Consider the following 57,671-nt stretch of genomic DNA (forward strand, 5'->3'; position numbering starts at 1 on the left):
TGACGCAACCGGTCCATGTCCGCGATGCTGTCCGCGCCCGCCGCCATTCCCGCGACCAGCGCCATGACCTTCGCGGCGGGGTGCGCGCCCACACCGTTGACCGTGACGGGCAGACGCACCCGCTCAGCGATCAGACTCGGCAGTCCGCACCGCTCGGCCAGGCGTACCAGCGGCTCCAGGCCGCCGTAGGCCACCAGAGTCGGGTCATCGAACGCGGACAGGACTGCTGCGGGGGCATGGGAAGATTGCACGTAGGAGATGCCTTGCTGTACTTGCCGGATGGAACCCTAGAGAAGTCCCATCCTCGCAGGTCACAAGGCATCTCTTTGCTTCCGGGCCTCACGCCCAGCAGATATCAACCGGTGGATCCGGGCTGAGCTGTGGTGATGCCGTTGCGGCGTCGGGATTGTCAGAGCTGTTCGAGGAAGGCTAGTAGAGCGTCGGTGGGCTGGTAGCGGCTGGCGGTCGTGTCCGGCGGTGTAGTTCTCGCGATCGCCTGCTCCTTCAGCGCCATGTCCGCGTGGAGGTAGATCCGGGTGGTGGTCGGGCTCTCGTGACCGAGCCAGAGTGCGATGACGGTGATGTCGACACCGGCGTGCAGGAGAGTCATGGCGGCGCTGTGGCGGAGCGTGTGCGGCGTGATCGTCTTGCCGTGCAGGGCGGGATGGCCCTGTGCGGCGCGGGTGGCGTGCTTGCTGACCAGCCGTCCGACGGCGTCGCGGGAGAGCGGGGTGCCGACTCGGGTGCAGAACAGCGGCGCGGTGTCGGTGGCGGCGCGGCGTTCGGCGAGCCAGACGGCCATGGTCTGCTGGGTGTGGGCCGTCAGCGGCGTGCAGCGGTCTTTGCGTCCTTTGCCGTGGCAGCTGACGTGCGAGCCAGTGCCCAGGCGCAGATCGCCGACGGTCAGGGCGGTCAGTTCGGAGACCCGCAGCCCGGTCTGGGCGGCGAGCACGAGCAGGGCGTGGTCGCGCCGCCCGTGCCAGGTGGTGCGGTCCGGAGCCGCCAGGAGCGCGTCGAGTTCGGCGCGGGACAGGAAGTCGACGGCGGTCTTGGCGGTGCGCTTGGTCTGGATCGCCAGGACTCTGCTGATCAGTTGCGCGTGCTCGGGGGCTTGCAGGCTGGCGTAGCCGAACAGGGAGTGGATGGCGGCCAGGCGGGTATTGCGGCTGGCCGCGCTGTTGCCGCGGACGTTCTCCAGGTGCTGGAGGAACTCACCGATCGCGGTTGCGTCCAGATCGGTGAGATCCAGCCGGTTCGGCAGCTTGCCGGTGCGCCGGTGCAGGTAGGCCAGCAGGAGTTTGAACGTGTCGCGGTAGGAGGCGATCGTGTGCGGGCTGGCGTCCTGCTGGTTCATCAGCCGGTCGGTGAAGAACCCTTCCATGATCGGGGCCAGGGCCGTCATGACCGCTCCTGCTGCGCGGGTTCGAGGCGGTCGGCGGCCAGGGCGAGTACTTCCCCGGTGGCCTGCAGATACCAGTAGGTGGCCTCCGGGCCGCAGTGTCCGAGATAGGTCGAGAGCACCGGCAGATGCGCGGCGATGTCGACGCCTTCGCGCTGCCAGTCGGTCAGGGTTCTGACGGCGAACGAGTGGCGGAGGTCGTGGATCCGTGGTCGGCGACGGCTTGCAGGGGAGGCGATCCCGGCGTGGGTGACCAGCCGGGCGAAGGTGTCCTGAACTCCGCGTTGCAGTGGGCGTCGGCCGCCGGTGGTGAGGAAGAAGCTGTCGGCACGGACCTGCCGGCACAGCCGGTCACGGTGCCGGGCGTACTGGGCGAGCATCGCCGCGGTCGTCGGGTGGATCGGCACCAGCCGGGTCTTGCCGCCTTTGCCGGTCACCGTCAGCATCGCGGCGTCGGTCTCGACATCGGTGCGGTCCAGCCCCAGCGCCTCGCCGATCCGCAGCCCCGTTGAGGCGATCAGGCTGATCAATGCCTTCACCGTCGCAGACGGCAACGGCGCGGTGATGGTGCCGGCGGCGTGGACCAGGGCGGCGATGTCGGCCTGGGAGTAGATGAACGGCGTCGGCCGGTGCGCGCGGGCCGGCAGCAGGCCGGGGGCCGGGATCTGGCAGGCCGGGTCCAGGGCGTGCAGATGCCGGGCGAAGACGCGGACGATGCCGAGCCGGCGTGCCTGCTGGTTCGCCGAGGCCTGCGATGCCGCCGCCCAGGCCAGTGCCGCTGTGACCGTGACCGTGTCCTGGCCGTCCTGGTCGAGCCGGTCGGCGAAGTCCAGCAGCAGCCGCCCGTCGGTGACCAGGGTGAATCCCAGGGTGCGGCGCATCGCCAGGTAGTCCTCGACGCGCTGGCGGATCGTGGTCCCGGTCATCGCGCCACCGCCTGCGGGCAGGGCCTGGCCAGTGGCGACAGTCGTTGCTGGTCGACTTTCGCGTAGATCGCGGTGGTGCGCTGCTGGGCATGTCGCAGCAGTTGTCCGATCTCCTCCATCGAGGCGCCGGCCTGTAGTAGCCCGCAGGCTGCGGCGTGGCGGACGCGGTGCGGGCCGAACCGGGCGACGCCCGCGCGGGTGCAGGCCCGGGCCAGCACCAACGTGACCGAGGACACCGCCAGAGCGGTGAACGGGGCCTTTGCCGTGACGAACAGCGTCGCCGCGGCGGTTCTCGGTCGGGCGGTCAGCAGGTATTCGGCCCAGGCCTGGCCGACGTCGGCCGGCAGCGGCAGCATGTCGCGGCGGTTGCCCTTGCCGTGGATGGCGACCTGGCCGGCGTGCCAGTCGATGTCCTCCAGCCGCATCTTCGCGACTTCCCCGCCCCGCAGCGCCAGTCGGGTCAGCGACAGCACGATCGCGTAGTCCCGGCACCCGATCGCAGTCTGGCGATCGCAGGAGTCCAGCACGGCTTGGATGTCGTGGGCCGCCGCGGCCCGCGGAACTGCGTGCCGACCCGGATGGCCGCGGCCGACCGGAACCGCGCCGACCAGCAGATCCCGAACATGTCCAGCGACGTGCAGGAACCGCAGGAACGAACGCAGCGCCGGCAACGTCACCATGTCCGGACGGCCACCCTCACGCCGCCGGGCCCAGTCCATCACATAGGCCGTGACCTGGCCGGCCTCCAGCCGACTTACGCAGTCTTCGGAATCACTCGCCCAGTCCAGGAACACTCGAGCGCAGCGACGGTAGTGCTTCAACGTCCCCGCAGACACAGCCCGCTCGCCTTCCAAGAACGAGCTGTACTGCGCGAGCAACACCTCCTGCCACGTCGAGGGATCCGTTGCCGCCGACGGAGAAAGCACCTGTTGCGCCACCAGATGGCTCAGGATCGGCGCCAACGCCCTGACTGATCGCCCGGTCCGAAGTCCCGCCCCACGACGATCCGCAACGAACTGCCTGACCGTGACGTCGGACAGATCGGCCGTGCCCAGCCCGTGCCCGTCCAGCCACCCACTCAGCTCCGACAGCAGGCGCACATGCCCACGCACGGTATCCAGCGCATAGCCAGCCTCGGTCAACCTGAGCCGCAGCCCAGCCTCGTGACCCGCCAACGGCCCCACCACGAAAATCCTGGTCATCGCCAGCCCTCCCTCGATCGCTCCCCGACAACGAGATGCCCGGGACCGGACCGAGACAGGCCGAAATTATGACGAGACCACTCGAAAGAAACGCCAGCACGCTGGCCTCGCCGCAGCATTACTGACCAGACGTCATAAGGCACCTAATGCCGACATCGGCATTAGGTGCCCTTCTTCAGGTCGCCGGTCTCGTCCGCGATCAGTACCGCGTCCTGGTCGGCCAGTGCGGCCACGGCGAAGGTGCGGACCCGGTCGCGCAGCTCGTCAGCGTCCCACGCGGCCTTGGCCAGGAAGCCCTGCAGCCGGTCGGGGCTGGGGTGACCGGCGAACTCCGCGAGCTGCCACATGTTCTTGCGCGGTACCTCGCTCAGCAGCCCGCGCACCATCGCCCGCAGGTTCTCCCGCGACGCCGGGCGTGGGAAGACGTCATCGACCGAGACGCATAGCGCCTCCAACTCCCCCTCCAGCGCCCGGATCCCGCCCTCGCCCAGCTCGCTCGTTCCAACCGTCCCCGGCGGCAGCGTCAGTCCCACGAACAGCCCAACGAGCCGACCGTCGTCACGTCACGTGAACCACCGGCCGTAGTACTAGTACTGGCACGTCCAGCCCGTCCCCGCCATGGTCGCCGCACAATCCCTATGGCGCAGAATCCACCAAACCGTCGCAAAACGCATCCACTACCGGCAATGACGACAACGAGCTCTCGAAACGCCCCTGTAGTACAAGATTGCGCGAGTCTGGTCCCGGCGCGCGCAGCTATAGACCCCAGTTACCGGGCGACGTAGGAGACAATCTCCACAGCCTCTTGGAGCGCCGACCCCTCATCCGAATAGGGAACTCTGGACACTGTAAGGCGAGAGCATGAAATTGCCCCGCCCCCAGACTCGCTCGAGATATAAATATTCAACAAAGGGATTGAAGGCAAGTTCAATCGCGCAAACTCCGACTCGCCAAATTCCGAACTATCAACAAAATCGATAGCCAGACCCCTATAGAACATCTTCAACCTGACATACTGCACTCCTTCGCAGATGATAGATATCGCATCTTCGTCACCAGCGCCACGACTGTGCAAGGTAAGGCGGGAGTGCCCTACGCCATAGGCCCAGATGCTGAAATCTCTCGCGCTTTGCCATCGAAGATAATCGCTACTCACCCTTGCCTCCATAGGGGTTCGGTACCGGTTCTCCATCCCTGTACCAAGTCACTCTATCCCACGCCCCTGGCGTCTTGCTCAACTGGTACATCTCCCATCGCGTGAACCCTTGGTCATCCACAGCCGGGTTAACCTTGGCGCCAGAGGCAGCATAGGCAATCGGATGGTCAATTCCGTCAAGGTTTACGTGTATGAGGGTGACGTCATCATTAAGGAATCCGATAACTTGACTATGCCAAGACCCCTTCCCGTCAAATTGCTTATACGTTTTTGCCCCCACCGCCAGGCCGAACTCATCAAGAGCATCGGGATTCCCCGGCGTCTTCTGCTTGCCAAGCGCAATACCATTATCCGTTTCACCGGAATACATTTCCGCAAAGAACGCATCATCTTCTTCGCCAAAATCACCCCCAGCAAAGACAGCCATGGCACTCAGTGCACCGTCAACCCACGACCCGTGATAATTTTCGAACCCATAGAACTTATCCAGGGCCGAGCAGGATGCTGAGACAAATCCGGCCGAGCAGGAAATTGCCCAGAATTTCTCTACATTCTGAGAATATGAAAGCCTTCTATCCCACGTCATCCCCTGGACCATTTGGCCGTAAGTTGGAATATAGGGAGCCACGTGAATCGGCAAGAGCAATCCGTGCTTGGCGAGACTCTCGTGCTGCTGCTTCCTCCACGCATCGTCTACTTGAGCCTGACTGCGACATTTGCCACTGGCGTCCGCGGAGCACCCTACGTCGTCGGTTGCAGCCGCCATGGCGCCCCCGTCTTGTTGGCAGCCGTCGCAGTATTGCCCGGTGGGATCACTTCCGTTGACGGGGTCGTTGTCGCTGTAGGCGTAGCCGTTCCATTGCTGCGGGGTAGTGGTGTCAAGGACGGCGTCGTGGCTGAGGAAGCGGCCGAGGGCGGGGGCGTATTCGCGGGCGCCTTCGTTGGTGAGGTTGGTCTGTTGGTCTTGGGTGCCGCCGATGTAGCCCTTGGTGCCGGGCCAGGTGGCGGGGTTGCCGTTGGGGGTGCGGTCGGTGCCGAAGGGGGTGTAGGTGCGGCGCAGGATGGCTTTGTTGTCGGAGCGGACGTCGATGGTGGCGGAGCCGATGGGGTCGGCTGCCTGGAAGTGGAGGACGGTTCCGGCGGTGCCGGCGACGGCAGTGCGAATGGTGGTGGGTGCGCCGGGGAAGGCGTAGCTGCGGGTGTCGCCGGTGTAGGTGCCGGTGCTGTTGTAGGTGATCTGGTCGTCGCCCACGAAGACGGTGGTGGTGCCGTTGTCGGTGCGGGCGATGAGGTTGCCGGTGGCGTCGTAGGCGTAGCTGGACTTGACGGAGCCCTGGGTGGTGGTGGCCAGGCGGCCGTTGTAGTCGTAGGTGAGTTGGATGTCGCGGGCGCCTTGGGGTGCGCTGTAGGTGCCGGTGCTCCAGACGGCGGTGCCGGTGGTGCTGTAGATGACCAGGTTGTTGTCGTCCTGGAGCTGGAGGAGAGCGCCGGCGCTAGCAGTGCCGCTGGCCCACAGGGTGGTGGTGCCGGATTTGACGGTGAGGTTGCCGTCGGTGCCCATGGTGGCGGTGGCGCCGGGGTGGTTGTAGGTGTGGGTGGACCACAGGGCGCGGTTGGTGTGCAGGGAGTAGATGACCAGGTTGCCGTCGGTCTGCATGGCCAGACGGACGTTGCTGGAGCGCAGTTCACTGCCCGAGGCCAGGGTGGCGCCGGAGGCGAGTTTCTTGTCGCCGATGCCTTGCTTGATCTCGGTGGTGTTGCCGGCGGCGTCGTAGGTCAGGGTCTGGTCGCTGGATCCGTTGCCGGTGGTGACGTGGGTCGTGGCCAGGCCGTGGGGCATGGCGTGGGTGGTGCTGTCGGCTGCGGCGGCTGTGGTGGCGTTGTAGGTGGAGTTGGTGGTGGTGTCGCCGACCGAGCTGAGGCCGGGGACGGCGTGGTCGGTTTCGCTGGTGCGGTTGCCGGTGGCGTCGTAGCTGTAGGTCTGCCAGTACGGGGCTGGGCCACCGAGGGTGGCGCTGCTGGGGGTGGTGGTGGCGCAGGCGCCGTCGTCCATGACCTGGGTGGGGGCGGTCGGGTCACCGGTGGGCTTGGTGGTGATGCCCTGGGTGTCGGTCCAGGCCTGGGCAAGGCGGCCGAGGTAGTCGTACTGGTAGCACTGGGCATCGATGCCCGAGCTGGTGGTGGCCTGGTTCTGGATGTCGGTGGCCGAGGTCTTCTGGCCGGCGTCGTTGTAGCTGTAGGTGACCTTGTCCAGGGTGTGGCCAGTGGTGCCGTCAGCGGCTTGGGCAGCCACCGAGTAGTCCATCAGGCGGCTGGTGCCAGGGATGTACTCGTACTGCTGGACGACCTGGGTGCCGTAGGTGCCCATGGCGGCGTTCATGGGCTGACCGAGGGCGGTGTAGTTCATCCAGTTGACGTAGGTGGTGCTGTCATTGCCCATGGCCACGGGGATGTCGTTGTCGCCGTAGGAGATACCGACGTTCTCGGTGGGCATGGCGCCGGTGCCGGTGCCGACCGCGGGCAGGGTGGTGGTGTTGACGGTGCCGGAGATGGGGTAGTAAGTGCTGCTGTTGGTGTAGGTCAGGCCGGTGCCGCCGCCCAGGGCGGCGCCGGGCACGGTGGTGGTGCTGCCGGTGGCCTGGTAGCTGTCGGTGTAGCCGGTCACGGTGCTGGTGTAGGCGTTGCCGGCGGTGTCGTAGCTGGTGCTGGCCTTGACCTGGCCCAGGTCGCCGGTGGGGTCGAAGTCGGTGTGGGCCAGGTGGACCTGGGCGGTGGCGGGGCCGCCGTAGGTGTCGGTGGCCCGGCCCAGGTTGTCGTAGACCGTGGTGAGGTCACCGGCGTGGCCCGGGCGTGGGCTGATGGTCTGGGTCTGTTCCTTGTCGTCGTCGAAGACCGCGGTCATGGTGCCGGTGTCCGGGTCAGTGGACTTGACGGTGTCGCCCAGGTTGTCGTAGCCGGTGGTCCAGGTGTGTCCGGTGGAGTCCTTCTGCTGGACCTGGCGGCCCAGCGCGTCATAGCTGTAGGTGGTGGAGTCGTAGGCACCACTGTCGCTGGTGCCGTGGAACTGGCGCAGTTCGGTCTTCTGCCCGCGCCCGTCGGTCAGCACGGCGGTGGGGGTGCCGCCGCTGGGCGGGACGGTGTCGACCTGGTTGCCGGCCGGGTAGCTGGTGCTGGTGGTCCACTGCGGGTGGCCGTTGTACCAGTCGATGACCGAGGTGGTGCGGCCCATGCCGTCGTAGACGGTGTGCGTCTCCTGCGGGATGCCCGCGGTGTCGGGCTGGGTGAAGGTGCCAGCTGGGTTGGAGGCGGTGTTGAGGTAGGGGGTGTCGACCGTGACCGGCTTGCCGTGCGAGTCGTAGACGGTGTTGGCCACCAGGCGGGCGTTGGTGGTGCCGTCCGGGACGGTGGTCTGCTCCTCAATCAGGTCCTGCTGAGCGCTGTAGACCTTGTAGTCCTGGTGGTAGGTCAGGTTCTGCCGCAGCTGTTCGGTGTCCACCCAGCTGGGGCCGGAGTTGGAGACCGTATAGGTGTAGCGCAGGCTCGGGGTGGAGGTGTTGGCCGCGACGCTGTGCGGGTGGGAGGGCAACCAGACTGCGGTCAGCCGGCCCAGGCCGTCGTAGGTCTCGGTGGTGACCTTGCCGTTGACATCCGAGGTCGAGGTGGGCAGGCCCCGGGCCACGTCCAGGGTGGCGGTGGAGGTCCAGCCCTTGGGGTTGGTCGTGGTGATCGAGGTGGGCAGGAAGGTACCGCCCCCAGAGGTGTAACTGGTGCCGGCATGGCGGCCCAGGGCGTCGGTGGAGCTGGTGACCCGGCCGTAGGCGTCGTAGGCCACGCTGGTGTTCGCGGTCCACCGGGCGGTGCCGCCGGTGCCGTTCCAGTCCTTGAGGGAGGTGGTGGCCGTAGATTCACCGCTGCCTGGGCTGGCGGCGTCCAGGGAGCCGGGGATTGTGCCAAGGATGCTGGAGCCGTCGTAGAAGGTCTTGCTGTCCGACAGTGTGTGTGCGGCGTCGTTGGGCAGCGGGCTGCTGCAGCCTCCGGTGACCGCGAGGGTCTCGTCGGGCAGGCCGGTGATCGTCCCGTCGGCGTTGGACGCGTAGGTCGTGCTGGTGCACTTCTCCGGGGTGCTGGCGCCGTTGACCGGCAGGTGGGTGTCCCGGGCCACCTCGCCTCGGTCATCGACCGTAGCGACGAGGCCGGTGGTCTTGTCGTAGCTGGTGACGGTGTCGGTCAGACGCCAGGTCGAGCCGCTGATCAGGGTGTCGTTGTAGGCAGAGGTAGTGCCGGTGTAGTGGGCGTTCAGGTCGGGCAGGGTGTCGCCGCTGGTGCTGCGGCTGTGGGTGGCGGTGGCCGCCGAGAGCCAGGGCACGGTCATCGTGCGGCTCTGCGGGGTGCCGCCGTCCTGGTCGTAGGTCAGCGTCTCGTAGGCGGTGCCGGACAGCGGATCGGCGTCGGTGATGGTGTCGCCGGCGTCGTTGGTCACACTGGCGCTCTTCGGCGTACCGGACAGGGTGCTGTCGCCGTCCATGCCCTGCAGGTACTTCGATACCGACTCGGTGATCGGGTCCGGTGTCACCCCGGTGCGGGTGATGACCTGGCTGTAGCCGCGGAACTCGCCCCAGGCGCGGTACTTGGGGGCGGTGATGTTGTCATCCGCGTGGTGCCAGGCCGCACCGTTCTGCAGGTACTGGTAGGAGGTGTGCTGGGTGGGCGCGCTGGCCTGCAGGCCGGCCAGGTCCATCACGTCGACGGTGTTGACCAGGTACTTGTTGAACCAGTCCAGGATCGGCGCGGTGTAGCCGGGCGGGGTCCAGCGCACCGGGTAGCAGGACAGGGTGTCGTGGTCCTCGGCCGGGGGGCTGGTGCGCGAGCAGGTGTCACTGGCGTAGGAGACGGTGATCTGCTCACCTGTCTCGGTCGTGACAGTGGTCATCCGGTCGCGAGTCAGGGGCGTGACGGCAGGCTGGATCAGGCCGGCGACCCGGTTGCGGTACGGGCTTCCCTTGAAGGTGACCGAATTCTCGGGGACCGCGCTGCCGCCACCGCCGGTGTCGTTGCCGGTGTGGGTGATGGAGTCCAGCCACATCGCCCGCGGCGAGGTGGAGTTGGCCGTGTTCACATCCCCGTCGGCGGGGTCAGGGAAGTTGTCACTGGCCAGGTCGTAGGTGTCCACGGTGCGCCACGCGGCGGTCTGCCCGGGAGTGGTGTCCCACACCTGGGTGTAGATCTGCTTGAGGCGGTCGTTGGTCCAGAACGTGGGCGCGTAATGGGTACAGGTCCCCGACGAGGGGCAGTTCTGGTCGAACGGTACGTCAGGCCAGTTCGCGGCATCGGTCGAGTTCAGCGTGTTGTGGGCGCAGTCGTAGGTCTGCGTGTTGGTCCAGCAGCGTCCGGACGGGTCGCCCTTGAACTCGACCCGGGCGGCGGGGTTGTGTCCGGCCAGGTAGTCGGTGGTCTTGAAGCCGTAGGCCACCTGGTCCAACGTTCCGCCACGCACGTACCCCGGGGTGCTCAGGAGGGTGTGCTGGGTGCCTGCGGCGTAGTAGTTGTGCTCCGCGGTGTAGCTGTACACCGTCACGTCCGAGCGCGGGGTGATCACGAAGTCCAGGTTCCACTGCCAGCCCTGCATACAGGATCTGGAGTCAAAGCTCCCGGAGGTGTAGCAGGGCTCGCCGCTGTTGTTGCCGTAGACCGGCACGCCCCAGGCCGAGTTCGTCGAGGCATCGCTTCCGATCGTCCCGCTTCCGGCGCCCAGCCGCCCCAGCCGCTTGGCCAGGGGGTCAGCGCCGGGAAGGTGGTCGGCGCCGAACACGTACACCGTCCCCGAGCGGTCCCGCAGCGCCCAGAAGGTGTTGTTGTACAGCCCGTTGCTGATCCCGAAGTCGCTGCCGGACAGTTCGAAGACCTGCGAGCCGTCGTCGTCCGCCAGCTTCCACACGCCAGTGCTGTCATCGTGCACCAGGGTGTGGCTGGCCCCGTTCAAGGTGAGGGTGGCGTTGTCGCCGGCCCAGCACTCGTCGCTCTCCGTGGACGCCTCACCGTCATCGGAGCACGAGCGGTACGAGCGGCTGATCGACCCGGGCCACATCGTCCACCCGTCCCCCACCCACGAGCCCTGCCCGTTGGTGTAGGAGGTGCGCCCGTCCGCGTCCTGGGAACTGTAGGACAGCGACAGCTTCGGCGCCGCCCCGCCCACCGACGGCGGTGTCGCGATCGGGTAGGAGTAGGTGAACGCACCGGTATTGCCAGACGTGCCCCACTTCGCCGAGTCGTTGACCGGCGATGCCGCGTACGAGCCCGAGGTCCCAGAGGCGTCCGGCTGCCCGGTCAGCACCACTACCCCGGACTGCTCCACCACTGGCTTCGAGGCCAGCGGCCCAGCGCCGGTCGCGGCAGCGGCGTCCAGGCTTCGCGCGGCCGGGGCGGTGGCGGGCAGCGTCACATCGGTCACCAGCCGATGGTGGGCGGTGTCGTTGGCCGACGCCGCGACCGGCGTCCCCACCGAGCACCCCTTCGCCTGTGGGGTCGTCAGTACACAGGCGGGATAGGACACCAGGCGCAGGCGGTCGCTGTATCCGCCGCCGAAGGCGTCACGGATGCTGGAGTAGTCCAGCCCCACCGAAACCCGCTCGCTGGTGCTACTGGTGTCGGTGCGCGACAGCGAGATCATCAGCCCGGACACTCCGGCGCGCTGGGCTGCGGCCTGGGAGGCCACCGCCACATGCACCGCGGCCGGGGTGGCCGCCGTCTTGTCGGCCGCAGCGGCGTCGCGCGTCGCCTTTGTCGGCGGCAGCAGCTTGCCGTCCAACGCACCCGCCGCACCCACGACGACCGGAACACCGGGCGCGGCGTGCGGGGACGCGGGCTTCTGGACTACCGGCAACGGTCCATCGGTGACCAATCGCGCTGTGGAGCTGGCCACCAGGTCCGAAGGTGTGGACGACGTGGCCGCCGGGACCAGGGAGACGTCCGCTGCCGCTGCCGCGGGCCAGGCAACCGGCGCCACAGCAGCTGACTTGGCCGCAACCGGTTTGGGCTGGGCGGTGGTGGCGACGTTGTGTATCGGCACCGAGGTCTGGGCCTGGTCCGCGTGCGGCAGCCACACCTGCTTGGGCTTGTGCGCGCTCACCGCACTCGCGCTGGGCGCACCCAGCAGCATCGCGGCGGCCGACAGCACCGTCACCGCGGACAGCAAACGCCTGCCCCGGGCAACCGACAGGTGACGACGCATCAACACAACCCCCGCAGCCGAGCATGAAATCGATCTTGATCAGACCGATCTGCCTGACGCTAGCGGCGGTAGATCAACCATAAGTACCAAGAAATAGTAAAGAGTTGAGCGTGCACAGTCGATTACAGGTGCAATGTCACGACTTCATCGACGAAGTCACTTGAGAGCGTTTACACAGCAAACGGACTGCTATCACCCAGTTATGGCTCCCACCTGCAAGGATTTCTGTTGTTCTCAGGTACCACTGGCAGCTAGCGTTCGGGGCTCTATGCCTAACCGCTGACGCATCGAGGACTCCGTGCACCGAAAGCCCCACCGACCGTCGGGCCGCCGACGCTCGATAGGTGGTCTCACAACCGCCACACTGCTCATGACAACTCTTCTCGGTTCCACCACAACCTTCACAGCGCACGCCGATACCACCGCGGCCCCAGGCACGAGCCAACCGCCCGCCGTACAGCAGGCCGCCATCGACGCCAGCGCCAAGGCCAAGGCCACCGGCACCAGCGTTCCGGTCGACGCCGCAACCGATGCCGAGAACACCCTGACCGCCAACCCGGACGGCACCTTCAGCCAGACCACCAGCGCCAGCCCGGTGCGGGTGCAGCAGAACGGCGCCTGGGTCCCGGTCAATGCCACCCTGCACCGCAATAGCGACGGCACCTGGTCGCCTGCAGCCACCAACGCCGCCCTGACCCTTTCCGGCGGCGGACCGGCCGGATCCACCCTGGCCTCCATGGACGACAACGGCCAAACCCTCACCTTCACCTGGCCCACCGCCCTGCCCACACCCACCGTCACTGGCGACCAGGTCCTGTACCCCGCGATCCTGCCCGGCGTCGACCTCGAACTGATCGCCAACGATCAGGGCGGCTTCACCGACCTGGTCATCGTCAGCACCCCCACTGCCGCCCAGAACCCGGCCCTGGCCACCCTAACCATGGGAACCAGCTCCACCAGCGGCGTGACCCTGCACACCGACACGACCGGCAACATCACCGCCACCGCCGCCGACGGCACCCTGGTTTTCACCGCGCCCGCACCGCGGATGTACGACAGCGCTACCTCTACCAGCAGCAGTTCGCCCAGCAGCAGTCCCGGTGCCAGTGCTGACGCCAGCGGCACTGCGACCGCTGCCAGTTCGGCCAGCGCATCACCTTCCTCCACCGCAAGCGTCGCCTCCCCCACAGCCCAGGGCGCGCAGGCCAAGACCGCGCAGCGCCTGGCCCTGGCCTCGCAGAGCGCCGCCACCACGGGCGCGTCGCCCAGCAGCACGCCCCAGGCGACGCCGAGCACCAGCCCCAGCGCCTCGAACCCGACCGGCGCGGTGCAGTCGGCGCCGGTGGCGGTCGCCGTCAGCGCCGGCCAGCTCACTCTGACGCCCAATCAGCAACTGCTGCACAGCACCAGCGCCACTTTCCCCCTGGTCATCGACCCCAGTTACACCCCGATCTGGATCGGACACACCACCTCCTCGGGCGACTACGACTACATCCAGGCCGGCTGCCCCAGCGCCAAGAACTTCGACGCCAGCAACTCCTACGACACCAACGGAATCGGCGTCGGCTACCAGGGCTTCGCCACCTGCAACGGCGCCGAGCGCAGCGAGTACCAGTTCAACATCGGCTCCTGGATCGAGAACAAGACCATCGCCGGCGACGCCACCTTGAACGTCGACGAGACCTACATCGCCTGGAACGCCTGCGATTCCAGCAACAACTACGCCCAGTCCAACGTCACCGCCTGGGCCGTGCCGCACATCGACAGCAGCACCGACTGGAGCAACTACAACGGGCTCGGGGCCACGTGGCTGGACACCGAGTCCATCGGCGGCGCCAACCGCACCGGCTGCGCCGGCAACACCGCCACCTCCTTCAAGGTCTCCCGGGCCATCACCGATACCCCTGACGGCATCGTGACCCTGGAACTGCGCGGCAACGAGAGCGACGAGTACCAGTTCAAGCGGTTCGCCACCCACGCCACCCTGGCCTTCAACTACAACTCCACCCCCAACATCCCCACCAGCACCGCCACCACTCCCGCCACCGTCTCCCCTTCGGGAACCTGCAACACGGACCGGGCTGGTTCCGGCTGGATCCCGGTCGGCGGCGCCGGTGGCTACGTGAACGTTTCCGCCGTCTTCTCCGACAACGACGGCCAGTGGGGCCAGGACGTCATGGGCAAGTTCCAGATCTGGAACAGCTCCACCGGCGCGTCCCTGTTGGACACCGGCACTACCGGCTCCTGGATGACCTCCGGCAGCACAGCCTCCGCCAGGATCTCCACCAGCAGCCTGACCGACGGTGACATATACGGCTGGCAGGCCGAGACCTACGACGGCTTCACCTCCTCACCCGCCAGCCCCATCTGCTACTTCAAGTACGACAGCACACCCCCTGTCAACCTGGCCGTCAATGGTCACTCCCTCAACACCGGCCAGTGCGTCCAGGGCGACGACCTGCTGCAGGGCGCCACCGGACAGACCCTGCACCTGACCGCCACCGACGCCGAGTCCGGCCTGAAAAACTTCACCTACGCCTGGGGCGACAGCTCCCCCCTGGCCGCCGGAGGCGGCGCCGTCGTCTCCAGTAGCGGCAACCTCAGCTTCACTCCCATGAGCTGGGGCGTGTTCACCCTGTGGGTCGACGCCACCGACAACGCGGGCAACCAGGCCGCCTACGGCTGCTACACCTTCAACGTCGACGCCAACGACACCCTCACCTCCACCCCCGGCGACGTCGACGGCTACACCGGCACCTCGACCAGCCCGATCCCGCAGCACCCCGACGTGCTGAGCACCGACGCCAGCGGCAACCTCCTGGTCTGGCCCACCTACCAGGCAGGCGGCGCTTCAAAGATCGCCTCCACCAACACCAACGGCCCCAACCCCGACGGCACCTGGACCGGCGCCCTGTACTCCCACCGCGGCCCGGTCATCGGCGGCTCCGGCTTCATGGTCGACGACCTGTGGGCCCTGGGCAGCGACCGCACCGCCATGTACCTCTACCACAACCAGCTCAACGTCGTGGGCACCACCGCGGCCAACGGCCCCTACTACACCACCAGCAACACCGACCGCATCGACATCTACCCCTGCACCGCCGCCTGCAACGGACACCCCACCGACTGGTCCCAGGTCAACCAACTCCTCAGCGTCGGCGACATGAACGGCGACGGCCTGCCCGACCTGATCACCGAGGAAGCCGGCGGCAAGCTCTGGTACTTCCCCAGCAACGGCTCCCACAAGCTCGGCGCACCCACGCTGCTCGCCACCTGGAAGGGCGCCGACGCCCGCACCTTCATCGCCCCCGGCAACACCACCGGAGACCAGGGCATCGCCTCGATCTGGGGCCGCGACAACTCCACCGGCGCCATCTACACCTGGGCCGTCACCGTCACCAACGGCGTCCCCGCCCTGGGAACCCAGACCACCATCGGCAGCAACTTCGACGCCGCCGACTACCCCCAGATCCTCAGCGTCGGCGACCTGGGCACCGACGGCAAACCCGACCTGATCGCCACCACCGCCACCGGCGCCCTGGTCGAAGCAGCCAACACCGGCACCGCCACCACCCCCGCCTTCGACGGCACCACCGACACCACCCACCCCGGCCCCGCCCAGATCCAGCCCGGCGGCTGGGCCCTGGCCCAGTCCGCCCTGGACTCCAACCCCGTCCCCAACCCGCCCTCAGGACAGATCACCATGGCCCTGGGCAGCCTGTGCCTGGACGACCCCCAAGCGGTCCAGAGCGCCGGCAAGCCCGTCCAGACCTACACCTGCAACGGCTCCCCGGCCCAGCAGTGGACCCTCACCCCCGACCGAGCCATCCACCCCCAGCGCAACACCGCGATCTGCGTCAGCGGCGGCGTCTCCGGCACCGCGCTCACCCTGCAGACCTGCAACGGCAGCGCCGCCCAGCAGTGGACCCCCAACAGCGACGGCACCCACGCCCTGGTCAACGCAGCCACCACCGCCTGCCTGGACGACCCTCAGTCCTCCACCACCCCCGGCACCCAACTGCAGACCTGGCACTGCAACGGCAGCACCGCCCAGTCCTACACACCCAGCACCAGCATCCCCACCGCCCGCTGGCTCCTGAACGACACCGGCCCCGGAGCCTGGAACAGCGCCTCCAACCAGCACACCACCGGCACCAACGTCACCTACCAACAAGCCGGCCCCGTCCTGCCCGCCGGCAGCGGCACCGGCAAATCCGCCGCCTTCAACGGCACCAGCAGCATCATCACCACCGACAGCACCATCGTGGCCACCGACCACAGCTACACCGTCTCCGCCTGGGTCAACCCCAACACCCTCACCGGCCAGCAATGGGCCCTCACCCAGGCCGGCACCAACAAAATGGCCTTCTACCTCGGACGCGGCAACGGCGGCTGGCAGTTCATGACCACCAACGACGACACCGCCACCTCCACCTTCACCTGGGTCAACAGCACCCAAACCCCCACCACCGGAACCTGGACCCAGCTCACCGGCGTCTACGACGCCACCGCCAAAACCATCGCCCTCTACGTCAACGGCACCCTCGCCGCAACCACCCCCTACACCGGCGCACACCCCACCACCGGCAACCTCTCCATCGGCGCAGCCACCTCCGGCTACGAATACTTCAACGGCGACATCGCCGACGTCCAAACCTTCAACCAAGCCCTCAACCCCCGCCAAATCCTCAACCTCGCCGACACCGACCAAATCACCGGCTAACCCACCCACACCCCGTGCGCCGGACACCCACCCAGGGTGCCCGGCGCACGGCACTCCACGGCCCAATGCACCGATGGACCCCGGGGTGGACCTTCCTTGACTGGCATTCCCATCGGAAGAGCCTGCCGCAGACCTCCGCACAGGCACATGGTGTTGGGGTCGGCACCCGCCCTCCGGGCAACGACAACCCGTACGATGCGCGCGCCAAGGGGCTACCGCGATGAGTCCGTTCGAGACCGAACAGCCGCGAGTACGGCTGCCCCTGTCGGTGGGGCCGGACACCAGACTCGACCTCGGCGTCCTCGTTTTGTCCCCGTCCTGTCACCACTCCAAGCCAGCCCGATACAGCATGCGAACTGGCGGCGGGTCGGTGCCGTCGTTCGTCCGCTCGTCCGAGCAGGACCCGCGGCCGGCCCCGCCTTCCCACCGGTGTCCCGTCCCGCGGGTCACACCGGTGGACGGAGACGGGGGTAGCTGCGCCTGAACCGGCAGGGTCGAGCGTCGGCCTGGGTCCTGCACGTACCGCTGGCCCGAGACCGGCGACGAACCGTGGATTCTGCTCGCCCAGGCCGAGTTCTTCCCCACCGGTGAGCACCCCGATTTCCACGCCGTCACCGCTTGGTGATCCGCCGACAGGACCCGGAGGCGGAGGACTTCAGCCGGGTGAAGACGCTTCAGGAGTACTGGCACTGAGGTGCCGTCGGTCGACTGTCAGGGCCGTAGCGCGTCGCACATCAGTTGCGCGATCCGTGCCGCCGCACCGGGCCGTGCGCTCCACTGCTCTGCCGCGACGGCTCCGACGACCAGCAGGTGCAGATCCTCGGTGCCCGCATCGGCGCGCAGCGCTCCCGCTTCCTGGGCCCGCTTCATCAGGGTCCCCAGAACCGTCTGAAGATCACCCGCGACAGCCCGTGTCGATTCGTGGAGGTCCACGCCGACGCGGCTGAGCGCTTCGGCCATGTCCATCTTGGTGCTCGCGTCGGCGATCATCGAGGTGAAGAAGGCGAAGAACGACTCACCCGCGTCCTCCGTCGCGAGGGCGGCCCGTGCGTCCGCCAGGAGGTCTTCCAGCCGCCCGACGATGACGGCTTCGAGCAGCGCCTCCTTGGTCGGAAAGTGGCGGTGCACCGTCCCGGCGCCGACGCCCGCGCGCCGTGCGATCTCATCCAGCGGCACCGAGGGACCCTCTGCGGTGAACGCCGACCGCGCGGCTTCCAGCACTTTCGCGCGATTGCGTGCGGCGTCGGCACGCAGGGGTCGGTCCTCGTTCACAGAGTTCAGCTTATCCGTCTGGACAACCGGGGCGATCGCCCCGTATCGTCGGCGGCGGGAAGCGGGGCGAAGGCCCCGCTTATTGAGGAGGCATGCCATGTCCCGGAACACCCGCACCGCCCGCGAGACGGTCGACCTCATGCTCCACACGATCGTCCACGGCACCCGCGACGAGCTGGCCGACCTCTACGCACCCGACACCGTCATCACCAACCCCTTCGCCCCGGACGGCGTCCCGGCGTCCGTTTCCGGCAACGAGCAGCTGCGTACCCGGATGAAGGCGATGGGCGGCCTGATCAGGTACGACTCGGTGGACGAGGTGACGGTCCATGAGACCCGGGACCCCGAGACCGTCATCGTCGAGTTCGGCGTGAGCGGGACGATCGTCGCGTCCGAGACCCCGTTCACGCTCAGGTTCGTCAACATCGTCCGGGTCGTGGACGGCCTGATCGCGGAGTCGCGCGACTACAGCGACGGCGTCCGGACGGCCCAGCTGTTCGAACGTCTCGCGGTGAAGGTGGACTAACCGGCCCGGAGGGCCGAGGCGGGCCCCTGGACCGGGTCGAGTACGGCGGCGGCGACGCGGAACTTCGGGTTGAGGTCGGCGGGCGAGGCTCCTTTCCGCAGCCGTTCGGTCACCTCCGAGACCTGTTCACCGTTGCCGAGGACCAGCCAGTCGCGGGTGGCCAGGACCGCCTCGTAGTGCCGAAGCGGATCGTGCTCGCTCGGCGCGAGCGGGCCCACGAGCAGTCGGTCGCCTTCCACCCGCAGCGCACGGTTCTTGGAGGCGATACTGCGGCCGGTCAGGAAGTAGCCGCCGAGCACGGCCCCGGAACGCGTACGGGCGCACAGCACGCCCCGGCCCGGGTACGGATTCGCTGTCAACAACGCGGTCAGCTCTGTCATACGGAGCATCCTGGGGTATGCCGGGGCGCCACCCATCCGCACAGGCTCCCGATGGCGGGGCCCGTGCGGATGGGTGGCGAAGGGCTACTCCCCTTCGGCCACGGCGGAGACTGAGGCGGGTTCAAGGCCCAGGCCGCTGCCGCCGGCCAGCATGTCGTCGCAGACGCGGTGGAAGTGCGTGATGACGCACTCGCGGTCGTTGTGGATGTTCTGCCGGTAAGCGGACGAATGCTTGACCGCCGCCACATCCTTCCACTCGTCGACATCCTGCTGGATCACCGACTTGTAGATCTCCCAGAAGAAGTCGACGAGCTCCAGGTACTCCTTTTCGTCCGACTCGTAACGCAGCTCCCACGCCTCGAAGCGGGTCCGGTCGACGCTCAGCGGGACTGCCCGGAACATCTGGGTGTGCAGCTTCTGACAGTTGGCCACCGCGGTCGGGAAGAGCTGGTAGTTGCAGATGGCCAGAGCCGTGTGGTCGAGCGTCTGCTGGAGCTCCTCCAGCACGCCGAGGAACGGGACGACGTACATGCCGTTCCGGCCGAAGACGTCCATGGTGGAGTACCTGGCGTCCTTGGCGTCCTGGCCGCCCATGCCGTGCAGGGCCTGGGCATGGTAGTACTCGCTGAAGGCATCGATCACCACCTTCCAGTTGACATCCACCTCCCACTCGACCTTCTCGACGAGCTTCATGTCCTCCATCCGGAAGGCTGCCATGTCGTCCCGGACCTCGGGTGCGATCCAATCGCTCAGCGGGCCGGCCACTCCGGGCCCCGCGAGCACCGCCCAGACCCAGCCGCCCCACTCGTCGACATCGACGCCGGGCGAGCAGAGGTCCTTCAGGACCTTCTGGTCGAAGTCATGACGGTCCGGAACACCAGTGACCCTGCCGTCCTGGTTGTAGGCCCAGTTGTGCCACTTGCAGGTGAAACGGCGGGCGTCGGTTCCGCTCTCGGCGACAATGCGAGCGCCGCGGTGCTGGCAGACGTTGTGGAAGCCGGAGAGGCTGCCGTCCTGCTTCCGGCTGATGACGATGCTCTCGCCGTGGCCCTCCCAGACATGGAAGTCGCCCGGGTCGGCCACCTGCTCGGATCGGCAGATTATCTGCCAGCTCCGGTTGAGGATACGGATGCGCTCGTGCTCGTACCGCTGGGGATCCCGGTAGACGTCCGCGTCCAGGGTGGAAGGGCCGATCGGCGGGATGTTGGGGATGCCGGGTCCGAAGCGGGCCGGCAGGTCACCACGGGTAGGGCTGAATACCACAGTCGACCTCCAGGGTCGGATACGGGTTGGGTTGGGATGGGATCGGTCACCAGGGGTCGCCCTGGTGTTCGCGGGTGAGTTTCACCAGTTGCGCAACCACCTCGCCGGGCGCGGGATCGGCCTGCATCTCGCGCCGCAGCCGTTCTGCTCCGTCGTCGAACTGCTTTTCCTGGAGCAGGCGTTGCAGTCCTGCCCGGAGGGTCTCCGAGGTGAGCTCCGCGGGCGGGACGACCAGGCCCGCGCCCAACTCGGCAGTCCGCCGGGCGCGGTAGAAGTTGTCGAACACCGAGGGGAAGAGCAACTGCGGGACGCCCGCCGCAGCCGCCGTCGACCAGGTCCCCGCCCCCCCGTGGTGCGCGATCGCGGAGCAGGTCGGAAGCAACGCGTGCAGGGGGACAAAATCGACGGCCCGGAAGTTGTCGGGGAGGTGCGGGACCTCCTCGCGCTGGGCAGCGTCGAGCGTCGCGACAATTTCGGCGTCGAGGTCCGCGAGAGCGTCGAACAGCTTGGCCAGGGGTACCCCGAGGTACCCGGCGCCGTTGCGCCCAGTGATGCCCAGGGTCAGACAGATCCGCGGACGCTCCGGTGGCTCCCTCAGCCACGGCGGGATCGTCGCGGGCCCGTTGTAGGGGATGTAGCGCATCGGTACGGTGCGCTCGCCGAGCGGCAGCCGGATGCCCGCAGGCATCTGGTCGATGGTCCAGTGCCCTCGGACCATCCGCTCCTCGAAGGCCAGCCCGTAGGGTTCCAGCAGGCCACCGAGCCAATCCGCGAGCGGATCCGCCCGCTCGGCCCGCGGGCGGGCGGCGAGCTCCTTCAGGAACCAGTCGCGCTGCTCCAGAACCAGGTCGGCTCCCCAGAGCAGGCGGGCGTGCGCGGCTCCCACGACTTCTGCGGCGATGGCACCGGCTGGCGTGAAGGGCTCCCAGACCACCAGGTCCGGGCTCCAGGAGCGGGCGAATTCCACCAGCTCGCCGACCATCGAGCGGTTGTTTGCCGGTGCGAAGAATTTGCTGGTCATCTGCTCGTTGACGGCCTGGAGCACCGGCCAGTGGTGGATTCCCGGCCGTGCCGGGTCCAGGTCCAGCGCGATGTTCCAGCCGTCGTCCGAGCCGCCGTCGCCCGAGCCGGCGATGGATTCGAGCCAGGCGTGGTCGTCGCCGACCGGCACTGCGGTCAGCCCGGCTGAGGTGACGGTCGCGGTGAGCGTGGGCTGGCTGGCCACGCGCACCTCGTGCCCCGCCGAGCGCAGGGCCCATGCCAGCGGGACCTGCCCCAGGAAGTGGGCATCCAGGGCGAACGATGTGAAGAGGACGCGCACGGCGGTCCTCGCTCCTTTCCTCTCGGTCTGTGGCGCCCTCGCGGCGCCCGGTTGCGGTCGGCCCCGGGGTCAGCCCGTGCCGACCTCGCTGTCGATCAGGGCGAACATCTCGTCGTCACTGGCGGACTCGATCGCCTCGCGGCTGCTCCTCGGACCCTCCGCGAGCTGCCACTTGGCGAGCAGGGCCTGCAGCCGGGACGTCACCACGGTCCGTTCCGTGTCCGTCACCTCGACCTGGCCGAGGGCCTCGTCGATCCTGTCGATATCCGCTGTGAGCGCCTGCGCCGGGCCAGGGACACTGCCGAGGACCTCGGCGTGGATGAAGGAGACCAGTTCGGCCGTGTTCGGATGGTCGAAGACCATGGCCGTGGGCAGCCGCAGGCCAGTGACTGCGGAGAGCCGGTTGCGCAGTTCCACTGCCGTGAGGGAGTCGAAGCCGAGGTCCTTGAAGGGCCGGGCCGGGTCCAGGACGCTGTCCGGGCCATGACCCAGCACGGTGATGATCTCGGTATGGACGAGCTCGGCGAGCGTCTGGTCCCGGCGGGCTGCGGACAGCCCCTTCAGCCGCTCCGCCAGGCCGGTGGCCTCGGGGACGCCAGCGACCGCCGAGGACGCCGTGGGCCGGGCCGCGACCGCAGCCAGCTCCCGCAGGATCGGCCGTACCGACACGCCCCGGTCGGCGAGCGCCCGCGTGTCCAGCCGAACCGGAACCTGGGCCGGATCCTCGCGGAACAGCGCGGCATCGAAGAGCAACAGGCCCTGCTCGTCCGTCAGCGGCAGCATGCCGTCACGGCTCAGCCTGCTACGGTCGGTGGGGCTGAGGCGGCCGGCCATGCCGTCCTGCTGTTCCCACATGCCCCAGGCCAGCGAGGTGGCCGGGAGACCGGCACTGCGCCGCACGGTCGCGAAGGCGTCCAGGAATGCGTTGGCGGCGGCATAGTTGCCCTGGGCCGGTCCGCCGAGGACGCCCGCCACGGATGAGAACACCACGAAAGCCCTCAACGCGTGAGTCCGGGTGAGCTCGTCCAGATGCACGACGGCGTCCACCTTCGGGGCGAAGACCGTATCGATCCGTTTCCGGTCCAGCGACTCGATCAGACCGTCGTCCACCACGCCAGCGGTGTGCACCACTGTGTGGAGGGGGCGGCCCAGAGCACGGAGGGCGCCGGCCAACGCGGCCCGGTCCGCGACGTCGCAGGAGACGAAGGTCACCGAAGCACCGTCGGCGGCGAGCTCCTCAGCGAGCTGCGCCGATCCGGGTGCCGCGGCGCCCCGTCGGGAGAGCATCGTGAGGTGCGGCACCCCGTGTGCGGCCACCAGATGCCGGGCCAGCAACCGGGCCAGCCCCCCACTGCCGCCGGTGATCAGTACTGTGCCCTCGGGGCCGCAGACTTCCTGTTCCGACACACGGCGGCGCTCGGCGCGCAGCAGCCGCAGTGCGTGCAGTCTGGCATCGCGGACCAGCAGTTGTGGCTCACCTGTCGCCACCGCGGCGGGTAGCAGCCCGGTGTCCTCGTCACGTTCCAGGTCCACCAGCAGGAACCGGTCCGGGTGTTCCGCCTGGGCGGACCGGATCAGCCCCCAAACCGCCGCCTGGGCCGGATCGGTGGCGTCGGCCCCGGCCGCCCGATGGGTAACGACGGCCAGGCGGGCGTCGGCGAAGCGCTCCTCCGCGATCCAGCGCTGCACCAGGTCGAGCACGCGGTAGCTGTGGGTGCGGGCGCGCTCAGGCGCCGTGCCTGGTACCCCGGGGTGGAGGCGCACAGCTACCACCGCGGGAATCGCAGCGCCTGCGGGGATGTCGTCGAGGCCGTCGACCACGAGGAGCTCCGCAGGCCGGGAGGGCATGTCCAACGGTTTCCACTCGGGCCGGTACAGCATGGTCGACGCCGCACCGCGGCCCGCGGACAACTGTCCGGCGGCGAACGGGCGGGCCAGGACCGAGGCGACCGAGGCGACCGGCGCGCCCTGTGCGTCGCAGATGTCGACCGCCAGCGCACCCTCCCCGGTCCTGGTGAGCCGCACTCGAAGGACCGCGGCGCGGCTTGCGTGCACCTGGACACCAGACCAGACGAAGGGCAGCCGGGGGGTTTCAGGCTGCTCGCCCTCCGCGGCCGTGAAGACGGCGTGCAGCGCGGCGTCGAGCAGCGCCGGGTGAAGCACGAATCCGGTCGCCGCCACCTCCTCCGGCAGACCCACCTCGGCGAAGGTCTCCGCTCCCGCGCGCCAGGCCCGGCGCAGGCCGCGGAAGGCGGGTCCGTAGTCGATCCCTAGCCCAGCCAGCGCCGGGTAGACGCCGCTCACATCCAACTCGCGTGCAGTGGGAGGCCACTGATCCAGAGTCACCTGACTGCCCGCGGCCTCGGGGACCAGCGTCCCGGACGCGTGCAGGGTCCACTCCACCGAGTCCGGATCGTCGTCGTCACGCGCGTACACGCGCAGGGTGCGGGCCCCCGACCCGTCGGGGCCGCCGACGGCGAGGTGGAGACGCACCGCGCCCGTCGGCGGCAGCACCAGGGGCACGAGGACCGTGAGTTCCTCGACCGCCCGGCAGCCGACCTGGTCCGCGGCCCGGACCGCGAGCTCGACCAGAGCCGCGCCGGGCAGCACGGCCGAACCGTGGACCATGTGATCGCCCAGCCACGGAAAGGCCCGCAGCGACAGCCTGGCGGCGAAAAGGTAGCCGCCGCTGTCGGGCAGCGGAAAGCCGGCGCCCAGCAGGGCGTGGTCCGGGCGGTCCAGGCCGAGTCCAGTGGCGTCCACCAGTGCGGGAGCGACACTTTCCAACCAGAAACGGCGGCGCTGGAAGGCGTACGTCGGCAGGTCGACCTGTTCGCGGTCCGGACCGTGGACCGCGGTCCAGTCGACCGGGACGCCGTTCACGTAGGCGGTGGCGACCTCGTTCAGGAAGCGGTCCAGGCCGCCTTCGCCACGGCGGAGCGATCCCAGGACCGCGCCCTCGGTGGCGGCCCCGTCCAGGATGTCCTGCAGCGTCATCGCCAGCACCGGGTGGGCGCTGCACTCGACGAAGACCCGGTGGCCGTCGTCCAGCAGCGCCCCGACCGCGCCGGTGAAGTCGATCGGACGTCGTGCGTTCTCGTACCAGTACCCGGCATCCAGGACGGGCTGCTCCATCAGTCCACCGGTCAGGCTCGAGTAGTAGGCGACACCGGGCGGCTCCGGGTTCAGACCGTCGAGCAGGTCGAGCATCTCCTCGCGCACCTCCTCGATGTGCGCACTGTGGGAGGCGTAGGCGATGGGGATCCGTCGAGCCGCGACACCCTGCTCCGCGCAGACGGAGAGCAGTTCCTCCACCGCTGCCAGGTCCCCGGCGACCGCTGTGACGGCAGGGCCGTTGTAGGCGGCGACGACGAGGGCGTCGCCCCAGGGGGCGATCAGCGCCTCGGTCACCTCGGCGGACCGTGGCACGGACACCATTCCGCCGCGGCCCGCCAGGGTGCCGCCGATGAGCCGGCTGCGCAGGGCTACGATCCGGACCGCGTCCTCCAGACTGAGCACCCCTGCAACGTGCGCGGCTGCGATCTCGCCCTGCGAATGGCCGACCACCGCCGCCGGCTCGACCCCGAAGGACCGCCAGAGCGCGGCCAGGGAGACCATTACCGAGAACAGCGCCGGCTGGACCACCTCGCCACGTTCCAGAGCCTCCGCGTCGCCAAGGACGTCGAGGAGATCCCAGGTCACATACCGTGAGAAGGCGGCGGCGCAGCGGTGCATCGACTCGGCGAATACCGGGGAGGACCGGAGCAGTTCCTGTCCCATGCCGGCCCACTGGCTGCCCTGGCCGGGGAAGACGAACACCACACCGCCGTCGATGGCACGGCCGGTGACGGCTCCGGGGCCCGGGACGCCGTCCGCCAGGGCGGACAGGGCCGCGCACAGAACCGCCCGGTCGCGGCCGAGTGCCACCGCGCGTCGGTCGAGCGTGGCCCGGGTGGTGGCCAGGGACCAGCCGATGTCGGCGAGAGGGGTGTCCGAACCGGTCGCGAAGTCGAGCAGCCTGCCTGCCTGGGCGCACAGTGACGGGTCGTCGACTCCGGAGAACGGCCACAGGACCGGAGCCGAATCCGGCACGGACCCGGCCGGCTCGGCAAGCTGCTCGGCGGCCTGCGGGGGCTGCTCCAGCACGACGTGGGCGTTGGTACCGCTCACACCGAAGGCGGACACCCCGGCCCGGCGCGGTCGACCCGTCTCCGGCCAGGGCGTCTGCTCGGTCAGAAGTTCCACGGCACCCGCCGACCAGTCCACATGCGGGGTGGGGTGGTCCAGATGACGGGTCCGGGGCAGCGTGCCGTGACGCATCGCCTGGACCATGGCGATCACCCCGGCAGCGCCGGCGGCCGTCTGGGTGTGGCCGAGGTGCGACTTGAGCGAGCCCAGCAGCAGCGGCCGGGGCCGGTCCTGGCCGTAGGCGGCCAGGACCGCCTGCGCCTCGATGGGGTCGCCGAGCGGCGTCCCGGTGCCGTGTGCCTCGACGACGTCCACCTCCGCGGGGGACAGGGCGGCGTCGCTGAGTGCGGCCCGGATAACCCGCTGCTGGGAGGGGCCGTTGGGCGCGGTCAGACCATTGGAGGCTCCGTCCTGGTTCACGGCGGTGCCGCGGATCAGCGCAAGCACCGGATGGCCGAGCCGTTCCGCGTCCGAGAGCCGCTCCAGGGCCAGTACGCCGACGCCCTCGGACCAGTTGGTGCCGTCCGCGGCGGCGGAGAAGGACTTGCAGCGTCCGTCGGGCGCAAGCCCGCGCTGGCGGCTGAACTCGACGAAGAGTGCCGGGGTGCTCATCACGGCTGCAGCTCCCGCCAGCGCCAGGGTGGACTCGCCGCGCCGCAGTGACTGGACCGCCAGATGCAGGGCGACCAGGGACGAGGAGCAGGCGGTGTCCAGGGACACCGCTGGCCCTTCGAGACCCAGGGTGTAGGAGACCCGACCCGAGGCGACGCTCCCGGTGCTGCTGATCCCCAGGTACCACTCGTGCTCCCCCGACCCGCCGGGTGCCACCCGCTGGCTGAGCCCGTAGGTGCCGGTCATCAGGCCGGTGAAGACACCGGTCCGGCTGCCCCTGAGGGCGCCAGGGTCGATCCGGGCCCGCTCCAGGGCCTCCCAGGACACTTCCAGCAGCAGGCGGTGCTGCGGGTCCATCGCGATCGCCTCACGGGGCGAGATGCCGAAGAAACCGGCGTCGAAATCGGCCGCCCGGTCCAGGAATCCGCCCCTGCGTACATAGGTGCGGCCGTGCCGGTCGGGGTCGTCGTCGAACAGATGGTCCAGGTCCCAGCCCCGGTCCGTGGGGAAGGCGGAGACGACATCGGTCTCCTCGGATCCGGTCAGCGCCTGCCACAGGTCCTCCGGGGAAGCGATGCCGCCGGGGTAGCGGCAACTCATGCCGATGATCGCAATCGGCTCCGAGGCAGCGGCGAGCAACTCGCCATTGCGCTTGCGCAGCCGTTCGGCCTCCTTCAGAGACTCCCGCAGTGCCGCCACGAGTCGGCTGTCCGAGTTCGTCATGTGTCATCCTCTCCGACGGAGACCGTCAGGCGTCCTGCCCCAGCGCCAGGGCCACCAGGGCATCGGCGCTCATCGAGTCGATCTGGTCATCACTGCGCGGAGGCTCCGCCTCGACCTGTCCGGCGAGCGCGAGCAGCCCGGCGAGCAGCCCCGTGTCGCGGAGCCGCGCCAGCGGGATGTCCGCCAGCAGCGCACGGACCCCGGACTCGTCGGTCTCCGCGCCCGCAGCGACCGACGGCACGAGCTGCTCCAGCAGCATCGCCGCGAGGGCACGCGGGTTGGGGTAGTCGAACACCAGGCTCGCGGGCAGTCGCAGCCCGGTGAGTCTGGACAGGCGATTGCGCAACTCCACGGCCGCCAGCGAGTCAAACCCCAGTTCCTTGAAGTCCCTGCCCGCCTTGATGCCGTCGGCTCGGGCATGCCCGAGCACGGCAGCGGTCTCGGCCAGGACCGCCGAGTTCACCACTGGTCCGCGCTGGGCCTGCGGGAGCCGGCGGACCCTGTCCGGGAACCCGCGCTCCGCGTCGCCACGGTCGGCCGCCGGTCGTGACGCGGACCGGACCAGCCCGCGCAGCTGGGCGGGGAGCGTCCCTTCGTCGGCCAGGGACCGCAGCCGCCGGCGGTCGAAGCGCGCCGCGACCGTGAAGGGGTCTCCGCCGACGCCCTGGTCGAACAGCGCGAGGCCCTGCTCCGTGGAGAGCGGCAGCACCCCGGCTCCGGCCATTCGACGGCGGTCCCGCTCGGTGAGCTTCCCGGTCCACTCGCTCTCCTGGTCCCACAGGCCCCAGGCGAGCGAGGTCGCCGGGAGCCCGGCGGCACGACGCTGCTGCGCGAGCACGTCCAGGAAGGCGTTGGCCGCCGCGTAGTTGCCCTGACCGGGTGAGCAGAGCACGCCGGCCACCGAGGAGAAGAGCACGAAGGCCCGCAGTCCGCTGTCCCGGGTGAGCTCGTCCAGGTGCACTGCCGCGTCGACCTTGGGGCCGAACACGGCGTCAATGCTCTCGGCGTCCATGCTTTCGACAAGGGAGTCCGCCAGCACAGCAGCGGCATGGACGACCGAGGTGACGGGATGCTCGGCAAGCAGGGCGGCCAGCGCGGACCGGTCGGTCATGTCGGCGGCGACGACGGTCACCTGGGCCCCCGTCCGCTCCAGGTCCGCGACCAGAACGGCCGCGCCGGGGGCGTCCGGGCCCCTGCGGCTCACCAGTACCAGTCTGCGTACCCCGTGCGCCTCGACCAGTCGGCGAGCGACCAGGCCGCCGAGCGTGCCGGTGCCGCCGGTGACCAGGACACACTCGCCCCAGTCCGTGGCCGTCGCGGCGGTTCGGGTCGGGACCAGGCGCTGCGCGAGTATGTCTGCTCCACGGAGGGCGAGTTGGGGCTCGTCCAGGGCGACGGCGTCCGCCAGCTGCTGCCGCGACGGGTCTGCCGCGCCGATGTCCAGCAGCAGGAACCGGCCCGGGTGCTCCGCCTGGGCCGACCGTACGAGTCCTCGGGCCGCGGCGGCCGCCGTACTGCCGGGGTGACCGGAATCGTCCATGCCGGACCGGGTGAGGAACACCAGTTGGGCACCATCGAAGGCCGACGTGCCGAGCCAGGTCTGCACCGCCTCCAGCGCGTGCACGGTGGCGGCCCGAGCGGCTGCGGCGGGGTCGGTCGACTCCGGTGCGTGCAGCGAGAGGAAAACCGTGGCCGGTATCCGTGCGCCGGCCTCCGCGGCCGCCGCCAGTTCGCCCAGATCCGCGTACCCGCCGTGGTCCGGTCCGAGCGGTGCGACCGCACCGGACAGGTCGGCGCCCACTGCCGCCCAGTCCGTCCCCGCTTCGGCGGCGGTGCCGCCGACGGCCTGGACCGGAACCCACTCCGGGCGGTACAGGTGCTCCGGTACTCGGGTCGGCGACTGCGTCAACGGCCGGACGAAGAGTGCTCCGACGCTGAGCACGGTTTGTCCTGTGGCGTCCGCGGCCAGGACGGAGAAGGTGTCCTCGCCGGTGCGGGTGACCCGGACCCGCAGGGCTGACGCCTGCTCGGCATGGAGCGTGACAGCGGTCCAGGAGAACGGCAGCCTGGGCCCGGCCGTATCCGCAGCCAGTGCCTCCGAGTGCACGGCGGCGTCGAACAGAGCCGGGTGCAGCGCGAATCCGCTCAGATCCGGCGCGACCGGGGGTTCGATCTCGCTGTACAGCTCCTCACCCCGACGCCAGGCCGCGCGCACTCCCTGGAAGGTCGGCCCGTAGGCCACCCCCTGGGCCGCCAGCCGGTCGTACAGGTCGCTGACGTCGACCGGCTCGCTGCCGGCGGGAGGCCACACCGACAGGTCGGCGCCCCCGTGCACCGACTCCGTCCGGGCTGGACCGTTCGGAGCCAGGGCGCCGCCGGCGCGAAGGGTCCACTCGTCCGTCTCGTCGAGGCGTGCGTGCACACTCAGCCTCCGGCGTCCGTCCTGGTCAGGGGCGTCCAGGGAGTATTGGAGCTGCACCGAGCCGTCCTCGGGGACGACGACGGGGGCAAAGATGGTGAGGTCCTCGACCACGGCGCACCCGACCTCGTCACCCGCCCTGGACGCGCACTCCACCAGTGCCGTCCCAGGCAGCAGCGCCACGCCGTCGACCCGGTGGTCGGCCAGCCACGGGTGACTGCGCAGGGACAGCCTGGCGGTGAACACGTACCCGTTCGTCGCGGGCAGTTGGACCGCCGCACCAAGCAGTGCGTGGCCGGTGGCATCGAGCCCGGCCGCGTGGACGTCCTGAGCTGCCGACGCCACGGGCTCCCACCAGTAGCGCTCGCGCTGGAAGGGGTAGGTGGGCAGGTCGGTCCAGGGGATGCCGGCGCCTGCCACGAGCTCCTTCCAGTCGACGGCCGCACCTGCCGCGTGCAGCCCGGACAGCGCGGTGAGCAGGGCCACTTCCTCACCCCGGTCCTTGCGCAGCGTCGGGAGGGCGAGGAGGTCCGGGTTCGACTCCGCCACCAGGCCGGCGAGCGTCGCATCCGGCCCCAGCTCCAGCAGAGCGGTCACCCCGGCCTCGGCCAGGGTGGCGACGCAGTCGGCAAAACGGACCGTCTCGCGCAGGTGCCGCACCCAGTAGTCCGGCGCGCAGATCTCCTCCGGGTCCGCGAGTGCGCCGGTGAGTCCAGAGACCAGCGGGATCCCGGGCCTGTTGAAGGACAGCCCGGAGACCACGGAACGGTAGTCGTCGCTGATGGCGTCCATGAGCGGCGAGTGGCCGGCCGCAGCGACATCGAGTCGCCGGGACTTGCGCCCGCGCAGACCCTCGACCAGGGCAAGGACTTCGTCCTCCACCCCGGCCACCACCAGGTTGGCCGGCGCGTTGACCGCGGCGATCGAGGTGCCCGGCGTCAGCAGCGGCAGCACCTCGCCCTCGTCGGCCCGCAGCGCGACCATGGCCCCGCCGACCGGCATGCCGTCGATCAGGCGCGCGCGGGCGGCGACCATGGTGCAGGCGTCGTCCAGGGACAGCACCCCGGCAACATGCGCCGCGGCGATCTCACCCAGCGAGTGGCCGCCCACGAACTCCGGGACCACCCCCAGCGACTCGACCAACCGGAACAACGCCACCTCCACCGCGAAGACGGCCGGTTGGGTCCATCTGATCCGGCTGAGCAACTGCGCGTCGTCGCCCCAGACGACTTCGCGCAGGCCCGGGAAACGGTCCAGCACCGCGTCGAAGGCCCGTGCGAAGACCGGGAACCGCGCATGGAGCTCACGCCCCATCCCCAACCGCTGCGCACCGTGGCCGGAGAACAGCATCCCCAGGCGGCCCGCACCCGCCACTCCCCGCGCCGCCTCCACCACACCCTCCGCCGACGCCAGCAGCACCGCCCGGTGCTCGAACAACGACCGGCCCAACAACGACCGCCCCACATCCGCCGCCGACGCACCCCCCGACTCCGCGAACGAACGCACCCGCCCGACCTGCTCCGCCAGCGCCCGCTCCGACCGCGCCGACACCAGCCACGGCACCACCGACCCCGACCCCACCGGCTCCGACTCCACCGGCTCCGGCCCCTGCTCGACAATCACATGCGCATTGGTCCCGCTCAGCCCGAAAGACGACACCGCCGCCCGCCGGGGCCGCCCCGACGCGGGCCACTCCGTGTTCCGGGTCACCAGCTCCACCGCACCCGACGACCAGTCAACATGCGGCGAGGGCGCATCGATGTGCAGCGTCCTGGGCACCGTGCCGTACTGCATCGCCAGCACCACCTTGATCAGCCCCGCGACTCCGGCGGCGGCCTGGGTGTGGCCGATGTTCGACTTCAGTGATCCGAGCAGCAGCGGACGGTCCCGGTCCTGCCCATAGGTCGCCAGCAACGCCTGCGCCTCGATCGGATCGCCCAACGACGTCCCCGTCCCGTGCGCCTCCACCACATCCACATCCGCCGCCGACAGACCCGCACCCGCCAACGCGTCACGGATCACCCGCTGCTGCGACGGACCGTTCGGCGCCGTCAACCCGTTCGACGCACCGTCCTGGTTCACCGCCGAACCCCGCACCACCGCCAGCACCCGATGCCCCAGCCGCACCGCATCCGACAACCGCTCCAAGGCGAGGATGCCGACTCCCTCCGCCCAGCCCACTCCGTCGGCGCTCTCGGCGAAGGCCCGGCAGCGGCCATCCGGTGAGAGCACCCGCTGCCGCGAGAACTCGACGAAGTCCTGGGGCGACGCCACCACGGTCACGCCGCCGGCCAGAGCGAGGTCGCACTCGCCCTGCCGCAGCGACTGCGCCGCCAGATGCAGCGCGACCAGCGACGACGAACACGCCGTGTCCACCGTCACCGCCGGACCCTCGAAGCCGAAGGTGAAGGACACCCGGCCGGAGGCGACGCTGCTCGCGTTGCCTGTGCCCAGGTAGCCTTCCAGTTCCTCGGGGACGCGACCCGGACGGGAGGCGTAGCCCTGGTGCATCACCCCGGTGAAGACCCCGGTCCTGCTGCCGCGCAGCGACAGCGGATCGATCCCGGCCCGCTCCAGCACCTCCCAGGACACCTCCAGCAGCAACCGCTGCTGCGGATCCGCGGCCATCGCCTCACGCGGACCCATCCGGAAGAACGCCGGGTCGAAGCCGGCCACATCGCGCAGGAACCCACCGTGCCGCGTGTAACTCGTCCCCGGCACATCCGGATCCTCGTCGAACAGCGCAGCCAGATCCCACCCCCGGTCCTCCGGAAACCCCGAAATCCCGTCACGCCCCTCCACCACCAACCGCCACAGATCCTCCGGCGACTCCACCCCACCCGGATACCGACAACCCATCCCCACAATCACCACCGGATCACCCGACCCCACAACCCCACCCGGAACAGAGCTGGCCCGTGGCAGGGGAGCGTGCCGGCCGAGGAGTTCCGCACGCAGATGCTCCGCCAGCGCGGCGAGGCTCGGGTGGTCGAAAGCCACTGTCGCCGGCAGGCGGAGGCCGGTCGCCGTCGCCAGCCGCTGCCGGAGTTCGACGGCGGTGAGCGAGTCGAAGCCCAGTTCCTTGAAGGAGAGCCCGGTCTCCCCCGGGCCGAGCGCGGGCCGTCCCAGCACCAGCGCCACCTCCGCGGCGACCAGTTCGCTCACGGTGCGCGACTGTTCCTGCTCCGGCAGCGCCACCAGACGCCGCCCCAGTGAACCCGCCGGGGCTCCGGGGGCCCGGCGCCGGCGGCCCCCGGCCAGACGGGACAGCAGTACCGGTACTCCGGCGCGGTCCGCGCGCAGCACGGCGGTGTCCAGCCCGGCCGCGACCAGCGCACCGCGTCCGGACGCCAGGGCCTCGTCGAACAGCGCGGTTCCGGCTCCCTGGTCGAGCGCGACCATGCCCGAGCGGCGCAACCGCTCGCGATCGGCATCGCCGAGCGAGGCTGCAAGCCCGGCCGGACCGTCCCACAGACCCCAGGCGATCGAGGTGGCAGGCAGGCCCAGGGCATGCCGGTGCTCGGCCAGCCCGTCCAGGAAGGCGTTGGCCGCGGCATAGTTGGCCTGTCCAGCGCCACCGAGGACGCCTGCCACGGAGGAGAACAGCACGAACGCGGCCAGCTCGGCGTCGCGGGTGAGCTCGTGCAGGTGGAGCGCGGCCTCGGCCTTGGGGCGCAGCACGGCTGCCATCCGCTCCGGCGTCATCGTCTGCAGGACCCCGTCGTCGAGGACGCCGACGCAGTGCAGCACAGCCGTCAGCGGGTGCTCCGGGGGGATCGCCGCCAACAGCGCCGCCAGTGCCTCCCGTTCCGCGGCGTCGCAGGCCGCCAGCGTGACGCGGGCCCCGAGCTGCTCCAGCTCGGCAACCAACTCGGTGGCGCCGTCGGCAGCGGTACCACTGCGGCTGAGCAGCAGCAGGTGCCGCACGCCGTGGACGGTGACCAGGTGCCGGGAGAAGATCCGGCCGAGAGCCCCCGTGGCACCGGTGACCAGTACGGTGCCCTCGGGCGCGAACTCGGGCAGCCCGGCGGTCAAGGGCTCTGCGGCGGCCAGTCGGGGGGTTCGCAGGGACTCGCCGCGAATCGCCAGCTGGGACTCGCCCGTCGCCACGGCGGTGACGAGCCGCTCCGGTCCGACGCCGGGCTCGGCGTCGATCAGCACGAAGCGGTCGGGGTGTTCGGTCTGCGCCGTGCGCACCAGACCCCAGACCGCGGCCTGAGCCGGGTTCCGCACGGCCTCGCCCGGGGCAGTGGCCACCGCCTGTTCGGTGACGAGCACCAGTCGCGACGCAGCGAAGCGCTCATCCTCCAGCCAGAGCTGCAGCAGTTCCAGAACCGGGGCGACCTGCGCACCCGGGCCCCCAGCGCTGTCGTCGCCGATGGCCGGGCAGGACACCAGCACGGTCTCCGGCGCTCTGTCGGCGCCGAGGTCGGCGAGCCGGGTTCGCAGCGCCCCCGCCGTCCCGAGTTCGGGCAGCACGGCCCAGTCACCTGCCGCCGGGAATGCGGTAACGGGAGTCACCGGCTCCCAGTCGAGCGCGAACAGGCCAGGGCCGGCCGGTCGTCCCGCGTCCCCGAACTGCTCGGCCGCTGCGGCACGGAGCACCAGCGACTGCACCGCACCGACCTGGGCTCCCGCCGGATCGGTCAGCCGGAGTGCGACCCTGTCCGCCGACGGCCGGGTCAGGTGCACCCGGACCTGCGTGGCGCCGGGTGCGTGCAGGGTCACGCCGCTCCAGGAGAAGGGCAGCGGCAGCGCGCCCTCCGGGTCCTCCTCCGTATCGGACGCATGCACGGTGTGCAGAGCGGCGTCGAGCAGCGCCGGATGGATGCCGTAGCCGGCCGGGTCGGCCTCCGCGGGCAGGGCCGCCTCAGCGAACACCTCCGCCCCTCGCACCCAGGCGGCCCGCAGTCCCTGGAACGCCGGCCCGTAGTCGTAGCCCCGGGCACTCAGCCGCTCGTACAGGTCCTCCGTATCGACCGGTACGGCATCCCCGGGCGGCCAATCGGAGAGGTCGGATGGCGGTGCCGCCTCCTCTGCCGTGAGCACTCCTGTCGCGTGCAGCGTCCAGTCACTGCCCTCCGACTCGTCCTGTGCGTACACCGAGAACGGGCGCCCGCCGTCCACGCCCGCGGCCTCCAGGGCGAGTTGCAGCCGGACCGCGCCGTCCGTCGGAAGGACCAGCGGAGTACGGACCGTCAGCTCCGCGATCAGCGGGCAGCGGGACTCGTCACCCGCGCGCAGTGCCAGTTCCACGAAGGCGGAGCCGGGCACCACGATCCGCCCGTGCATCCGGTGGTCGGCCAGCCAGGGGTGGGCGCCCACCGAGAGCCGGGAGGTGAACAGGCGTCCTCCGGCACCGGCCAGGTCCACTGCTGCGACCAGCAGCGGGTGGCCGGTGGCCAGCAGACCGGCCGAGCGCATGTCGCCCCGGGCGGGTGCCGGGGCGTCGAGCCAGTACCGCTCCCGCTGGAAGGGGTAGGTCGGCAGGTCGGCGGACAGGGACCCGGGTCCGTCGAGCAGCCCGCGCCAGTCGACCGCCACTCCGCCGGTGTGCAACCGGGCCAGGGCGGTCAGCAGCGCTGCCTCCTCGGCCCGGTCGGCGCGCAGCGCCGGGACCGCGGCCGGTCCGGACCCGATCCGGCCCGCGAGGGCAGCGAGAACGCCGTCCGGTCCGAGCTCCAGCAGCACTGTCACCCCGGCTTCGGCCAGGGCGGTGACGCCGTCGGCGAAACGGACCGTCTCGCGCAGATGCCGCACCCAGTACTCGGGCGAGCGGATCTCCTCGGCGGCTATCGCGCCGGTCAGGTTGGACACGATCGGAATCTGCGGCTCCGCGAAGGCGAGCCCGTCGATCTGGGCGCGGAACTCGTCGAGCACCGGGTCCATGAGGGGCGAGTGGAAGGCGTGCGACACCTTCAGCCGTGACGACTTGCGTTCGGGCAGCCGCGCGGCGACCGCGAGCACCTCTCCCTCCGCCCCGGCGACCACGACCGACTCGGGCGCGTTGACCGCGGCGATCGAGGTGCCCGGCGTCAGCAGCGGCAGCACCTCGCCCTCGTCGGCCTGGAGCGACAGCATCGCTCCGCCTGCGGGCAGTGCCTGCATCAACCGGGACCGGGCGGCGACCATGGTGCAGGCGTCGTCCAGGGACAGCACCCCGGCAACATGCGCCGCGGCGATCTCACCCAGCGAGTGGCCGCCCACGAACTCCGGGACCACCCCCAGCGACTCGACCAACCGGAACAACGCCACCTCCACCGCGAACAGCGCGGGCTGAGCCCAGCCCGTCTGTTCCAGGAGTCCGGCGTCGTCGCCCCAGACGACTTCGCGCAGGCCCGGGAAACGGTCCAGCACCGCGTCGAAGGCCCGCGCGAAGACCGGGAACCGCGCATGGAGCTCACGCCCCATCCCCAACCGCTGCGCACCCTGTCCGGAGAACAGCATCCCCAGGCGGCCCGCACCCGCCACTCCCCGCGCCGCCTCCACCACACCCTCCGCCGACGCCAGCAGCACCGCCCGGTGCTCGAACAACGACCGGCCCAACAACGACCGCCCCACATCCGCCGCCGACGCACCCCCCGACTCCGCGAACGAACGCACCCGCCCGACCTGCTCCGCCAGCGCCCGCTCCGACCGCGCCGACACCAGCCACGGCACCACCGACCCCGACCCCACCGGCTCCGACTCCACCGGCTCCGGCCCCTGCTCGACAATCACATGCGCATTGGTCCCGCTCAGCCCGAAGGACGACACCGCCGCCCGCCGGGGCCGCCCCGACGTGGGCCACTCCGTGTTCCGGGTCACCAGCTCCACCGCACCCGACGACCAGTCAACATGCGGCGAGGGCTGCTCGGCGTACAGGGTCCTGGGCACAACTCCGGCACGGATGGCGAGCACCGACTTGATGACGCCGCCGATCCCGGCGGCGGCCTGGGTGTGGCCGATGTTCGACTTCAGTGATCCGAGCAGCAGCGGACGGTCCCGGTCCTGCCCATAGGTCGCCAGCAACGCCTGCGCCTCGATCGGATCGCCCAACGACGTCCCCGTCCCGTGCGCCTCCACCACATCCACATCCGCCGCCGACAGACCCGCACCCGCCAACGCGTCACGGATCACCCGCTGCTGCGACGGACCGTTCGGCGCCGTCAACCCGTTCGACGCACCGTCCTGGTTCACCGCCGAACCCCGCACCACCGCCAGCACCCGATGCCCCAGCCGCACCGCATCCGACAACCGCTCCAGCAGCACCAGTCCGACGCCCTCCGACCATCCGGTGCCGTCCGCTCCCGCCCCGAAGGCCCGGCAGCGGCCGTCCGGCGACAGCGCCCGCTGCCGCGAGAAGTCGACGAACACCTGCGGCGACGCCATCACCGCTGCGCCGCCGGCCAGGGCGAGGTCGCACTCGCCCTGCCGCAGCGACTGCGCCGCCAGATGCAGCGCGACCAGCGACGACGAACACGCCGTGTCCACCGTCACCGCCGGACCTTCCAGTCCCAGCGTGTAGGCCACCCGCCCGGAGGCAACGCTGCCCGCGGCAGCAGTGCCCAGATAGCCCTCCAGCCTGCGCGGTACCCCGGGGAAGCGCTCCGCGTAGTCGTGGTGCATCAGGCCGGTGAAGACCCCGGTCCTGCTGCCGCGCAGCGACAGCGGATCGATCCCGGCCCGCTCCAGCACCTCCCAGGACACCTCCAGCAGCAACCGCTGCTGCGGATCCATCACCGATGCCTCACCGGGACCGATCCCGAAGAACGCCGGGTCGAAGCCGGCCACATCGCGCAGGAACCCACCGTGCCGCGTGTAACTCGTCCCCGGCACATCCGGATCCTCGTCGAACAGCGCAGCCAGATCCCACCCCCGGTCCTCCGGAAACCCCGAAATCCCGTCACGCCCCTCCACCACCAACCGCCACAGATCCTCCGGCGACTCCACCCCACCCGGATACCGACAACCCATCCCCACAATCACCACCGGATCACCCGACCCCACAACCCCACCCGGAGTGTCGGCAAAGGTCGTGAGCGGGGCCCCGGTCAGTTCGCCGAGCAGGTGGCGGGCCAGCGAGGCCGCGGTCGGGTGGTCGAAGGCCACCGTGGCCGGCAGCGGCAGACCGGTGGCGACCGCGAGCCGGTTGCGCAACCGCACCGCCGTGGCCGAGGTCAGCCCGAGGTCCTTGAAGGCCCGGTCTGCGGGGGCCGACTCTTCCTCGGACGCCCAGTCGGACTCGCTCAGTATCGCGCCCAACTCGGCGCGGACCAGGGCGAGCAGGTGTGTGGAGCGGGCCGCCGCCGGAAGCTCCGCCAGCGACCGGACCAGCTCGGCCCGCACCGAATCGTCCACGGCCGTCCACTCTCCGGCCCCGTCGGGGGAGCGCCGGGGCAGGACAGCGCCGACCGCACTCCGAGCCGGCGGCCGGACCAGGAGAACGGGTTCGTCCCCCGCGAGGGCGGCATCGAACAACGTCAGGCCCTCCGACACCGTGATCGACTCGTCATCGCCCTGCGCCCAGTCAGGAGTGGCCAGCAGCACCCCGGTACGGCCCGCCGCGCGGTGGTCGCGCACCAGGCCGGCTGCATACGCGGCCGCCGCAGCTTCGGCCGGGCCCGCCGTACCGAGTGCGGCGGCCAGTGGCGTGAGCACCACCAGGACCGGGAGTCCGGCTCCTCCGGCCAGTCGGCGCAGCGCGTCCAACCGGTCCGACGCGGGCACCCGCCCGGTGTCGGGGCCGACGGATACCACGGGCTCTGCGTGAACCACCGCGCCGATCGGGCCGTCCGCCGCCGCCCGTACCGCGGCCGCCGTCTGCGGATCGGTTGGCGCGCCGGACACCGGCCGAACGTCGGCACTGAGACCGGTCAGTTCCGCGATCAGCTCCGCGCAGTCCCCAGCACCGGAGTCGGCGAGCACCAGGCGGCGTATCCCGTATCCGGTGACCAGCTGCCGCGCGACTGCCGCGCCTACCGCGCCGGATGCTCCGGTGAGGACGACGGCCCGATCCGGGTCGAAGACCGGAGCCCGCCCGGTCGGCACCCGGGCCTCGGCCGACCGAGGCACGAGCCTTCCTGCGGCCGCGACCACGGCCTGCGGCTCTCCGGACTCCACCACCAGGCGCAGGTCTGCGCGGGCGACGGTCTCGCTGTCGGTGTCGACCAGCACCAGCCGATCCGGGTACTCCGCCTGGAGCGAGCGCAGTCGCGCCCAGGGCTGATCCCGGTCCGTCCAACCGGCCGCCCCGCCACCGAACACGGCGTCCCTTGCCCTCCGGGTGACCACGACCAGGACCTCGCCGTCGGAGGCAGCGGCCGTGATCCGGGCCCGCGCCAGGGCGGGGAGTTCCGACGGATCGGTGACGACCGGCACGTCCGCCGCGTCCGCCGCCGCGCCCAGCACTGTCCACTCCGGCCGACGTACAGTCGAGGCAGAGACCGGCAGCGGGACCCAGTCGATCCGGTTCAGCGACTCCGACCGGCCGGTCGCGGTGGCGACGAGCCGCCGCGGCAGGCCGGACAGGGCATCTCGGACGATCTTGCCGGAGGGCGTCCTCGGCACCTGCGCCACGGTGTGCAGTTCGGCAGGCACCTTGTAGGCAGCGAGGCGCTCACGGCACTCGGCGAACAGCCGCTGTGCGTCCACACCCTCCGGCGCGGCGACCACCAGGGCGACCGGCACCTGGCCCAGCACCTCGTGGGGCTCAGCCGCAACCGCGGCGTCGCGCACACCGGGCACCCGCAGCAGCACCTCTTCCACCTCGCCGGGGTGGATGTTCTCACCGCCGCGGATGATCAGCTCCTTGCTCCGGCCGGTGATGGTGAGGTGCCCAGACGCTGCGGCCCGGGCCAGATCTCCGGTCCGGTGCCAACCGCCGGCCGGTGGAACGGCGGCCCCGGTGGCCGGGTCGAAATAGCCCAGCATGACGTTCGGCCCCTTGGCCCACACCTCCCCCTCCGCACCGACCGGGACGTCCGTGCCGGTGTCGGGGTCGACCAGGCGGACGTCGAGTCCGGGCAGCGGCAGCCCGCAGGAGCCGGGCACTCGTTCGCCGGCTGGCCAGTTGGTGGTGATCGGACCGCAGGTCTCGGTGGTTCCGTAGCTGTCGATCAGGGCCACGCCGAGGGCGTCCTGCACGGACGTGCGAAGTCGTTCACTGGCCACCGAGCCGGCGGTCAGGCACATCCGCAGCGCGGTCGGCACCGGCCCCTGGTTCTCGGCCGCCGACACCAGTTGGTGGTACATGGCGGGCACGGCCGCGAGGAAGGTGAAGGGGCGGTTCCGCAGCAGTGCCAGCGCCTCGCCGGCGTCGAAACCGCTCATGATGTGGGCCGTCGCGCCCACTGCGGTGACACCGAGTACACCCAGGTGATGACCGAGGCAATGGGTCAGCGGCAGCGGCCACAGCACCAGGTCCTCCTCGGCGAGTCCGAGGATCGGGGCGTAGCAGGCACCGATCGTCCACAGCGAGTTGCGGGTGGTGGACAGCACACCTTTGGGCCGGCCGGTGGTGCCGGAGGTGTAGAGCATGAAGGCCGGATCGTCGAGGCCGAGGTCGTCCCGGGGCGGCAGAGCGGGCTCGGCAGCTGCCAGTTCCTCATAGTCGACGGTGCCCTGAGGCAGCTGCCCGCGGGCGTCACCGGTGACCACCACGGTCAGTCCTGGGTGTGCCGACAGCAGTTCGCGGACCTGGGCGAGTCGTGTCCGGTCGGTGATCAGGAGCCGGATACCGGCGTCGTCGAGCAGGTAGTCCAGTTCGGCGCCACTGGTCCGCGGGCTGACCGGGACGCAGACGGCGCCGGACCGGACGACGGCATGGTAGCTCTCCGCCACCTCGACGCTGTTCTCCAGGTAGACCCCCGCACGGTCGCCGGGTCCCAGCCCGAGGGAACGGAAGTGGCCGCCCAGCCGCCGGGTTCGCCGTTCGAGGTCGGCGTAACTGACGCTCCGGCGGGTGTCCGAGAAGGCGACCTTGTCTCCGCGACGCTCGGCATGTTCCCGGAGCAGTTCGGCCAGGGGCCGGACCAGATCACCGCGCAGCACGTCACCACTTCCCTCAGTACGGTTCCTACGGTCGTCCGCGACCTGGTGCGGGTTCTCAGAAGACACGGTCGATCAGCTCCGCAGCCTGTTCGGGATTGAGTCGGGGATCGCACAGCGAGGTGTAGCGCTCACGCTGGTCCGCTTCCGTGACGACGGCGCCTCCCAGGCACTCGGTGACGTCCTCGGCCGCGGTCTCCAGGTGCAGCCCGCCGAAGTGCTCTCCGAGCCCCTCCAGCAGCGTGCGGCAGTCCGCCGCCTCGGCGACCATGTCGTCGAGGCGGCGGACCTTGCCGCCGGAGGACAGGCGCAGAGTGTTGCCGTGCATGGGATCACTGAGCCAGACCATGCTCCGCCCGGTGTCCTGGACGGCCCGCGCGATCGGGGGCAGCAGGGCCCCGATCCGCTCCCGGCCCATCCGGACGATCAGGGTCAGCCGTCCGGGTTCCCGCCGGGGGTCGAGCGCGGCGCACAGGCGCAGCACCCCGTCAGGCGTGCTGTTGGGTCCGACCTTGCAGGCCACCGGGTTGCTCACCTGCGCCAGCAAGGCCACCTGGGCACCGTCCACGGCACCGGTCCGCTCGCCGATCCACGGAAGGTGGGTGCTGCCCAGATAGCGTCCGCCGGTCGCCGGATCCAGGCGCAGCATCGGTCCCAGGTAGTCGACCAGCAGTGCGTCGTGGCTGGACCACGGTCCCAGAGGTCTTCCGGCGCGTTCCTCCCGCAGCGCTGCGAGCACCTCCGCGCTGAAGTGGTGGGCCCAGAGCAGCCGACGCGGGTCATGCGCACGTGCCTCGGGGCTGGCCCCTTCCGCATTGACCATATGGCCGCGGAAAGCCGGGATCTCGATGCCGTCCACCGTCTCGAGGGGGTGGCTGCGTGGCTTCGCGTACTGACCCCCGAGTCGGCCGATCCGCACCACCGGCTGACCCGCGCGGACTGCGAGGCGCTCCGCCAGTCGCTCCAGTGCGCCGATCTTCCTGTGGGTGTGCTCCGGGGTGCTCTCGTAGAAGCTCTCCGCGCAGTCGCCCGCCTGGAGAACTCGGGCCGAGCCCAGCGCGACCGCTGCGAGCTGGGCCCGCAGCTCCTGGAGTTCGCTGGGCAGCACCAGCGGCGGCGCACCGCGGAGGCTGTCCCTGACCCGGGGAAAGGCCGGGTGCCGGCTCCACTGCGGCTGCTGGACAGCGGGCAGCCCCTCCCACTCCGAAGGGGAGAGCGCCCCGGCCTCCTCGGCGTCGCCCGACCGGGCGCGCAGGACGCGATCCCCGGTGGCGATGCCCTCGATCTCGACCAGCAGGTCGGAGCGGCAGATGTCGGCGTGGAGGAAGACGATGTCGGCCGAAGGCGCGAATGCCTCCTGGCAGACCTGCTGGACTCCGGCGATGTCGGCCTGCCGCCGCACGTAGACCTTGATACCCCGCATGTCGTGCAGAGCGCTGCCGCGCTCGACGCCGTGCACGGACAGGTTCGCACCGCCGAGGACGTAGGCGATGTTGTCCAGGGCCAGGCGACACTGGGCCCGGACATCCCCCGGGTGCATGGTGCGGTGGCCCAGGATGCCGGCTGTACCCGAGACGTAGACCTGGGCCGAGCCCTGGCGCTCGAGGAAGGTGGCCCGGGCGAAGTTTGGTGCCTTCGGGCCGTATCGGCTCGGATAGTGGTAAGGCGGCACCTGCCGAGGGTTGTCGATGTTCACCTGTACCGAGTCATTGCAGGCCAGGAAGTAGAGGATGATGCCGCCCCCGTGTGAGCCGACGACCGTCGCCGCGGGCATGTCTCCGGCACGCCCGCGGTTCTCCAAGGCCCGGGCCCGCCCGGCGCAGAACTCCCGGTACACCTCGAGCCCTGCGGCGTTGTCCTCGTTCAACCGGCTGATGTAGTGCCAGATGCGGAAGATCTGCGGGTAGCCAAGCGTCTCCGCCAGCTGCAACGCCTCGCTGTACACCGCCTCGGTCGCCTCGGCGTAGTCCGGCAGCTCCGGGATGCGGGCTGCGCAGAACAGCAGTCCGCCGTCGTGGGCGAAGGACAACGCCCCCGAACGGCCCGCGCTGACCGGTCGGTCCGAGGTCCACACTTCGGCGAAGCCCTCGTCCTCCGTCTCCGTCATATGCACCCCGAGCGAGGGGTAGCCGGCGTCCGTACCGGGGTCGCTCGACTCCGAGCTGAAGCGGACGACACCCAGGATGTGGCGCCCTGGAACCGTCCGATCAGCGGTCTTCAGGTTCCGGAACAGCGGCGTCGGCGCACCTGTGCGCGTCATCGGATCCCCCCGGTAGCTCGGGCCGGGTCGGTACGACCCGGCCGATCGTTGGTCGGCGCTCTGCCGTTCACGCGTCCTCCCGCCCCAGCGCCAACCGCACCAGGTCCGCGGCGGCCATGCTCCGGATGGCCGCCGCCCCGGAAACCGGCTCAGGCCCGGCGGAGGCATACGATTCCCGGGCGAGTTGCAGGAGGGTGTCCACCAGTCCGGCAGCCTGCAGCCGCTCCATCGGGATCGAGGCGACAGCTGCCCGCAATCCCCCCTCATCGATGGCTGCTGCCTCCGGCGCGGCCGGGGTCGGCAGGAGCCGGTCCGCCAGGTGGTCGGCCAGCACCTGGGGTGTCGGGTAGTCGAAGATCAGCGTCGAAGGAAGCCGGAGCCCGGTGACCGCGTCCAGCCGGTTGCGGAGTTCGACCCCGGTGAGTGAGTCCAGGCCCAGGTCCAGGAACCCGCGGTCGGGTGCCACCGCCGCTGGGGTTCGATGGCCGAGCACGTCCGCCACGTGGGTGCGTACGACCATCAGGACCTCCCTGCCGCGATCCGCCACGGCGAGTTCTCCGAGTCGGGCGCGCAGCGCGGCGGACTGGTCAGCCCGGGCGGTGGACCGGAGCCGAGGCAGCCGAACCAGGTTCCGCAGCAGCGGTGGCACCTCCTCGGCGCTCCGGAACACCTGGCGCATCGCCCTGACGTCCAGGCGCGCCGGAACCGCCACAGGCAGACCGCTTCCCGCGGCCAGGTCGAAGAGCGCCAGTCCCTCCTCGGTACTCAGGGGTGACAGCCCGATGCGGGCGGCTCGGGATCGGTCCGGTCCCGACATACGGCCGGCCATGCCCTCCTCCAGGTCCCAGGCCCCCCAGGCCAGGGACTGTGCGGGCAGTCCGAGCGAACGGCGGTGCACGGCCAGTGCGTCCAGGAACGCGTTCGCAGCCGCATAGCTGGCCTGCCCGGCTGCGCCGAGGGTGCCTGCGAGGGAGGAGAAGAGCGTGAACACCCGCAGTTCCAGCCCCGCCGTCAGTTCGTGCAGGTTCCAGGCGGCGTCGACCTTGGGACGGAACACACGTTCCAGCAGTTCCGGGGTCACCGTGCTGACCAGGCCGTCAGCCAGCACACCTGCCGCATGCACCACGCCGGTGAGCGGATGCTCCGGCGGGACGGCGGCCAGTACCGCCGCCAGTTCCTCCCGCACGGACACGTCGCAGGCCGCCAGGGACACCTCGGCGCCCAGCGCGGTCAGCTCGGTCTTGAGTTCGGCGGCCCCTTCCGCATCCGGCCCGCGACGGCTCAGGAGCAGCAGCCGACGCGCCCCGGCAGCGGTCACCAGGTGCCGGGCGACGGCGACGCCCAGTGCCCCGGTTCCGCCGGTGACCAGGACCGTCCCCTCGGGGTCGATCGCCGGCGCCGCGTTCCGGGCCGGGACCGGCCGAGTCAACCGCGGCACCAGCAACTCGCCGCCGTGCACCGCGGCCTGCGGCTCGTCCCCGAGCAGCACCGCCGCCAACAGCGGCTGGGCTGCCTCGGTGCTGTCGAGATCGACCAGGACGACACGGTCGGGCTGCTCGGTCTGGACCGCGCGCAGGAGGCCCCAGATCGCGGCGGAGGCAAGGTCCCTGTCCTCCGCGGTGGTCGCCCCCCGGGTGACCACCGCAAGCCGTGTCCCCGTCAACTGTTCCTCGGTGAACCATGCCTGCAGGAACCGCAGCATGCGCAGCGCGGCCTCTCGCGCCGCTTCCGGAACGGCCGCCGCAGCGCCCTCCTCCGCGGGCGTCAGCAGCACCAGGGCAGGTGCCTGGGCACCAGCACCGAGCGCCTGCCGGAGCGCGGCGAGGTCCGGATACCAGCTGCCGTCACCCCACGCGGTCCGCAGCGCACCGGTCATCCGGACGTCGTCCGGACCCACCACGGCCCACGGGCCGCTCGGGCGGCCCGGCCCGTCACCGGTCGGCGACGGATCCGGGGCGACCCACTCGACCTGGTGCAGCGCTTCCTGGCTCGGGTCCCGCAGCGGCAGTTGATCCGACGTCAGGGTCCGCAGCCGCAACTGCTCCGCCGAGAGCACCAGCGTCCCGGCCGGGTCCACCGCGGTGAGCGAGAGGGTGTCCGGGCCGGAGGTCGCCAGCCGGACCCGGAGCGCCAGCGCGCCCCGGGCGTGGACCGAGACCCCCTGCCAGGCATAGGGCAGCCGCGCCTCCCCGCCGTCGTCGAATCCGCCCACGGCGAGCGGCTGTACCGCGCAGTCCCACAACGCCGGATGGAGCAGGAACGCCCCGGCCTGGGCATGGCAGGCGTCCGGCAGAACAACGTCGGCGAAGAGTTCGTGCCCGCGGTCCCACACCGCACGGACCCCTTGAAAGGCAGGGCCGAAGTCATAACCCCGTGCAGAGAGCCTCTGGTAGGAACCGTCGATGTCCAGCGCGACGGCGCCCTGGGGCGGCCACGGCCCGGCCAGCTCCACGAGGTCGGGCGGCGCGACTGGCTCGGCCGTCAGCGTGCCCGAGGCGTGCTGTGCCCATGGATCATCCGGGAGGGAGCGCTCGGGGCGCGAGTGAACCGTCAGCGAGCGGTCGCCGCCGGTACCGGGTGCCGACAGCGCGACCCGCAGGTGAACGGCCTCGCCCTCCGACAGCACCAGCGGATGGTGCAGGCTCAGGTCGCGGACCACCGGGCAGTCCGCGGCCGCGCCGGCCCGGGCCGCCAGTTCCAGCAGGCCGGTTCCCGGCAGCAGGACCGAACCCCAGAGGGCGTGGTCGGCCAGCCAGGGCTGGGTCTCGGCGGAGACTCTCCCGGTGAACAGGAGTTCCTGCGAGCCCGGCAGTTCCGCAGAGGCCCGCAGGAACGGATGTTCCAGCGCACCGAGTCCCAGACCAGCGGCGTCGACCGTGCCCGCGTCCGGCTCGACCCAGTAGGCGCTGTGCTGGAAGGCATACGTCGGCAGGTCCACCCAGGAGTGCCGCTGTCCCTCGAAGAACGCGTCCCAGTCCACCGCGACGCCGTCGGTGTGCAGCAGCGCCAGCGCGGACAGCAGGGACTCCGGTTCAGGGCGTCCGCGCCGGAGCAGCGCGGCGAACCGGATCAGTTCCGGGCCCGGCTCCGCCTCGACGGTGTCCTGCGCCGCGGAGACCAGCGCGGCGTCCGGACCGACCTCGAGGAAGCGTCGTGCGCCCCGGAGCGTCATGGTGCGGACACCGTCCGCGAATCGCACGGTGCCGCGTGCCTGGGACACCCAGTAGTCGACCGAGCAGGCCTCCGCGTCGGTGAGCACGGCGCCGGTCAGATTGGACACCACCGGCAGCCGCGGCGGGTGGAACTCCACCGTGGCAAGGACCTCGGCAAAGGCGTCCAGCATCGGGTCGAGGTGTGCGGAGTGAAACGCGTGCGAAGTCCGCAGGGGCTTTGTGCGCACCCCCTCGGACCGGCAGGCGGTGGCGACGGCCGCGACCGCCTGCCGGTCGCCGGAGACGACCACGGCCGCCGGGCCGTTCACAGCCGCCACCCCTACCTCACCGCCGACCGCGTCCAGGAGCTTGCGGACCCACGCCTCGGGCGCCGCGACGGCAGCCATCGCCCCGCCCTCCGGCAGCCGGCCCATGAGCCGTCCACGTTCGACGACCAGTCTCGCGGCATCGGACAACGACCACACGCCCGCCACATGGGCTGCCGCCAGCTCGCCGACGGAGTGCCCACCGAGCATCGCCGGACGGACGCCCGCGCTCTCGAGCAGCCGGTACAGGGCCACTTCCAGGGCGAAGGTGGCCACCTGGGTGTACTCGGTCCGGTCCAACAGCGCCGCCTCAGCCGTGTCCGGACGTGCGAAGACCACGGACCTGAGCGGACGCGGCAGATGGGCGTCCACCGCGTCGCAGACCTCGTCGAACGCCTTGGCGAAGGCCGGGAAGCGCAGGTGGAGATCCAGCCCCATGCGCGGACGCTGTGAACCCTGGCCGGTGAAGAGGACCGCGAGCCGGCCGTCCGGCCTGGCCCGGCCCTGGACGACGTCCGGGTCGGCCTCCCCGACTGCCAGCGCGGCCAGTGCCCGCTCGACCCCGGCCCGGTCGGCGCCCGTCAGCGCGGCTCTGACCGTCAGAGCGGTGCGCCGGGTCGCCAGAGCGGCCGCGACATCCCCGGGCTGCGCCTCCGGATGCCGGTCCAGCCAGGACCGAAGCCGTCCGGCCTGGCCACGGAGCGCCTCCTCGGTCCGCGCCGACAACAGCAGCGGCGCGGCTCCCCAGTCGGCGTCGCGACCGCCGGCGTCCGGCTCCGGCCGCGGCTCGTCCGGCTGCTCCAGGATGATGTGCGCGTTGGTGCCGCTCAGTCCGAAGGAGGACACCGCCGCACGGCGGGCGCGACCGCTCTGCGGCCAGGGCGTCGGCCGGGTGACCAGGTCCACTGCCCCGGCCGACCAGTCGACCTGCGGTGAGGGTGACGCGGCGTGCAGGGTCGGCGGCACCACACCGTGCCCCATGGCGAGCACCATCTTGATCACGCCGGCCACTCCTGCGGCGGCCTGTGTGTGACCGATGTTCGACTTGAGCGAACCGAGCAGCAGCGGCCGGGCGGCCGGGCGACCGGCACCATAGGTGGCGAGCAGCGCCTGGGCCTCAATCGGATCGCCCAGCCGGGTGCCGGTGCCGTGCCCCTCGACGACATCCACGTCCGCCGGGGCCAGCCGCGCCCGGCGCAGTGCCTCCCGGATGACCCGCTGCTGCGAAGGTCCATTGGGCGCGGTGATGCCGTTCGACCTGCCGTCCTGGTTCACCGCCGAGCCGCGGACCAGGGCCAGGACCGGGTGACCGAGCCGACGCGCGTCGGAGAGCCGCTCCAACAGCAGCACCCCGGCCCCTTCGGCGAAGCCGGTGCCGTCCGCATCCGCCCCGTACGACCGGCAGCGGCCGTCCGCGGAGAGCCCACGTTGACGGCTGAAGTAGACAAAGGTCTCCGGCGTGGTCATCACGGTGGCCCCGCCGGCCAGGGCCAGGGTGCACTCCCCGTTCGCGAGAGCCTGACCCGCGAGGTGCAGGGCGACCAGGGAGGACGAGCAGGCGGTGTCGACGGTCAGGGCCGGCCCTTCCAGCCCGAAGGCGTACGCCACGCGTCCGGCCGCCATGCTGGCCACGTCGACCGACGAGGCAGAGGACATGATGCCGGTGAAGACACCAGTGCGGCTTCCGCGCAACAGATCCAGCCGGATGCCCGCGCGTTCGAACGCCTCCGCTGAGCACTCCAGCAGCAGCCGGTGCTGCGGGTCGATGAGCCCCGCCTCGCGCGGGCTGATGTCGAAGAAGTCCGGATCGAACTCCGCGGCGCCGGTGAGGAATCCGCCGTCCCGCACATAGCTCTTGCCCGGGGCGTCGGGGTCGGGGTCATAGAGGCCCGCGATGTCCCATCCGCGGTCGCGCGGGAATCCGGTGACCGCGTCCCGGGCCTCGGTCACCAGTTCCCACAGATCGTCAGGAGACTCGACACCGCCGGGATACCGGCATGCCATGCCCACGATGGCAATCGGCTCGGCGACCTGCTCCCGCGCCTCCCGCAGCTGGCCGCGCAGGTCCTGCAACTCCGCAGTCGCACGGCGGAGATAGTCCAGGTACTTCTCTTCGTCAACCATGGCTCTCCAGATTGAGATCCGCCTGACGGCCGCCGCTCGCGGCGGCCGGAGAACGCCGCCACGGCCCCCGGGTTCCCCGGGGGCCGCCGACAGGCGGGTTGAACGTGCAAACCGCCGCTCATCGGGAGCGGCTTTCGGAACCGGACGGCCAGGGCCCGGTCAGGCCGAGCGCGCGTGCATGATCAGGTCGTCCAAGTGCCAGGTCGTCGAGCACGCGGGACACTCCGCGACGGTCCTGTTCCGGGCCGCCTGGCGGAAGTGCTCCAGGGAGGATCCTTCGATCCCCAGGGCCTCGGCGAGCAGTTCGATCGACCGGCGGTGCGGTGCCACGGTACGGCCCCGCTCAAGATCCGAGATCGCCCTGATGCTCAACCCGGAGCGCTCGGCCAGCTCCTCCTGGGTCATTCCGACCTGCTCCCGCAGAACCTTCAGTAACAAGGCCAGACTCTCAGTTCGAGTGCTGCTGATAAATGTGTGAGAAATCATTTAACCCTCCCCCATACATCCCACAGAAAAGGAGTCCGATGGAGTGGTACTGCGCCCCACCGGTACCTCCTGTCGCACTTTCACCCTAACACGGGGGCCCGAAGCAGGAGCAAGGATATTATGAGGTTCACAGGCCAGGAGAAAAGCTGCTCATTGTTCCGGCATTTCCGATTTGGTAGCAGTTTGCCAGCCGCACCGGAAGGCATCTGCGTTGCTGTGTCCATACAGGTCAAGGCAGGTATTTTTACCGTCTGGAATCACTCGGCGACGCGGCGCGAAACCGGTTTGGACGATCTCCTCCTCCGGCCGGATGCGAATCACCTGAGCTGCTCGGTGCACTCCGCAACAATATCTGCGACACGACGCTCCGGATCCTCGACCATTGCTGACAGAATCTCCACATACTTCTCGAGCCACAGGGCAACCGATCCGTCCGGGAAGTATCCCGACCAGTGATTGGCCGCGATCAGCGAGAAATACTCGGTGAAGTGGATCTCGATACGCAGCGGGTGCTCCGTTTGGGCCAGCACCTGCACCGGTGTGGCCGCCCCCAGTACCGACAGCAACCGGAACAGTCCAGAGACCATGCCGGGCACGTTCTCGTTGACGACGTAGCTCTCGAACAGCGGTTCCTCGGCCGGCAGCCCGGCCAGCGACCGCAGGGCGGCCGGAGAGGCGTACTCGTAGTCGCTGATGGCCGAGATCTTCGCCTGCACCTGGGCCAGCCAGGGCAGCAGCGTTGACTCGGAGTCCACCCGAGTAGCCACCGGGAGGATGTTGAACATCAGGCCCGCTGCCTGGTCGACATCGACCGAGGTGGTACCACGGCCGGACGAAAGCGCGCCGCAGACCGCGTCAGGGTTCTCGGTAATAGCGCTGACCAGCAGCGACCAGGCTCCGTAGACCATCGTGTTGACACTCAGCCCGTGGCTGCGCGCGAGTTCGGTCAGCCCCGTCGCGGTCTCCGCGGGCACCAGGATGCGCTCCTGCAGGATCGGCACCGCACTGTCCGTCCGTCGCTCTGCCGGGGGCAGGGCCAGCCTGGTACCGGAGGATGCGACCGTCGCCAGTTCCTGACGCCAGAACGCCTCGGCGTCCGCCGTGTCCCGCTGCTGCTGCTCCACGCAGAAGTCGCCGTACGCGGACGATGGCGGCACCACCGCCGGCTTGCGCCCGGAGGCCAGGGACTCGTAGGTGTCCATGAGGGTGCGCACCATCATCGCCGCGCTCCAACCGTCCTGAGCCAGCAGCGTGAAGAAGTGGACGTACTCGTAGGTGTCGTCGGCCAGCCGGAACAGGGCCAGGCGGGTCTTGGGCGACAAACCATGGAAACCCCGCCGCCGTTGGGCCTCGATGAATGCGCTGATCCGACGCTCCTGCTCCACTTCTGAGGCAGCCCGTAGGTCGACGTGGTGGAACTCGATGCGCACACCGGTGTGCACCACCTGGACCCAGCGCCCGTCCTCGGTCCGCTCATAGCTGGTACGCAACGAAGGGAACTGGTCCAAGGTGTGCTGCCATGCCTGCTCCAGCGCGCTCGGCACCAACTGCTGCCCAGTGAACTGGAAGCGCTGGTGGGTGACGTACAGGCCGGAGTCCGGTGCACGCTCGATGCTCTCCAGCGCGCTCTGCTGCATTCCTGTAGCCGGGTAGGCGTCCGCTGCCTCGGGGTAACGGGTCCGCGCCCACTCCAGCAGCTCCGGGTCACGCTCCACCGCGACAGGTGCGCGCACCGGCCCACGGGCTTCCGCGAGGGCCGCGAGTTCACTGACCGTCGGGCTCTGGAAGACGTCCTGCGCGGTCAGGGCCATGCCTGCCGCGTTCGCCCGACTGACCATCTGGATGCCGAGCAGCGAGTCGCCACCCAGGGCGAAGAAGCCACGGTCGATGCTGACTTCCGGCAGTCCGAGCACCTCGGCCCAGATGGCCGCGAGCTTCTCCTCCAACTCGGTGCCTGCGCCGACGACCCTGTCCGTTGTCGGAGCGCCGCGCAACGGCAGCGGAAGCGCCTCCCGGTCCAGCTTCCCGTTCGCGTTGATCGGGAACTCCGCGACCGCGACCACCGCAGAAGGGACCATGTACTCCGGAACGCTGTCCCGCAGGAAGGCTGCGGCCTCGGTGCTGAGCCAACGGCTGATCCGGCTCAGTCGCGGCTCGTTGGCGTAGTACCGCAACGGGCGCCCCGGGTCGGCCGGGTCGGTCCAGTCGGCCGCCGGCCCGCTTCCCGGACGCCGGAAGGTCACCCGCACCCTCCCGTCGGTACGACCGCCGTCCCAGGCCAGGTCGACCAGATAGCCGAGTTCCTCGGCCAGGGCCAGGAACTCCTCCGGCTCGACACCGGTGCCCCCGGCCCGCTCCCGCAGTGCGGATACTGCGGTCTCGTCCGCGGCCCCTTCCATCGCGGCCGTCAGCGTGACGATCTCGGCGACCCGCGCGTTGGGTACGCCGTCGATCCGCAGTGCCTCCGGGGATTCGGCTGACAGGACCCGTCGCGCCTCCTCGATCGAGGTCCACGCCAGCCGCTTCGGCTCCACCGGTTCCGCGCCCCCGCTGAGGTGCAGCAGGACGTCGTAGCGGTAGCGGTTCAGCTCGTTGGCCTGCGCACCGGGCCTCAGCCTTACGTCGACCCGGGAGATCTCCGGTAGTTCCTCGCGGATCCGGCTGAAGAACTCCGGGGCGACAGCGAGCTCCTGCTCGTACGCCGCGCGCCGACGGACCCGGCTGCGCAGCCGGCCGAGGCTGAGCCCCGGCTCGGCGCGGGCGAGCTCCACCTCGGTGTGGAACGCCTGGAGCAACGGCAGGCTGCGCAGACCGCCGAGGAGTACGGCGCCGCCGGGCCGCAGCCGTGACAGCGCCTGGACCACGACCTCGCGGAGGTAGCCGGCGTCCGGGAAGTACGGTGCAACCGCATTGACCACGACGAGGTCGAAGGTCTCCGCCGCCACGCTGGAGAAGTCGTTCTCCTCGCCCGGCAGCAGCCGGACGTCCACATCGTCGCGGAGCGTCGGCACCACTGTGGCGCCCAGCTCCGTCAGCAGGTCAGCCGAAGGAGAGGTGACCCAGTACGCCTCGGTGTGCGGTGCGACCCGCTCCATCAGCGCGCCGGAACCCGCACCGACCTCCAGCACTCGCCCGGGCCTCAGCGCGAGCACCTGCTCCACCACCGCGTCCAGCTGGACCTGCATTTCCTCCTCGGGCAGCGCCTGGTCGGTGTAGCTGCTGGTCCAGTCAAGGCCGAAGGGATGCCGCACCGGGGCCGGCTGCTCCGGCGGAACGGACACCTCCTCCTGGGGCACCACGTAGGCGAGAAGTTGCCGGTCCTGGGCGTCGGTGACCTCCCGGGCCATCACCACGACATCACGCACGGCCGGGTGCCCGCCCAGGGCCGCCTCGATCTCGCCGAGCTCGATCCGCATACCGCGGACCTTGACCTGGAAGTCGGTCCGGCCCAGGAACTCCATGGCGCCGTCGGCCCGGAACCGGGCCAGGTCCCCGGTCCGGTACAGGGTCGCCCCCGGCACCGGGCTGAACGGGTCCGGCAGGAACCGGTCACCGGTGAGCTCCGCCCGGTTGTAGTAGCCGCGAGCGACGCCCACACCACCGATGAACGCCTCCCCGGGCGCCCCGACCGGCACCGGCTTCAGATGCCGGTCCAGCACGTAGACCTGGGTGTTGGCGATCGGGGCGCCCAGTGACACCACACCGGTCGACAGGTCCCGCGGGCACTCCCAGCAGGTGCTGTCGACCGAGCATTCGGTGGCGCCCCAGAGGTTGTACAGGGTCGCTGCCGGCAGCCGCCGGTACAGCTCCTGGATCGAGGAGACCGGCAGTGCCTCACCGCTGGCGATCACCCGGGTGACGGTCCGGCACCGCTCGATCCCCGGGTGCTGCAGGAAGACCCGCAGCATGGAGGGGACGAAGTGCAGGGTCGTGATGCCCTGCTCCTGGATCAGCGTCGAGAGGTACTCCGGTTCCTTGTGGCCCTCGGGCCGTGCCACCACCATCCGCGCCCCGGTGAGCAGCGGCCAGAAGAACTCCCAGACGGACACGTCGAAACTGAACGGCGTCTTCTGCAGGACCCGGTCCCCCGGGGTCAGTCCGAAGTACTCCTGCTTCCACAGCAGGCGGTTGACCACTCCGCGGTGAGTCATCATGGCGGCCTTGGGCCGGCCGGTCGACCCGGACGTGTAGATCAGGTACACCAGGTCGTCCATGCCGACACCGCTGTCCGGCCGGGTGTCCGGTTGGTCGTCGAACTCCCCCGGCCGGTCCAGCAGCACCACGGCGGCGCGGTGCTCCGGCAGCACATCGACCAGCCGCTGCTGGGTCAGCAGGATGCCCGGGGCCGCGTCGTCGAGCATGAAGGCCACCCGCTGCCTCGGGTAGGTCGGGTCGATCGGCAGATACGCTCCGCCGGCCTTGAGGATCCCCAGCAGTCCGACGACCATCTCCAGCGACCGCTCAACGGAGACGGCCACGGGCTGGTCGGGGCCGACGCCCATGGCAATGAGCCGGTGGGCCACCCGGTTCGCCCGGCGGTCGAGTTCCGCGAAGCTGAGCTGCTCACCCTCGAACTCGACAGCGACGGCGTCCGGCGTCCGGTCGGTCTGGTCCTCGATCAGGTGGTGCAGGCAGCGCTGCTGCTCGACCGGGTACTCCCGGACCGTGTCGTTCCACTCGACCAGGAGCCGGTGCTCGGTCTCCGGGGAGAGGACCGGTAGCTCCGAGACCCGGCGGTCCCACGAGTCCGCGAACGCCTCGAGCACGACCCGGTAACCCTCCAGCAGCCGCTCGAGCGTCCCATGGTCGAAGAGATCGCTGTCGTACTCGACGTCGACAAGCAGCGAGTCCGGCAGCTCCGTCACGGACACCTCGATGTCGAACTTCGCAGTGTCGTTGTGGACTTCGACGACCTCGGCGAAGGCTGCTCCGCCAGGACCGCCGGTCCCGCTGTGGCGCTTCATGTCGAAGACGACCTGGAAGAGCGGGTCGGCGCCGGGCGCGCGATCCGGGGCCAGCTCGGCGAGCAACGCGTCGTACGGGATGTCCTGGTGGTCGAAGCCCTGCTTGACCACGTCGCTCACCCTGCTGAGCAGCTCGACGACGGTGGGATCGTCGCCGAGACCGGTCTTCAGCACCACCATGTTCACAAAGAAGCCCATGAGTTCCTGAAGGGCCTCGTGCTGACGATTGGCCATCGCTGTGCCGACCAGTACATGGCCGGTGCCCTCGGTGTCGCCCGCATAGCGGTAGAGCACAACCTTGAGAGCGGACAGCAGCGTGGTGAACAGGGTGACCCCGTGCTCGGTGCTGAAAGCCCGCAGTCGTGCGGCGAGTTCGGTATCGATGTCGAGGTTCAGCGAACCTCCGCGGAAGCGCTGCAGGGCGGGCCGGGGGCGGTCCGTGGGGAGCCGCACCCCGGTGGAGACGTCGCCGAGCAGTTCCCGCATCCGGGCGAGGCTCGCGTCGAGGCGCTCGCCGTCGAGCCAGTGCCGCTCCCAGACCGCGTAGTCGGCGTACTGTACGGCCAGTGCGGGCAACGCGGGTTCCCGGCCCGCCGCGTATGCCTCGTAGGCAGCCATGATCTCCCGGCCGAAGACCCCTCCGGACCAGGCGTCCGCGATGATGTGGTGGACATTGAGCAGCATTCGGTACTCGGCCGGACCGAAGCGGTAGAGCACCACCCGGATCAACGGACCCCTGGCCAGGTCGAACACATGCCTGGCCTCCAGCTGCACCAGCCGTTCGCACTCGGCGTCCCGCTCCGGACCGGCCAGCGGCTCCAGGTCGACCACCGGAAGCGGCACAGTCAGGCTCGGCGCGACCTCCTGCCAGGCCCGGCCCTCCACGCTCGGGAAGGTGGTGCGCAGCACATCATGCCGCCGAACGACCGCATTGAGCGCCCGCTCCAGCAGCTCCGGCCGCAGCTCGCCTTCCAGCGCGAGGGACATGACCACGTTGTAGGCGGCGCTGTCCGGCACGAGCTGGTCGATGGCCCACAGCCGCTGCTGGCCGAAGGAGAGCGGGACACGCCCGCCCTCCGCATCCGACCGACGGCGTTCGTCGGCGACCCGCAGCAGTTCGTCGCCGGGCTGGGGGGCGAACCCGCCCACGGCAGCCCCGGCTAGCTCAGCGCTGATGTGCCTGGCCAGTGCGAGCGGTGTGGTGTATTCGAAGACAGTGCTCACCGGGAGGCCGAGCCCGGTCGCCCGGTTCAGGCGGTTCCGCGCCTCCAGGGCGGTGAGGGAGTCGAGGCCCAGATCCAGGAAGACGCTGTCCTCGGCGACGTCCTCCGCCGAACCGTAGCGCAGCACGGTCGCGACCGTGCCGCGCACCAGTTGCAGCGCCGATGCGAAGCGCTCCTGCTCGGAGCCGGCAAGCAGTCGCTGGCGCAGCTCGTCCTGCTCGTCGTCCTCCTCCAGCAGCGGCTCAGCCTCGTCAACCGGAACGGTACCGAAGACGCCGGCGGTGTTGATCCAGAAGCGCTTGTGCTGGAACGCGTAGGTGGGCAGCTCCGTCGGCGCTGCGGCGAGGTCACCGGCGGCCACCGCCCAGTCCACCGCGACGCCGCCGACGAAGGCTTCGCCCAGAGCGGTGAGCAGCTGTTCCTGGTCGCCGCTGCCGTTGCGCAGCGTGCCGAGGGCGCAGAAGGGAGCGCCGGTCTCCCCCAGGGTCTCCTCCAGGGCGGGCACGAGCACCGGATGCGGGCTCACCTCGATGAAGGAGTCGAAGCCCTGGGCAGCCAGGCTCTGCACCGAGGAGGCGAACCTCACCGGTCGGCGCAGATTGCCGAACCAGTACTGGGCGTCCAAGCCCTCGGTATCCAGCCAGTCCCCGGTCACCGTGGAGAAGAAGGGCACTCCCGCCCGCCGCGGGGCCACCGGGGCGAGGTCCGCCAGCAACCTCTCCCGGATCTCGTCCACCTGCGGAGTGTGCGAGCTGTAGGTCACCGGGACACGACGCGCCCGGATGCCGTCGGCCCCGCAACGGGCCAGCAACTCGTCGAGCGCTCCGCTGTCCCCCGCCACCACGGCGGACTGCGGACTGTTGACCGCGGCCACCGTGAGAGCTTCGGTCCACGAGCCGATGTAGGCGTCCAGTTCGTCCTCGGGCAGCGCCACCGCGACCATGCCGCCGCGCCCCGCCATGACCCGTACGATCTCCTTGCTGCGCAGCGCGACGATCCGCACCGCGTCCTCCAGGCTGAGCGCTCCGGCGACGCAGGCGGCGGCGATCTCGCCCTGGCTGTGCCCGATCACGGCGTCCGGTCGGACGCCGTGGGACTTCCAGAGCTCCGCGAGGGACACCGCGACCGAGAACAGCGCCGGCTGGACCACGTCGTCACGGTCGAATCCCGGCGCACCGGGGGCTCCGCGCAGCACATCCAGCAGCGACCAGTCGACATGGGCGCGCAGGGCCTGGTCGCAGGCTTCCATCCGACGGGCGAAGACCGGTTCGCGGTCGAGCAGGTCCATGGCCATCCCCGGCCACTGCGAACCCTGTCCGGGGAAGACGAAGACGGTACGGCCCGTCGTCCGCGCCCGGCCCTGCACTGTTCCCATCGTTGCCTCACCGCCCGTCGCCAGAGCTTCCAGGCCCCCCAGGAAGTCCTCCGGGCTGCGGCCGACCAGCACCGCACGGTGCTCGAAGACCGACCGGCCGGCGAGGGCCCGTGCCACCGAGGCCGGCTCGGCGGGCTCCGGGGAGGCGGCGAGAGGAGCCAACCGCTCGGCCTGGCCGCGCAGGGCCGCGGCGGATCGGGCCGACAGCACCCAGGCCACCGGGCGCTCCGGAGCCGGCTCCGGCCGGTCGACCACCGAGGGCTCCGGTCCCTGCTCCAGGATGATGTGCGCATTGGTCCCGCTGATGCCGAAGGATGAGACCGCAGCCCGCCGCCTTCCCTCGGTCTGCGGCCACGGCCTGGTCTCGGCGACCGGCTCCACGGCTCCCGCGGACCAGTCGACCTGTGTCGTGGGACCATCCAGATGCACCAGGCCCGGGACCACACCATGGCCCAGTGCCAGCACCATCTTGATCAGACCGACCACCCCGGCGGCCGCCTGGGTGTGTCCGATGTTCGACTTCAACGCCCCTACCAACAGCGGCCGTTCAGCTGAACGGCCCTGCCCGTAGGTGGCCAGCAGCGCCTGTGCCTCGATCGGGTCTCCGAGCGTGGTCCCGGTACCGTGCGCCTCCACGACCTGCACGTCCTGGGGGCCGAGCCCGGCGTTCTCCAGCGCCAGCCGGATCACTCGCTGCTGGGCCGGGCCGTTGGGCGCGGTGAAGCCGCTGCTCGCGCCGTCCTGGTTGAGGGCGGAACCCCGCACCAGCGCGAGCACCCGGTGCCCCAGCCGCTGCGCGTCGGACAGGCGCTCCACGGCGATCACACCCACGCCCTCGGACCAGCCGGAGCCGTCCGCGGCTGCGGCAAAGGACTTGCAGCGCCCGTCCGGAGCGAGCACATGCTGGCGCGACATCTCCACAAAGGCGTCGGGCGTCGCCATCACAGTGGCACCGCCGACCAGGGCGAGCGAGCACTCGCCCAGCCGCAGCGCGGCCGCGGCGCTGTGCAGCGCGACCAGCGACGAGGAACATGCGGTGTCCATGGTGACGGCTGGTCCCTCAAGGCCGAGAGTGTACGCGATCCGGCCCGAAGCCAGGCTTCCCGAACCGGAGTTGCCGAGGTAGTCGTGGTACATCAGACCTGTGAAGACGCCCGATCGGGTGCCGGCGAGCGTCTTCGGGTCGATCCCGGCCCGTTCCAACGCCTCCCAGGAGCACTCCAGCAACAGGCGCTGCTGAGGGTCCATCAGCACGGCTTCGCGTGGCGAGATCCCGAAGAACGCCGCGTCGAAGTCGCCGGCATCGTAGAGGAAGCCGCCCTCGCGGACGTACGAGGTTCCCGGCGGCCCGGGCTCGGGGTGATAAAGCGCGCCCAGATCCCAGCCGCGGTCCGT

16 protein-coding genes and 2 pseudogenes (1 of these 18 running past the window's edge) are annotated in these 57,671 nt (G+C 70.3%); 2 read left to right on the forward strand and 16 right to left on the reverse strand.

All coding sequences use genetic code 11. The annotated features are described in order from the left end of the window. The 6 genes and pseudogenes from ABH941_RS27745 to ABH941_RS27770 form a co-directional block, all read right to left on the reverse strand. Positions 1–251, reverse strand: a pseudogene (locus ABH941_RS27745) (IS1380 family transposase); the annotation flags it as partial. 158 nt (positions 252–409) lie between these two features. After that, positions 410–1,402, reverse strand: coding sequence for a tyrosine-type recombinase/integrase (locus ABH941_RS27750; protein ID WP_370132267.1), 993 nt, complete (start codon positions 1,400–1,402; stop codon positions 410–412). After that, a complete protein-coding gene (locus ABH941_RS27755) occupies positions 1,399–2,325 on the reverse strand; it encodes a tyrosine-type recombinase/integrase (RefSeq protein ID WP_370132268.1) in 927 nt (308 codons plus the stop codon). The genes ABH941_RS27750 and ABH941_RS27755 overlap by 4 nt, the downstream gene beginning before the upstream one ends. Further along, on the reverse strand, positions 2,322–3,527 hold the full coding sequence (locus ABH941_RS27760; RefSeq protein WP_370132269.1) for a tyrosine-type recombinase/integrase: 1,206 nt from the start codon (positions 3,525–3,527) through the stop codon (positions 2,322–2,324). Before ABH941_RS27760 ends, ABH941_RS27755 begins: the two co-directional genes overlap by 4 nt. 161 nt (positions 3,528–3,688) lie before the next feature. Continuing rightward, positions 3,689–4,060: a transposase gene (locus ABH941_RS27765; RefSeq protein ID WP_370132270.1), complete on the reverse strand. Its 372-nt coding sequence runs from the start codon at positions 4,058–4,060 to the stop codon at positions 3,689–3,691. 615 nt (positions 4,061–4,675) lie between these two features. After that, positions 4,676–11,863 carry an RHS repeat-associated core domain-containing protein gene (locus ABH941_RS27770; RefSeq protein ID WP_370132271.1) on the reverse strand — a complete coding sequence of 2,396 codons (7,188 nt, stop codon included), beginning with the start codon at positions 11,861–11,863 and terminating at the stop codon, positions 4,676–4,678. A gap of 418 nt (positions 11,864–12,281) precedes the next feature. Here ABH941_RS27770 and ABH941_RS27775 point away from each other — a divergent pair, with 418 nt between their 5' ends. After that, positions 12,282–16,634, forward strand: coding sequence for a LamG-like jellyroll fold domain-containing protein (locus ABH941_RS27775; protein WP_370132272.1), 4,353 nt, complete (start codon positions 12,282–12,284; stop codon positions 16,632–16,634). 711 nt (positions 16,635–17,345) lie between these two features. On the opposite strand, the gene ABH941_RS27780 is transcribed toward ABH941_RS27775, so the two are convergent. Further along, the gene (locus ABH941_RS27780) at positions 17,346–17,906 is read right to left on the reverse strand and encodes a TetR/AcrR family transcriptional regulator (protein ID WP_370132273.1); all 561 of its coding nucleotides are present in this window, start codon (positions 17,904–17,906) and stop codon (positions 17,346–17,348) included. Between the two features lie 97 nt (positions 17,907–18,003). Between ABH941_RS27780 and ABH941_RS27785 the strand changes: the two genes are divergently transcribed. Continuing rightward, on the forward strand, positions 18,004–18,432 hold the full coding sequence (locus ABH941_RS27785; RefSeq protein WP_370132274.1) for a nuclear transport factor 2 family protein: 429 nt from the start codon (positions 18,004–18,006) through the stop codon (positions 18,430–18,432). Here ABH941_RS27785 and ABH941_RS27790 read toward each other — a convergent pair. From ABH941_RS27790 to ABH941_RS27830, 9 genes and pseudogenes are all read right to left on the reverse strand, one after another. Next, complete coding sequence (locus tag ABH941_RS27790) at positions 18,429–18,812, reverse strand: IMP cyclohydrolase (RefSeq protein ID WP_370132275.1); 384 nt, start codon at positions 18,810–18,812, stop codon at positions 18,429–18,431. The two genes, ABH941_RS27785 and ABH941_RS27790, sit on opposite strands and share 4 nt — an antisense overlap. A gap of 84 nt (positions 18,813–18,896) precedes the next feature. Beyond that, positions 18,897–20,075 carry an aromatic ring-hydroxylating dioxygenase subunit alpha gene (locus tag ABH941_RS27795; protein ID WP_370132276.1) on the reverse strand — a complete coding sequence of 393 codons (1,179 nt, stop codon included), beginning with the start codon at positions 20,073–20,075 and terminating at the stop codon, positions 18,897–18,899. Positions 20,076–20,121: 46 nt separating this feature from the next. Then, positions 20,122–21,396 carry an activator-dependent family glycosyltransferase gene (locus tag ABH941_RS27800; protein WP_370132277.1) on the reverse strand — a complete coding sequence of 425 codons (1,275 nt, stop codon included), beginning with the start codon at positions 21,394–21,396 and terminating at the stop codon, positions 20,122–20,124. A 69-nt stretch (positions 21,397–21,465) separates the two neighbouring features. After that, the gene (locus ABH941_RS27805) at positions 21,466–26,919 is read right to left on the reverse strand and encodes a type I polyketide synthase (protein ID WP_370132278.1); all 5,454 of its coding nucleotides are present in this window, start codon (positions 26,917–26,919) and stop codon (positions 21,466–21,468) included. Between the two features lie 25 nt (positions 26,920–26,944). Then, positions 26,945–40,369 carry an SDR family NAD(P)-dependent oxidoreductase gene (locus ABH941_RS27810; protein WP_370132279.1) on the reverse strand — a complete coding sequence of 4,475 codons (13,425 nt, stop codon included), beginning with the start codon at positions 40,367–40,369 and terminating at the stop codon, positions 26,945–26,947. Between the two features lie 55 nt (positions 40,370–40,424). After that, positions 40,425–42,626: an FkbO/Hyg5 family chorismatase gene (locus tag ABH941_RS27815; RefSeq protein WP_370132280.1), complete on the reverse strand. Its 2,202-nt coding sequence runs from the start codon at positions 42,624–42,626 to the stop codon at positions 40,425–40,427. A 67-nt stretch (positions 42,627–42,693) separates the two neighbouring features. Then, entirely contained in the window at positions 42,694–48,228 is a 5,535-nt protein-coding gene (locus ABH941_RS27820) for a type I polyketide synthase (RefSeq protein ID WP_370132281.1), read from the reverse strand. 159 nt (positions 48,229–48,387) lie between these two features. Then, positions 48,388–48,714, reverse strand: a complete 327-nt coding sequence (locus ABH941_RS27825; protein ID WP_370132282.1) for a helix-turn-helix domain-containing protein — start codon at positions 48,712–48,714, stop codon at positions 48,388–48,390. 317 nt (positions 48,715–49,031) lie between these two features. Continuing rightward, positions 49,032–57,671: pseudogene (locus ABH941_RS27830) on the reverse strand (amino acid adenylation domain-containing protein) (its annotated part continues 186 nt past the right edge of the window); the annotation flags it as partial.

It is taken from the genome of Streptacidiphilus sp. EB103A (genome assembly GCF_041261405.1).
Taxonomy (GTDB): domain Bacteria; phylum Actinomycetota; class Actinomycetes; order Streptomycetales; family Streptomycetaceae; genus Streptacidiphilus.

Excerpts from the sequence above, each read along its gene's own strand:
- ABH941_RS27790 (WP_370132275.1), bottom strand. The coding sequence starts at position 18,812 with ATGACAGAGCTGACCGCGTTGTTGACAGCGAATCCGTACCCGGGCCGG.
- ABH941_RS27825 (WP_370132282.1), bottom strand. The coding sequence starts at position 48,714 with ATGATTTCTCACACATTTATCAGCAGCACTCGAACTGAGAGTCTGGCC.
- ABH941_RS27775 (WP_370132272.1), top strand. The coding sequence starts at position 12,282 with ATGACAACTCTTCTCGGTTCCACCACAACCTTCACAGCGCACGCCGAT.
- ABH941_RS27755 (WP_370132268.1), bottom strand. The coding sequence starts at position 2,325 with ATGACCGGGACCACGATCCGCCAGCGCGTCGAGGACTACCTGGCGATG.
- ABH941_RS27760 (WP_370132269.1), bottom strand. The coding sequence starts at position 3,527 with ATGACCAGGATTTTCGTGGTGGGGCCGTTGGCGGGTCACGAGGCTGGG.
- ABH941_RS27785 (WP_370132274.1), top strand. The coding sequence starts at position 18,004 with ATGTCCCGGAACACCCGCACCGCCCGCGAGACGGTCGACCTCATGCTC.
- ABH941_RS27805 (WP_370132278.1), bottom strand. The coding sequence starts at position 26,919 with ATGACGAACTCGGACAGCCGACTCGTGGCGGCACTGCGGGAGTCTCTG.
- ABH941_RS27820 (WP_370132281.1), bottom strand. The coding sequence starts at position 48,228 with ATGGTTGACGAAGAGAAGTACCTGGACTATCTCCGCCGTGCGACTGCG.
- ABH941_RS27815 (WP_370132280.1), bottom strand. The coding sequence starts at position 42,626 with ATGACGCGCACAGGTGCGCCGACGCCGCTGTTCCGGAACCTGAAGACC.
- ABH941_RS27750 (WP_370132267.1), bottom strand. The coding sequence starts at position 1,402 with ATGACGGCCCTGGCCCCGATCATGGAAGGGTTCTTCACCGACCGGCTG.